Below are 57,671 nucleotides of genomic sequence, written 5' to 3' on the forward strand. Positions count from 1 at the left end.
CGTTGGTTGGACGGGGCACAAATTGGTAGTCCTCCCCAAACACCGCGTTAAGCCCGATCAATCCCCCAACATCCTGAGCATCGTCGGCATGGGAAATCTGCCCAGCTGCGTAGGAATTTGATACAGTTGAATCAAGCAAGATACCGACGAGTCCACCAATGGCAAGGTCAGCATCATCAGCATCAAAACCGACTTCTTCAGGAAGCACTATCCCCTCCCTGTCAGCCTCTACAATGGTTGCTTGAGCATAGGAGTTGTCAATGGTTGATTCCATTACCCCCCCCACCAAACCACCGACATAAAAGTTGCCTGCAACAGTACCTGGGCCATAGAAACTTTTCTCCACCGTTGAGAATGCAATTTCTCCAGCAAGACCGCCGACAGCAATGTTGCCAGTGACATTACCCGCAGCGTAGCTTTCATTGACAGTAGAATAAAGAAGCCCCCCCACCAGCCCACCTACGCCCAGAATACCGGTGACATCACCTGTGGCGTAGCTTTCGCTGATGGTGGAAGAATCAAGGAAGCCCACAAGCCCACCAACGCCCTCAGTGCCCATGACATCGCCCGTGGCATAGCTTCTCTGTATTGTTTTGNTTCCGGTTGCGTAGGAGTTTTCGATATGCACGTTGTCGTCGGCGAGTCCCACCAGGCCACCGAAATTTCTACTGTCGGCTTCTTCTCCAGCACCTGATGCCACATCGCCGGTGGCATGAGAGCCGATGATTTGAGCTCCACTTCGAGCTTCCCCGACAAGCCCACCGACTTCACGAGACAATCCATTGACCGAGCCACTTGCGGAACTATTGATGATGGAGGAGCCGTACAAGGAACCGACCAACCCACCGACAACAGCATTTCCTGAAACACTGACGTTGNCCGAGCCACTTGCGGAACTATTGATGATGGAGGAGCCGTACAAGGAACCGACCAACCCACCGACAACAGCATTTCCTGAAACACTGACGTTGGCATGACTATCGACAATCGTTCGCAGGCTCTCCGTCATCACACCGACGAGCCCTCCAACGTCGTAAGTACCTGCCACTGCGCCATCTGTTACGTTGATATTTTCCAGATGCGTATTATTGCCGGCGAGACCCACAACCGAACCTACTGAGTAGCCTCCAAGGATATCAACATCGGAAAGCGTCAGGTTGCTGATGGTGGTATCCACCACTGTGCCAAAAAGCCCTATGTCGTATTCACCTGGGCGGTCGATAATCAAACCGGAAATCTTTTTATCATTACCGTCAAAAGTTCCGGCATATGGTACTGAGTTTGACCAAGAGCCAATGGGTGCCCAACCCTTGCCGTCATTGGCCAATGCTTCGCCACCGTTGACCTGTAAATCATAGCCTGCCGTCGAGGCATTGAGAATGTTCAACAATTTAAAACTGAAGTCCTCACCAGCAACCGCATTGATATTCTGCAACTGATTCCAATCGGTAATGGTGTAGGGATTTTCGCCATTACCCCAACCACCGGCGAACAACGTGCTCATCATGCGATCTTCTTCACGGGTCACATTGGTCAAGTAGGGTAGTACCACCTCATAACCAGCCTCTGATTCACCACCGGCAGTCAATGTCCAAAGTGAATCATCTTCATTCCAATCGCTGAAGGTGGAGGGCATATGCATTTCCGTCGTAGTTTTCCCTGTTCCACCGGCGCTGGTATTTATGCCGCTTGTGTGCATATCCCAGAAACTGTAGAAAATACTGCCACCAGAGTTCTCACCGATCAGACCGCCAGTTGCCTCTTCACCCAACACCGCTCCATTGGCGAAATTATTAGCTACGGTGCCCTCGTTATAACCGATCAACCCACCAGTGGCGTAGCCGCCTTCCACCAGTCCAGTGGCATAGCTGTTGGTTATACTGCCTGGCTTGGCATAACCAACCAGCCCACCAGTGGCGTAGCTGCCCTGTACCACCGCTGTGGAATAGTTTGTATCAATGGTGCCCTCGTTATAACCGATCAGCCCGCCAACGAAGTTTTTGCCTTCCACCGATCCGGTAGCATAGCTGTTGGTAACGCTGCTGCCTGAGAACTGACCGATTAACCCGCCAACCTGGTTGCCGCCGCCCTTCACCGACCCGGTCACATAGCTGTTGGTGACGCTACCTTGCGTGGCATAACCGATCAGCCCTCCAACGTAGTGTCGACCTGATATAAACACATCAGTCAGACCGATATTTTTTACGGTACCACCAGAGTTGACCCAACCCAAAAGCCCAACATAATCGGTGCCAGGGCGATTGATGGTCAGGTCAGTGATTTCATGCCCCAGGCCGTCAAAGGTCCCGGTAAAGTGAGCAGCGAAAGTGCCGATCGGGGTAAAACCAAGATAGCTTTCACCATCTGGGTTCCAATTCGAGGTGGCTAATGCGTCAATATCAGCGCCCAACTCATAGGTTCCATTGAGGGCGGTATTCATCCACTGCAACTGCTCAATATTGTGGATGACAACTTTGCCATTTTCATTAAATTGGACAGCCGTTCTGTTATTAACTGCATCGAAATACACTCCGCCACCCGTTGCATTGGTGTTCTCGATTGTGGCGTTGACGTTGATGTTGTTGTGAGCATCAAGTGTGAGTTGGGTATTCGTATCCCAAACGAGGTCGGCGCTGACGGTAATATTGCCGGGGTCATCGCCGGCAGCCGGTGTTTGCACGGTAATGTTGTTGTTAGTGAGATTGCTGACCAGAGTATCGGCACCGATAGAGGAACTGGTGCTGACGTTTTCAATAAAGCTCCCCCCGTCTCCTGCGACGATTTCAATATTCGTTGGATCAATCAGCCATTCGCCCGTTTTGCCCTCCGGTGCGTAGGTGGTTACCTGCAGATCAGGCTTGATATCGACCACCGCCGCGCTGGTCTCAACAAACCCGCCATCGCCGCCATGGGGGGCTGAGGCATCCAGGGTACCGGCAACCTCGATGCGGCCATGCTCCATATCCCCCATCAGGTAGATTTCACCGTTTTCCCCCGTCGCCAGTGACTGGGCTTCGGTGATGCCGGTGTGGTTGATGACCGTGCTGGTCAATTCACCCGCTGCTCTGGCGGTGAGGTACACCAGTCCGCCATCGGCCCTGATCGCTCCGCCCTGCTCAATGAGGGCGTCAATAGCGGCCTCTTCCACCTCGATCTTGACCGGACCACCCAGATCGAGCGTGACCTTGCTGCCGGCGCCCATCAACACGTTGCCGCCGTTGGCAGTGAGAGTGCCGCTGTTTTCAATCCGCGCGGCGATCAGAGCGATGGAGCCGCCATTGTGGGCCGTGATGTTGCCCTGATTGACGATGGCGTTGCTGCTGGTGCCTGCAAAGCGGTAGTTGCCCGCCATGAAGTCGTCATTGCTGATGTCGAGGGTCGATGCGACGAAGCCGCCGACATTGACCTGGGCGCCAGAGGAGAAGAGTACGCCGTTGGGGTTGACCAGAAAGACCTGACCGTTGGCGTTGAGCGCCCCCTGAATCACCGAGGCATCTGCGCCGGTCACGCGGTTGAGGGCCACGGCGCTGCTGGAAGGCTGGTTGAAATTGACGGTGTTGTTCTGTCCTATGGAGAAAGAAGTCCAATCCGCCGCCATGCGCTGGGTGTCTTGCGTGACGGTCAGGGTGTTGCCGCTGCTGTTAATGGCACCGGAACCGGCGACGATATTGCCGCCGGTAGGCAAGGTGCCGGCCGCCGCCGTACCAACACAGATCCACAAACTGAGCAGCAAGGCCATGGCCGGCAAACGCAACCGGCAGCGCTTGCCGGCTCCTCTGCCGCGACTTGAAACGATTTCAGCCACGGCGACCAAGGTTCCAAAAGTGTCGTTCCAGATCAGGCGAAAAATTTTATTCACAACATACCTCAGGCAGACAAAAGTGTTCCCATCGCGATTGGTTTCTATCTATCCAGAACTTCAGAACAGATTTTTTTAATGACATATTTTCCAACAAAAAAGCCATCCCCGAGAGCAGGGATGGCGTGAAAACTCGCATCCACCCTTGGCAACCCGGCCATCCCGAAGGATCCGTGGCTTTGCGTCCCTGNCAACAAAAAAGCCATCCCCGAGAGCAGGGATGGCGTGAAAACTCGCATCCACCCTTGGCAACCCGGCCATCCCGAAGGATCCGTGGCTTTGCGTCCCTGAATTGCTTCAGGTTTGCTCTTTACAAGGCGCTGAAATTGTTTTCTCCGGCTATTTTTCGCCGAAAACTTCAACTTTTGCGATTGTCTTGCCGTGCCGGAGCGTTAATCCGCCCCAGCGAATGAAATCAGCGAAAGTCAAATCTAAGGCAACTTTCATTGCATTTTGCAACGACTTTCGATAGGTTTAAAAAACTTAACATCTGGAAATTTCATTGCTGTTTCACGTAGTATTATTTTATTTTAATTTAAAAGTTCGGTCTTCATGTCTGAAGATCCTCGACTTCAACCTATTGACGCCCGCACCGGCAGGCTCTAACCGATCTTGTCGTGTTGGATGCAGAGGTTAACATGTCCGACACCCTGGCCCAATTGTCCCACCTGACGTTGCTGTATGCTGACGACGACACTGTGTTGATGGAGTCGATGGTGGAGATTTTTCGGGAGTACGTCTCCCATGTGATCACCGCGACCCATGGCGAAGCGGCCTGGTCCTTGTACCAGGAGCATCGTCCCGATCTGGTCATTCTCGATCTGGCCATGCCGGGATGTGACGGCCTGGAGGTCGCTCGCCGCATCTGCCGCGAAGATCCCGATCTCCCCATTGCCCTGATGACGGGTCACGACAGCCGCGAAAATATGCTTGCGGCATTCCCCCTGCGGTTGTTGAGTTTTATGGTCAAACCGGTGGATCTTGAAACCCTTGATCAGTTCTTCCGCCAGGGCGCCGACTTGTTGGCACGCCACGGCAGATACCGGATGATTTTTGAGAGCGGTGCCGTTTTTGATCCGATTCTGGGGGAGGTCCACGATCCTGCCGGCGCCCGACATATTCTATCGCGCAATGAAAAAAAATTTCTTGAGCTGATGCTTGCGCGGCGTGGGCAACTCATCGACAGTGACCGTATCTGCAACGAAATCTCCCGTGACAATCCGGACATCATGAGCTGCCAGGGGTTGCGCAACCTGATCCACAGGTTACGTCGCAAACTGGGCAAGGATGTCATTGTCAGCCAAAAAGACCTCGGCTACCTGATCCCCTGATTTTATGTTCTCATCCGCGGTTTCATTCCAGCGCCTTCGCATCCCTCTCATCGTCGCCCTGCTGCTGCATTGGCTGTCAGTGCCGACACTGCTGGATGCCGCCTCGCCGCCACTTTTCGAGCCTTCACCGTTGACCGCTCACCCCGAAACCACGTACTCGGCCACGAGTGTTTCCGTTTCGGCCGAACCGGATGGTTTTGGACTCTCGGAGCGGCCACAGATTCCCTCGACACCCCTGGCGGAGGAGCACAAGCCATTTGCCGATCCCCTTAGTCCTGCACAGGCAAAGGGGTCGACCGACAATTTCGGCAACCAGTTGCGTCAAGCTTTTTCCGAACAACTTTTTTGGGGAATGTACGGCGGAATGATTTTGGTTTTGTTGGTGTACATCCTGACCCTGGGAGTTCTGACACAGCGGAAAATCCTGTTCTGCTACGGTTTAAAGGCGACAACTCTGTTCGTACTAATGTTCATTCACTTCGGCTACGGCTCGCTTCTTCCTTTTCCACCTCAGTTCATGACGCAGGTGGTGCTGGTACTTTTGCCCTTCTGGATCTTCTCTTCCATTCTTTTTTCCCAATTGTTTCTGGACACCGGCAATACCATGCCGGGGGCTCACAAGTGGTTGTGGATTCCTTTTTTCTCGTCCGTTGGCCTGGTGCTTTCGGCTCAGTCAGGGTGGGATGGCTATCCACAGGGTCCGATCGCGGTCTGGTGGAATCTGACCCTGGTGTTGCACATCGGTCTGCTTGTCGGAGCCGGGACCCTGGCGCTACGGCGCGGCGTCACTGACGCCGGTTTTTATCTGGCGGGCCATGGGCTCACACTCTTTGTAGCCGGACTGCTTCTGTTCGCGGGCGCGGACTGGGCCGACAAAGTCACCTCGACAGGCATACTTTTGCCGCTTGCCGTATTGCTTGAGGTGATTCTTCTGGCGACGTCGTTTGCCAGGCGGCTGGCACGCACTCGCCGGGAACACCACGCGCGTGAAAACATGCTGCGGGATCAACGACGGTTTTCCGCATTTGGCAAAAACGTTAAAGCTTCCCAGGAACAATGGGACAGGCCCCTGATTCAGCTCAGAAAAATACTGGATGAGGCTGACGAAAGACTTTCCGGCTCATCACCGCCTAACCCTGGCAGCGATTTTGACTATCTGCGCCTCGCCCTGATACCACGACTGGAGAATAATCTGCGCGACATTCACCGGACCGTAAACGATGTCCGTGAATTGTTGGTTAATGCCTCCACCGAACAGCGTTCCGGCCATGATTAGGTTGCTGTTGATCTTGATGTTGCTGCCGGCAGCCTTGCCCTGTGCCATGGCGGCTCAGTCCGTCATCTTAAATCCGGCCCCGACAATCCTCGTCGCTGCTGATCTGCCCCAGGACTTGCATGGGCGGATGGACTATCTCCTCGATCCAGACGCGCGAATGACCCCGGAAGAAGCTCTTGAAAGTGCCGACTGGCAACCCCTGCAGCAGCTCAACTTCGGCTATCTCGGATATCCGGTCTGGACCCGCGTAACCCTGGCGGCAGAAGCGGAGCCGATGGACGTGCTGCTACAGCTCAAGCGCATGGCTCTGATCGATCTCTACCTGATCCATCCAGAGACGCAGGTCGTACATTATCAACTGGGGCACCGACAAGTCCTCGACCCCGCTGCAATCCGCTACCGCTTTCCGGTTCTCCCGCTTCACCTTGAATCCGGCCGGCCGGTCACCTTGCTGACTCGGATTTATTGCATTGGTCCGATTGAGGTCGGCTCACGCATCAGTAGTGCGGCGGACATCCTGCATCAGGATACTCGGGAACATCTGATCTGGGGCGCGATTTGCGGCATGATGATTGCCGTTGTGCTCAGCAGTCTGATTATCTGGCACGGTTTTCGTCAACGGCTGGTTCTTGCCTACGCCGCCATTGCCCTTACCTCCCTGTTGGCCATAGTGACGGTCAAAGGACTGATTCCCCTGACACCCTATCCGGCCTTAAACAGCCTAGGAGTTTACAGCAGCTGGGTTTTCAGTAACCTGATGCCGGTGACGATGATCGTTTTTGCCATGGTATTTTTTGCCACCAAGGAGACGCTGCCGCTGCTGCACCGGTGGCTGGCCTTGCTTCTGGGTGTGAATCTGGTATTGACGGCGGCGTGGCTGGCCGCGCCGTGGTATCCTCTACTTTATCGCTACACGGCTCTGTTGGGCGGGACAACCTTTCTGACGGGGATTGTATTGACGGGTGTCGGCCTAGTGGGTCTGCGGCGAGGGATAAGTGGCAGTGGTTACTACCTGCTGGGGCAGGGAAGTTTCTTCCTGAGCCTTCAGTTTCAGCTACTTGGTCAATTCGGCCTGCTGCAACGTCAGGAAATTCTTGATTTCGTCATTCCTGTCGGCGCCACGCTGGACATCGTTTTTCTGGCCCAGGCAATGAGCCTGAGGCTCAGCGCCATCAAAAAAGAAATTCACCAACGTCGACGAGAATTTGAACAACGTTCCCGCGAAAGCTCCTTCGGCAAAATGGTCGGGATGGTCATCCATCAATGGCGAGCACCTCTGGCTCGTCAGGCTGCTATGGTGATGGAAACAAAACTGCGCCTGACGCGAAACAGCCAAGCGCGACAGGATCTTGAACGCTTTACCGCGGTGCTGCTGCCCAGGATGCGCGACAATGTCGAGCAGATGGAAAAAACCCGCCAGGAGTTTGAAGCCCTGTTCAGCGAAAATGACAAATTGCTGCGTTTCAACCCGGACTGTTCTGTGGCTCAGGCCTTGTCGGTGGTATCGGGAACAGAGCTTCCGGCACCCTTGCGGACCCTCCGACACCGTCCCGAAGATCTTAAGCCGATCCTCAATTACCCTTTCGCACTGACCCAAGTGATCCTCACCCTCATCGAAAATGCCTGCGACATTATGCGAGAGCGAAGAATCAGCAACCCCGAAATCAATATTTCACTATCTCAGGCGGCAGACATGTCGGTGACCATTACCGTGTGTGACAACGGCGGCGGAATCACTCTCTCCCCTGCGTCACGGTTATTTGACCCGTTTGTCAGCGGCAAGCGGCAGCCCGGAACGGGGATGGGGCTTTATATTGCCAAATTGATCGTTGAATCACGCCTGCGCGGCACCATTACGGCAGCAGCCACCCGTGACGGCGCCCGCTTTACCCTTACCATTCCCGACCGAATGTCAGTAAGTATTTAAGTTCGCAGGGTCGGACCAAGCTAAGTAGCCGGAAATAAACGAAAAGGTTTTTGAAGTACCCCATAAAATCAGGCCATGGGCCGATTTTTGAGGGTAAAATCAGCGCGGGAGGCGAGGGGGTGGATGGCAAGGGCAGAGCTATGGAGTCAATTTCACCCTAAAAAATCGGCCCATGGCGGTAGAAAATGCCCATTTTTTATATTATTGTATATAGATATCAGTGAGTTGACTTGGTCCGACCCCGCGGGCCAAACTCTTATATTAATTTAGAGAAAAATAAAATCATGCCGAAAGAAAAAAATTCCACACCCGCCCGCGACATCGTGCTCGCTTCAACCAGCCCATATCGGCTGCAGTTGCTGCGGCAGCTTGGTTTTCCCTTTCAGGTGGCTGCACCGCAGGTGACTGAAAGCATCGATCAGCAGGTGGCGCCGGAACTTCAGGTCAAGTATCTTGCCTCGCAAAAAGCGTTGAGTTTGGGCGCGAAATATCCCGACGCGCTGATCATAGGTGCCGATCAGGTGTTCATGGATGCCCGCGGGCGCATTCTCGGTAAGCCGGGCAATTTCGAGCAGGCCGAAGAGCAGTTGCGGCAGATGGCCGGCAGGTCTCATGTCTTTTATACCGGGGTCTGTGTTTATGACAGTGCCGGTGGCCAATCCCTGACCGATTACACCACTTATCGCGTGACCCTGCGCAGTCTGACCCGCGACCAGATTCATCGCTATGTGCGACGCGAAAATCCTGTCGATTGCGCAGGATCATTCAAAATCGAGGGTTTGGGGATTGCATTAATGGAAAAAATGCAAGGCGATGATTTCACCTCTCTCATCGGCTTGCCGTTAATTCGTGTGACCGAAATGCTGGAACATTTCGGGGTCGAGATTCTCTGAGGATTCCTTTGATTCGTGCTGAAAGTTCGTTGACCCTCTGAAACCCCCTGTGCGATAATAATCCCTTGGATTTTTAGCGAAACTGTTGACGGTTTTTCAAAAGGCTAAAGCCTAGAACCCTTCGACCGATCCGTTTAAGTGTCTACAAAATAACCGTTTTTCGTTAAATCGAAAGCCTGTCTTCAGCGGATTCCACAATCATGAGCGACACCCCCTTCGTTCATTTGCATCTGCATTCCCAATACAGCTTGCTGGACGGCGCCATCAAAATCGGCGACCTCGTCAAGCGCGCTAAGGAACAGCGGATGCCGGCACTGGCCATTACCGACCATGGCAACATGTTCGGTGCCGTTGAATTTTATCTTGCGGCCAAGGCGGCCGACGTTAAACCGATTTTTGGTTGCGAAGTATATGTCGCCACCGCTTCACGCTTTGCCAAAAGCAATGCCCGCACCTCCTCCGACGCCTCGCACCATCTGGTGCTTCTGGCTGAAAATCTTGAAGGTTACCGCAATCTCTGTCGCCTGGTTTCAGCCGGGTATCGGGAAGGCTTTTATTACAAGCCGCGTGTCGACTGGACTCTGCTGCAGGAATGCAATCAGGGTCTGATTGCCCTCACCGCTTGTCTGGGCGGCGAAATCCCCACTCTGATCGAGCAGGGCAAGATGGACGACGCCCGCCGCCGCTGCGCCGAGATGTCTGAAATTTTTGACAACGAGCGGTTTTACCTGGAATTGCAGGAGAATCTCATCCCCGAACAGACGCGGGTCAATCGCGGCCTCAAGGAGATAGCGCGTGATCTCGGTCTGCCTCTGGTGGCCACCAACGATTGCCATTATCTCACGCGCGACCAGGCCCATGCCCACGAAGTTCTGCTATGCATCCAGACCGGCAAGACCATGGATGATCCCACGCGCATGCGTTTTCCCAACGACGAATTTTACGTCAAGACGCCTCAGGAGATGGCTGCGCTTTTTGAGGATGTGCCGGAAGCGATCAGCAACACCCTGCGTATTGCCGATCGCTGCGAGGTTGACCTCGACCTGAAGACCTATCATTTCCCCCAGTATGAAAAGCCCGCCGAAAAGTCCCTGGAGGATGTGCTGCGTGAAGATTCACGGCGCGGCCTGGATGAGCGGCTGGCCGAAATCCGCAAGGTCCGTCCGGTGAGCGCAGAAGATGAAAAAGTCTACCGTGAACGGCTTGAAACGGAACTCGACTGCATCAATTCCATGGGATTTCCCGGATATTTCCTGATCGTCGCCGATTTCATCAACTGGGCCAAGGATCAGAACATCCCCGTCGGACCTGGGCGCGGTTCGGCCGCAGGCTCCCTGGTGGCTTACGCGATTCGCATTACCGATATCGATCCCATCCCCTACAATCTGCTGTTTGAGCGCTTTCTCAATCCTGAGCGCGTGTCCATGCCCGATATCGACGTCGACTTCTGTATCAGGGGACGTGAAGACGTCATCGAGTATGTGCGACAGAAATACGGTGCGGCCAACGTGGCGCAGATCATCACCTTCGGTACCATGGCGGCTAAGGGTGTCATCCGCGACGTGGGGCGTGCCATGGGCCTGCCTTACGGTGAGGTGGACAAGATCGCCAAACTGGTTCCGGGAGTTCTCAACATTACCCTTGGAGAGGCCCTCAAGCAGGAGCCCAAGCTGCGCGACCTGGTCGATAAAGACGCCAAGGTCAAGCAGCTCTTCAACACTGCTCTGGCCTTGGAGGGTCTGACCCGCCACGCCTCGACCCATGCCGCGGGGGTGGTGGTGACGCCTAATGATCTCACCGAGTATCTGCCGCTTTACGTCGACCCCAAGGCGGGCGGCCAGGTGACGCAGTTTTCCATGAACTATGTGGAAAAAATCGGTCTGGTCAAGTTCGATTTTCTGGGACTTAAAACCCTCACCGTCATCGACAATGCCGTGCGTCTGATTCGCGCGGGGAAAAATCCCGACTTCGATCTGAATCTCATCGGTGACGATGATGCCAAGACTTACGAGCTGCTGTCCCGCGGGGAAACAACCGGAGTTTTTCAGTTGGAATCCTCGGGCATGAAGGAACTCTTGGTCAAACTCAAGCCCTCCTGCTTCGAGGACATCGTTGCGGTGTGCGCTCTTTATCGCCCCGGTCCGCTGGGATCAGGCATGGTCGATGACTTCATTCAGCGCAAACACGGCAAGAAGAAGATCACCTACGATTTTCCCCAGCTCGAGCCGATTCTCAAGGATACCTACGGCGTTATCGTGTACCAGGAGCAGGTCATGCTCATCGCCCAGGTGCTGGCCAACTACAGCCTGGGAGGCGCGGATCTTCTGCGGCGCGCCATGGGTAAGAAAAAGGTCGAGGAGATGGCCAAGGAACGCGAAAAGTTCCTTGCGGGCGCCCGTGACAACAACCTCGATGCAAAAAAAGCCGGGGCGGTTTTCGATCTCATGGAAATGTTCGCCGCATACGGTTTCAACAAATCGCACTCGGCGGCCTACGCGCTGGTGGCCTATCACACCGCCTATCTCAAGGCCCACTATCCCGTTGAATTTATGGCGGCCCTGCTCACCGAGGACATGGAAAATACGGATAAGGTGGTGAAAAATATCGCTGAGGTCCGTTCCATGGGCATCGAAGTTCTGCCTCCCGATATCAATGCCTCGGAGCGCAGTTTCACCGTGCATGACAACGCCATCCGTTTCGGCCTCGGCGCGGTTAAGGGGGTCGGGGGCGCGGCCCTGGAGGTGATAACCGAGGTCCGCCGCGAAACACCGTTCAGCTCACTGCACGATTTCTGCGAGCGGGTTACTTTGCAGAAGGTGAATAAAAAGGTTATCGAGGCGCTGATCAAGTGCGGCGCGTTTGACTCCCTGGGCGGGCGCCGCGCCCAGTTCATGGCGGCGCTGGAAGATGCCATGGAGGCCGGCCAGAGCTTGCAGCGCGAACGCGCTCTGGGGCAGGAATCCCTGTTTGGGATGGAAGAAATCGTCAGCGCCGGTGGCAATGGCCACGGCAAACTGCCTGATGTGGAGGAATGGCCGGAGAAGGTGCTGCTCAGTTTTGAGAAGGAGGCTCTGGGATTTTTCATCACCGGGCATCCTCTGGCGCGCTACCGCGACACCATCAAACGTTTTGCCACCTGTGACGCCGCCGCTTTAGGCGAGCGTTCCGACAAGGAAGAAGTCAAGGTGTGCGGTATTGTCTCGGCGGTGAAAGAACTGACCACCAAAAAAGGCGATCGCATGGCCTTTGCGACCCTCGAAGATCTCAGCGGGTTGGTCGAAATGGTACTCTTTCCCGAGGTTTACCAGGCCAGTTCCGATCTAATCAAGGGGGAAGAGCCGATTCTGGTCAGCGGATCCCTTGACGTCGGCGAAGAAACCTGCAAACTGATGGTCGCAGAGGTGATTTCTCTGCGCGACGTGCAAGAGCGGCAAACAAAAAATGTGCATTTCCGCCTGAGTTCGCCCGGGTTGGACGAAGAACACCTGCGTGGGCTGAAGAACATTCTGAAACAGTTTCCCGGCCGTTGCGGATCATTTATTCATGTTGTCGTTCCCAACGAGTGCGAGGCTGTGGTCGGACTGCCCGATATTCTCAATGTCGCAGCCAGCGATGAATTGATGGAGGCCACGGAAAAGCTTTTCGGCTACCAGGTTGTCACGTTTGAATGATGCCGGTTACTGAAAGCTTTTCTCTTTAATGGAGACAAATCTATGCAATTTTACCTCGATTTTGAAAAACCAATTGTTGAACTGGAGCGCAAGATCAAAGAATTGCGCGAATTTTCTACCGAAAATGTCGATTTTTCAAGCGACATCAAGAAGCTTGAAAAAAAAGCCGCCAAGCTGCGCGACGATATTTTTTCCAACCTCAATCGCTGGCAGCGCACCCAGCTTGCCCGGCATACCAACCGTCCCTACACCCTGGACTATGTGAACAATATTTTCACGGACTGGTTCGAGGTGCATGGTGATCGCAACTTTCGAGACGATCCGGCCCTGATCTGCGGTTTCGCCCGACTCGACGGTGAGCCCTGCGCCGTAATCGGCCACCAGAAGGGCCGCGATACCAAGGAAAAAGTCTATCGCAATTTCGGCATGCCTAATCCCGAAGGTTATCGCAAGGCCCTGCGGGTGATGAAGATGGCGGAGCAGTTCGGTCTGCCGATTTTCTGTTTTGTCGACACGCCAGGCGCTTTTCCCGGCATCGGCGCCGAAGAGCGTGGCCAGGCCGAGGCCATTGCCCGTAACCTGCGGGAGATGGCGGCGCTGAGCGTGCCGGTCATTGTAACCGTAACCGGTGAAGGGGGCTCTGGGGGGGCGTTGGCTGTTGCCGTGGGCAATCGGGTTTTAATGATGGAGTATTCGGTTTATGCCGTTATTTCCCCTGAAGGCTGTGCAGCCATTCTGTGGAACGACGGCACCAAGGGGCCCGTTGCCGCCGAGGCGCTCAAGCTGACGGCGAGCGATATCGCCTCGCTCGGGTGCGTCATCGATGAGGTGATTGCCGAGCCCGTCGGCGGGGCCCATACCGATCCCGTTGGTGCTGCGGTTCAGGTCAAGAAATCACTCAAAAAACATCTGGCCGAATTACGAGAGCTTTCCGGGGAAGAACTGGTAGAGCAGCGCTATCAGAAGTTTCGCGCCATGACCCTGGTGGCTGAGGGGTAATGATGGGCTCCGCATGGTATGCGTATTCGCGCCTGTTTCTTTGCGTGTTGTGTGTTGCGGTGGTGGCCGCCTGCGCGCCGCCGCGTTCACCGGCGCCGGCCGTCACTTCAGCCTCCCCCGAGGTTGCTTCGCCGCAGCGAGCGGGAGATGTCTCGCAGCCGCGTGAACTCAGGGGCTGGGAGCGGCCTTATGAGGTTTTTGGAGAGCGCTATCATCCTCTGCTCAGCCATGAGGGTTTTGTCGAGGAAGGTTTTGCCAGTTGGTACGGCCAGGATTTTCATGGCAAAAAGACCAGCAACGGAGAAATCTACGACATGTATGCCATGACGGCGGCGCACAAGACTCTGCCCCTGGGCATCCACGTCAAGGTAACCAACCTCGACAACGGCAGCGAAACCATTCTGCGGCTCAATGATCGCGGACCCTTTGTCAAGGGACGCATCATCGATCTGTCCTATACGGCAGCCAAGAAACTTGACGTGGTGAGGCCGGGTACGGCCCCTGTGCGGGTTGAAGCTTTGGGTTACCGCCAGGTCGACTCATCCGGGCAGGTCAGCTATGCACAGCCTCAGAATTGGGAGGTGGGCAGCTATTCCGTGCAACTCGGCGCCTTTACCATTCGGGAGAATGCCCAGCGCCTTGCCGATCAGATGCAACGCCAGGAGGGCCATTCGAGCATTCACCAGGGGTATGTGGGGGGACAGCTTTTTTACCGTGTGCGGGCCGGAAAATATCCAACCCTGGCATCGGCCGATGCGGCGAAGCTGCGGTTTGAGTCCCAGGGGTATTCCGGCAGCTTCGTTATTGCGGCCGAGTAAGGTTATTCGTAACTATTCAGCGGCAACGTCCGACAGTACCGCAGGGTGCGGCGGTTGAGTGCTGCGTCAAATGTTTGAGCCGCAGGTGAGTTTTTGCCGCACGTGATGCCGCCGTATCCTGCGGTGCATGCTGAACAGTTACGGTTGTTCATCCTTTCCCTGGCTCTGGTAGCGGCCCAGGAAATCCTGCTTGAACGCCTGGAATTCATCCTGCTCGATGGCCTTGCGGGCCTGGGTCGTGAGGTTCAGATAGAAGTGTACATTGTGTATGGCCGCCAGGGTTGCCGAGAGGATCTCGTTGGCGTTGTACAGGTGATGCAGGTAGGCGCGGGTGAAGTTGCGACAGCAGTAACACTCGCAGGCCGGATCAACGGGGAAGAAATCGCGCCGGTAGCGGCGATGGGTCAGGCGCAGCCGGCCGTGGCTGGTGAACAGGGTGGCACTACGGGCATAGCGGGTAGGTATGACACAGTCGAACATGTCCATGCCGCGTTCGATGCTTTCCAGAATGTCCTCGGGAAGTCCCACGCCCATGAGGTAACGCGGCTTGTTTTCCGGCAGATAGGGAGCCGTATCGTCCACCACCTTCTTCAGCAGTTCCAGTCCCTCGCCGACACTGACTCCGCCTACCGCATAGCCCGGAAAATCAAGATCCACCAAGGCCTGGGCGCAGTCGCGTCGCAGATCCGCATAGACGCTGCCCTGCACAATGGCGAACAGTGCCTGGTCGGAACGGCTGTGCGACTTCAGGCACAGTTCGGCCCAGCGCAGGGTTTTCTTGATGGACTGAGCCGCGTAGGCATGGGTTGAAGGGTAGGGAATGCACTCGTCGAAAGCCATGATGATATCGGCTCCCAGAGCATTCTGAATGCGCGTTGCCTCCTGAGGGCCGAGGAAAATTTCATTGCCGCTGACCTCATGGCGAAAGAAAACACCGTCGTCAGTGATTTTTTTCTTCGGCAATGAAAAGACCTGAAAGCCGCCGCTGTCCGTGAGGATCGGTTTTGACCAATTCATGAAGCGATGCAGGCCGCCGGCTTTTTCCACAAGTCCCTCGCCGGGGCGCAAATGCAGATGATAGGTATTGCTGAGAATGATCTGGGCGCCGGTCTCTTCCACCTGCGCGGTGGTCATGGCCTTGAGGGCGCCATGGGTGCCGACGGGCATGAAAATCGGTGTTTCGATCACCCCGTGGGGAGTGCTCAGGCGTCCGCGACGGGCGCGACTGGTGCGGTCGGTATGCAGCAATTCAAATTGAAACATGGATGGAATTTATCTCCGGGGATGGCAATAACGGCCCCATGTCAGCGGTGATCGCGACACGGTCGCTGATGTTCCTTGTCGGCCCGGTACCATAACAGAAAGGCCTGTTAAAGGCAATTTGACTTGGCGATGCAGAATTCTGTTTCTGACATTTTTGACTCCCTTGATTTTGTCCGGGTCGTCTTCACCCTGGAGTTTCAGGAGCCTTTTGATTTGGATGAGGGCCGCATGCTGCGTTTGCGACGCGATTTGCGCGCGGCCGCGCTTCTCACCCTGGGGGACGAGGAGGCCTACCGCACCCTGTTTGATCCGCCCCTGACGCAGGATCCGGTTGCCCTTAAGCGTTTTCAGCGACCCGGACCGTCCTTCGTGGTGCGTCCGGACCCTGAAAGATGCGGATATTACGACAGCGGTGATTGCTTTGATATGGATGTACTTTTCTGGGGCCGCGGTATTCAGGGTTTGACCGAATTCGCCCATACCCTGCAATCGCTCGGCGCCAATGGTCTTAATCATGGTGAAGGGCGCTTTGATCTGCTGCAGGTGTCGGCCCGCAATCCCTCGGGGGCGCAGGTGCGCCTTTGGAGCGGGGGGCAATTGCCACAGCAACTTGCGCCACCCGTCGTTTCCGTGGCCTGGTGGCTCGACTCCCTGCCGCCTCTGGAGGATCGGGCGACCATGGATTTTGTGACGCCCGCCCGTCTGTTATCCCAGGGCCGCCCCCTGTTCAGACCCACCTTTGCGACTCTTTTTCCGTTCATTCTAAGACGCGTATCGTCCATGGTCCATGCGCACTGCGGGGGGATAGAACTCTTTGATGATCCAAAGCCTCTGCAACTTGCGGCACAAGGTGTCGAAACCCTTGTCAATGAGCTGTTTTGGAAAGACTGGCGAACCCTTGAAGGTGATGGCGGAGCACAGGATATCGGTGGCGTGAGTGGCAGGCTGATTCTTGCTGGTGAGGGATTGGCCGAAATCGGATGGCTGTTGCGGATCGGCTCTCTGTTGCAGTTGGGCAAGGGCGCGGCTTATGGGGCCGGCTGCTATCGGTTGGATTCTTGACAGCTTGCCTATTCAATAGAGCCCAGTATAATGATATAAAGATTAGTAAATTCAAGGGGGTGAATTCATGACCGATCTCTGGGAGGAAAGAAAAAAAGCTCTCGAAAACCAGTATTTTCGCAAGCTGGAAGAGGAGAAGGTTTCCGGTTTACGGGAAGCGTCGAAAGAGCGGTTGGTGCGCGAATGTTGCTATAATCGCTGTCCCAAATGCGGCGAAGCCTTGCAGAAGATGGTTTTCCGCGAGGTTCCTCTCGATAAATGTCCCGGCTGCGGGGGCGTATGGCTCGGACCCAAGGATTTGCAGATTCTCGCTGAAAAGGATCACCGAACCTGGTTTCAGCGCTGGTTCCAGGCCGAGGAAGACAGCAAAACCGGCTGAGGTTCTTCATCGATGTGAGCGTATCTTGCGCCCCTGCCGAGGTTTGCTAGGCCTCGGTGGGGGTTTGTCGTTTTAAAAAGAAGGTACCTGCTCAGCATGCACCGCAGGGTGCGGCGGCATCGCATACGGCAAAAACGCGCCTGCGGATCAAACATTTTTTGTTGTCCCCATAGGAATATGCAATGAATAAAGGCCTCTGGAAACAACTCCTCGTCCTTTTGCTTCTTCTGGTGGCGTTCAATATCTTTTACGTCGCGTCTGTTCCCCCACCCGTCGGGCCTCTCGAAATCAGTTACAGCCGCTTCAAGCAGGGATTGAAGGAGGGCAATGTCGTCGAGGTCACCGTGCAGGGCGACTCGGTGACGGGGCGCTTTCGTGATCCGGTTTCAGATCAGGATCTGCTCTCGGCTGAAGGTGAGCCGATATGGCATGAGGAGTTCCACACGACCCTGCCTCCTTTCCAGGATCCGCGCCTGATGGATGATCTCGAAGAGGCCGGGGTGCAGGTCCATGTCAAACCCGAAGAGGAACCTTCGCCGTGGGCGACGGCTTGGATTTATCTCTTGCCCTGGATCCTGATTTTGGGAGTCTGGTGGTTTGTTTTTCGCAGCATGCGCGGCAAGGGCGGGCCAAGCGGATTCATGAGCAATTTTTCCAAATCCGGCGCCAAGCTCTACACGCAAGAAACCTCTAAAATTAGTTTTGACGATGTCGCAGGTTTACTCGAAGCGAAGCAGGAACTCAGAGAAATTGTTGATTTTCTGCGCGAGCCTGGAAAGTTTAAGCGCATCGGCGGAAAAGTACCGCGTGGGGTTCTGTTGGTGGGTCCGCCGGGCACGGGAAAAACCCTGATGGCACGGGCCGTGGCGGGGGAGGCTGGAGTGCCGTTTTTCTCTATCTCGGCCTCTCAATTCATCGAAATGTTCGTCGGGGTCGGCGCCAGCCGTGTGCGCGATCTGTTCACCAATGCTAAGAAAAACGCACCAAGCATCATCTTTATCGACGAGCTCGACGCGGTGGGCCGCTCCCGCGGTACGGGCATGGGCGGCGGCAGCGACGAGCGCGAACAAACCCTTAATCAGTTGCTCTCTGAACTCGATGGTTTTGAGCCCCATTCCGAAGTGGTGGTCATGGCCGCCACCAACCGCCCCGATGTCATTGATTCAGCTCTGCTACGTCCCGGGCGCTTTGACCGCCAGGTGGTGGTGGATCGACCCGATTGGCGGGCGCGCGAAGAGATTCTCAAGGTTCATAGTCGCCATGTTCCCCTGGCCAAGGATGTGGATCTTCTGGTCATCGCTCGCGGTACCCCCGGTATGTGCGGTGCCGATCTGGAAAGCCTGATCAACGAGGCTGCACTCATCGCCGCCCGTGAAAACGCCACCGAAGTGGCCATGATCCACCTGGAACGGGCCAAGGACCGTATTCTCATGGGCGCCGAGCGCAAGCTCATCCTCACCGAAAGGGAAAAATGCATCACGGCCTATCATGAGGCGGGTCACGCTTTGGTGGCCAGGTTCACCCCTGGGGCCGATCCGTTGCACAAGGTTTCCATTATCCCGCGCGGACAGGCGCTGGGCGTGACTCAACAACTTCCCCAGGATGATCGCTATCATTATCCGCGTTCCTATCTCGATGCCCGTATCGCCGTCAGCCTGGGTGGGCGCGCGGCGGAAAGAGCCCAGTTCGGCGAGGTCTCAACCGGGGCCCAAAACGATCTCAAGCAGGCGACGGAGTTGGCCGAGAAGATGGTCTGCCAGTGGGGTATGAGCGAGCGCATCGGCCCCATGGTCTTCAGTCGCGGCGAGGAGCACCCCTTCCTCGGTCGAAAACTTGCCAGCGACAAGACCTTCAGCGAGCAGATGGCGTGGCTCATCGACCAGGAAATCGAAAATATACTTAAGGCCGGAGAAACTGCTGCCGACCGTATCGTCGAAGAGCGGAGGCCGTTATTGGATAAATTGGCGGAAACTTTGATGGAGGAAGAATCCCTTGATCGAAAGCGTGTCGATGAAATTCTCGGTCTCAGTGCGGGTGATGAGGGTGACATGGGTTGAGGTCGGCGCGACTCCGATGGGCGGGTAAAATGGAGAACAGTGTTTTTTTTATTTAAGAAATCGAAAATATATAGACGCAGGCCTTGACAGGAAAAGCTGATACAAGTATAACAACGTTATATACAAGGAGGTAGGGCTATGGAGAATCAAAAAAAGACGAGTTATTTCGCTGTACAGATTGTCTTGATCGCCGCAAGTTGTGCCGCCTTTGGTGCCGCAATCATTCACTTCATAGGGTGAATCCGCGGTTCCCGCAAACCAGAACAGCAATCTTTTCTCCCCTGGCGTTTGGCCTGCCTTTTGGCAGGCCTTTTTTTTGTGTCAGGGGTCGGATTTAGTTCTGCGTCTCGCGCAGAGAATAGTCTTGTAGAATGCCGTTTTGGTCAAAGAAGATCCGCAGAGTGGTGTGACGGTGAACGATGGGGCGTGGGTCGAGGGCCTTGGCATGAGCGATGCTGCGACCGCTGTACGTCCAGACTTCCGCGTCGGGAAACAAGGGGTGGCGCCCGGCGTCAGGCCTCAAAAAAGGGCGAGAACTGTCGCCGGGGTGGATGATCGACTGGGGTGGGCCGAGATGATTGTAAACGTCCTGGCGGCTGGTTTGACCATGCACCAGGCTGTTGCCGAGGTTTGCGGCGTTTAGCTGACGCGCGCCCGATTCGAGGGACGGACTGCAGGCCGGTAGCAGAGCGAGAAGCGCACAGAAGAACAACCAACGACGAAGAAACATTGAAAACTCCTGCAAGGGGGTGAATGCATTTCTGCTTATCGGTCATGACCCCTGAGGACTTTAGCCGGTTCAGAAACGTATCAGGCCTGCCGCCCAGGTAAAGCCGGCGCCGAAGGTCACGGCTGCCACCAGCTGGCCCGGTGCGATGCGCCCGTTGCGGCGCGCTTCGTCGATGGCGATGGGGATGGACGCCGCTGAGGTGTTACCGAAGCGATCCACATTGACATAAACTTTTTCTTCAGCGATTCCCACCTTTTTCCCCACTGCCTGGATGATGCGCAGATTGGCCTGGTGGGGGATGAGCAGATCGATATCCGCCAGTTGCATTGCGGATTTCTCAAGAACTTTCCCCAAACCCTCACTCATGGCGGCCACCGCATGGCGAAACACCTCGCGTCCTTCCATGCGGATACTGTGCAGGTGCAGATTGTCAGGGCGAGGCGGATTGGCGCTGCCGCAGCCGGGATTGATGAGCAGCGAGGAATGGCGCCCATCGCTGGCCAGATGCATGGCGAGAATGCCGCGCGCGTCCTGGCTCGGACCGATGACGGCGGCGCCCGCGCCGTCGCCGAACAGGGTACAGGTGTTGCGGTCACTCCAATCGACCATTGAAGTCAACACCTCGCCGCCGATGACCAAGGCATGACGAAAGTCTCCGGTGCGGATAAGGCTTTCGGCCAGCCGCAGGCTGTAAAGAAAGCCCGAGCAGGCGGCCGATACGTCAAAAGCCGCGGCGTTTTCGATACCGAGTTGCTCTTGCACCAGACAGGCGGTGGCGGGAAATTTGTAATCGCCGCTGACGGTGCCGACGATGATCAGGTCGATCCGGCCGGGCTCGAGACCGGCATCGGCAAGGGCGCGTCGCGCCGCCGCCGTGGCGAGTTGTGCGACGCCGCTGCCGGGTTCGGCGATGTGGCGGGTACGGATGCCGGTGCGTTCAACGATCCATTGGTCGGAGGTATCGACCATTTTTTCCAGGTCGGCATTGGTCAGGATTTTTTCGGGAACGGCATGACCGGTGCCGAGGATTCTTACATGGGGCGTGACTGGCATGGCTTGTTGACTCCCAAAACAAAGATTCGGACAAGTATCCTTGAAAAAATAGCACAGGGGTCAGGTATGGCCAAAAAGAAAATCAGGCCGCAGTGACCTCAGCGGTTGAGGCATGGCAGGACCGGCGGTGGTGAAAGGCACTCAGGCCGAAAGCCATGGCCAGCAGGTCGGCGACTCCCCCCATGGTCAGACGCAGACGCATGTAATCGCGGTTGGCGGCAAGAAGGAATGGCGCGGGATCGACTTTCTGGAGCAAAAAAACCTCGAGACGTGCGCCGTCGCTGCGCAGGCGCTCCAGACCGGACGGTCCGCAGCGGTGCAGAGCGGTCGTGTCCTCGACTTTCTGCATTAGCCGCGCCATGGCGGCCAGTCCCGCCTGGGAATGGTCCCAGCCGCCAGCGCGCGCGGCCGCGAGGGCCGGCAAGGCGTCCTCGAACAGGGCGGGCAGGCCGCGGCGGGCTTCACCGAGGATTCCCGTGGCGGCCTTTTGGTTGCGAAGCGCGGCACCATGAGTCGCGCCGGTGTGGTGTTGCGGCAGAATCTGAGCGGCCACAGCGCTGACAGCCTTTTGTAAATGGTGGCTCCGGCCGCCGTTGTGGGCCAGGGCACAGAGCAACAGCCCGCCGAGAAAAATAGCGCCTTTGTGGGTGTTGGTGCCAAAGGTGCTGAGTAAACGGTTTTCGAGCGCGCGTCCCACAGGTACCAGATCCGCGGCGCAACAACCCCTGACCAGTGCTGCGGCAAAGGTTCGGTAGCCTTGCGCAACGAACTCGATGGACTCCAGCATGAGGGAGAGAGACAGATCGGGGTGCGAGCCGGCATCGAGCAGATCCACCAGCCCTGGTTTGGGGGTGAGAAACAACTCCCGGCGCAGCCCTTCAGTCAGACAGTCGGCCAGGCGATGAATTTCGAAAGCAAGCGATGAGTGCATGGGCGGCACGAACGACCTCTTCAGGGTGATGGCGCTTAAGCCGGATGCAGTTGCGCGCTGCTCTTCGGCACAGCAGGCAGGGTCTTTCATCCATGCCCAGGGACGCGCGACTCAGAGGGCCGCTGCGGGGCAGATAAATGTCGAAATCAAATAACCGCGCGGCGGGATGGCGGTTTTCCAGGGCGATGCCAATGCGCTTGGCGCTCAAGGCATCGGTTTTTGCGCTGACCAACAGCCAGGAGCCGAGGGGATCGATCTGTTCTTGTAATGGCTCAAACCCGGGCATTGCCACCTCAAGCAGGTGTCTCCCCCAGGCGAACAGGTCGAGGGCACCCGGTGGAGTTTTTTCCTCACCGGGCAACGCCAGACACAAGCTTCCCACCCAGGGCCGTCCCACCGCGAGAGCCCCATCGATTTGCGTCTGGCGCAGGTCGCGCGCCGCCAGCAGATCAGTCTGAAACGCGTCGCACAACATCAATGATGCTTCCATCGCGGTATTCGATAAGGGCCACGACCTCATCAGAAAATTCCAGCGGCTTGGGTCGCCCGGTGATCTGGGTGATTTCTTCCTGGATCTGCCCGATGTCCTTGACCGGCAGGTTGCAACGCAGCAGTTCGCGCTTGAGGTCGGTGTGCCGTTCATTGACGGCGATGCCGCGCTCGGTGACGATTACGTCGACTGTTTCGCCCGGCGTGGTGATGGTTGTCAGTTCATCGCGGATGATGGGCAGCCGGCCGCGCATGGACGGCGCGACGATGATCGACAGTTTGGCGCCGGCGGCGGTGTCGCTGTGCCCGCCGGTGTTGTGCAGCAGGTAGCCGTTGGACTCGGTGTTGACGTTGAAGCGGGTATCGATTTCCGTGGCACCGAGGATCACCGCGTCGAGACGGTTGACGACGGCACCGGCGTTGAAAGGGTTGGCGTACATGTCGGCGCTGATTTCGACGTGATGCAGGTTGCGACCGATGGATTCAACAGCCTTTAGGTCAAAGCATTGCACGTCGAACAGGGTTTGGAACAGTCCCTCTTCGAGCATGTCGACGAAATAGCCGGTGATGCCGCCGCAGCCGAAGCTGCCCTTGATCTGGTTGTGGCGCATCAGGGTGCGCACATGATTGGCCACCGCCAGGGAAATGCCGCCCGAGCCGGTCTGAAAGGAGAAGCCGTCGCGAAGCAGTCCCGACACTTCGATGACGCGCGCCGCGTACTGGGCGATCTGCAAGCCGACGGGATCGGTGGTGATGCGGGTGGTGGTGGAGACGATTTTCTTTGGGTCGCCCAGGGTCGGTACGCACACCACATAATCCACCAAAGTTTGCGGGATGGACACCGGCGCCACGGGATAAGGCTGCAGGTTGTCGGTGACCGCCACCACGGTCCGCGCGTGCTCTGCATCCACCTGCGCATAACCGAGACTGCCGCAGGCCGCGGGGCCGCTGCTGCCGCTCAGGTTGCCGTACTCATCGCAGGCCGGAGCGGCGATAAAGGCCACATCAACCGAAACCTGACCTGCCACCAGGGCGCGGGCACGACCGCCGTGGGTGCGTACCACCACCGGGCATTTGAGCTGCCCGCGCGAGATCTGCTCGCCGATGGGACCGTTGACGCCGCACTCAAAGGCGACGATCACCCCTTTTTCAATGTAAGGGATGAGTTCGGCATGCACCGGGTGGATGGAGCTTGAGGCGATGGTGATGCCGCGGATGCCCAGGGCATCGATCTCGCGCACCAGTTGCCCAAGGAGCACATCGCCGTTGCGCAGGCTGTGATGGGTTGAGATGCACATGCCGTCGCGTAATCCAGAGGCTTCAATGGCCTCGCGCAGACTGCCGAGAACCTTGGAGTTGCCGGGATTAACCCGCGTCAGAGGGCGGCTGGCGCGCAGGCCCTGCGGTTGCAGGGCAAAAGGATCGCTGTAGGGAGTAAGTTTTTTACCGTTGAAGGTCTCCGGCAACCAGCGGCCGAGGCTATTCCTGACCATAAATCACCTCATCATCGATCTCCATATCGATCAGATTGTGGGCGCGGGCGGTTTTGAGCACCCGCAGGGCGCGCTTGACCACCGGCGCATCGACCATCTTGCCGCCCAGGGAAATAACCCCGGTGCCCATTTCGCGGGCCTTTTGAATGGCCTCAACCACCTGCAGGGCGTAGTCGATCTCCTCGCGCTTGGGCGCGAAAACCTCGTGCACCACCTCGATCTGGCGCGGATTGACCAGGGATTTTCCGGTAAAGCCGAGACGCTTGATCAACTCGGTCTCGCGGCGCAGGCCCTCCATGTCGCCGACATCGGCAAATATGCTGTCGATGGCCTGGATGCCGGCGGCGCGCGCCGCCCAGATGACGCGGGTGCGGGCGTGAAAGAGTTCCTCGCCGGTTTTGGTTCGCTCGATCTCCAGGCTCGCCGTGTAATCTTCGGCGCCAAAGGCCAGAGCGAAGACCCGTTGTGAACAGCGCGCAATTTTGATCGAATTGATGACCCCGGCCGCGCTTTCGATAGAAGGCAGAATCTTGAAGCGACCGATCTCGATGCCCAGCTCTTCCTCAAACTCGGTGAGCAGGGTATCCAGCCGTTCAACGATCTCCGGCGTGTCGGCCTTGGGCAGGCGGATGCCGTCGGGCAAGGCGGGCAAGACCGCGCGCAGATCCTCGATGCCCCATTTGCTGTCGAGAGGGTTGATGCGTATGAGGATTTCCTTGTTGCGCTGCGGGTAGGTATCGAGAAATCGCCGCACCAGAATGCGCGCCGCATCTTTTTCAGAGAGGGGCACGGCATCTTCCAGATCAATGATTACCCCGTCGCACTGAAAGATGGGAATATTCTGCAGCATGGACGGCATGTTGCCGGGCACGTAGAGCAGGGTGCGACGCAGTTGCAGATCGCTCATGGCTGACTCTCCTCATCCTGAATAAAGATTGTCGGCACTCCGCCGCTCTTCGAGGCTTGGCGCTCGATGCCGTCGACCAGCGCTTCGCTCAGCAGAATTTCGCAACTGGCGAAAACTTCAGCGTCGAAGAGGTGGCCGCCGAGGACTTCGCCCGAGGACTTGGCCACCAGAATGTGCAGATGGCAGTCGATGTGTCCGCTTTCGTCAGGCACCAGGTTGCCTTCGAGGCCGACGAGTTCCAGCGGCCCGTCGATCAGGTGCTGGTTCATGCGCGCTTCGGTGATGGGCAGGCGTGCGCCGGCCTTGATGCCGCGCAAATGAACCTGGGTGACCGATCCGACCGCCGAGGTGATGACCGCATACTTGATGCCGCGGTCCGCGACGAATTGCGAAAGACATTGCTTGAGGCGCTGCCCCGGCTTGATCTTGAGGATGAAGCGCCGCCCTTCCTGCCATTCTTTGTACCAGAAGCCTTTCATCTAGCCCTCCATGGCCGCCCGTCGCAGGGCCGCTTCCAGGCGTGCCTCGATGGCATAATCAAGGGCGCCGCGATCGCTCAAACGAATAAGGCCACGGCTCACCTGCAAACGCTCGAGAACCGCGTCGATGCGTGCCCGGATCAGATGTTCGAATTGTTTTTTTACCGTCGATTGGATCTCAATGCTCAGGGTGTCCGCCGGTTCCACGAACACCATCAGATCGCTTGACTGCAGGGTGCCGGCTTGAACTTTCTTGCGTATCTCCATCAGTGCCTCCTCTGATAGTTCTTGAGTTTGTCGCGCAGGAACTGAGCCTCGTCGGACATCAGGTATCTGAACGTCGTAGCGGGCACCATCTGGCGCACTGTTTCATAGGCCTCGTTGCGCAGCGCCTCGCGCACCCGGTAGGCACTGACCGCGTCCTCGGAGATCATAACCCGTTCGATCTCCACCACCGCGATGCCTTGCGTGGGCAGCAATCGTTTGAGACTCTCATTATAGCAGCGGGTTGTTCGACAATAGGGCTCACTGCCGACAAAACGCTTGCGGATATGAAAAAACGGAGCAAGACTCCGGGCAAATAGAAGTGCATCGACTTCCATCTGCACGTGACCGGCTTCCTCGGCATCCTTGAGAAAGTAGGCGGGAAAAGTCAGGCTGCTCACCGCATAGCACGAACTGTCGAGCACCCGCACGTTGCGCAGATGCGCCGTCCCTTCTTCGACCAAACGTTTGCGAACCGCAAAGGGAAACGCCGAGCGATCCTCTCGCACCACAAAAATATACAGGGTATCGACCTGTCGCGCCGCATGCTCGATGACATAACGATGCCCGCGGGTGAAGGGATTGCAGTTCATGACCAGGGCGCCATTCTCACCCGGGGCGACCAGGGCGGCGTGCCCGTTCAGGTAGTGGCGCAGGCCGTCGCCGAATTCAAGCAGGGTGGTTTGCGGGTGCTGCACCAACGGCGTGAAGTTAAGTGCTTGAAAGGAGGTGGCGTACTGCGGGCGAGTGAAAATAAAGAAGGCGTCGTGACCGGCATGGCCGGCGGCGCGCATGAGTTCGGTGATCAGTGCGCCCAGGGTCGGGCCATCCTGAAAATCCGGAGCCACAACCAGCATCTTGAACACATTGCCGCAACGGGCGCCGACCCCGGCCAGTTCGCGCCCCTCGAACACCCCCATGAGGTTGTCGAAGTCGTCCTCGAAGCGCAGCCCTGCGGCTTCGATGAGTTGCCGCGCCCGCTGCCGGTCTGATGCACTGAGCAGTTCTGTGACCATGGGGAAAACCATAGCATGGACAAAATGTATACCCTAGGGGATTTATGAGGCGCGTGAAACTCCGGGATTTGGCAAGAGCATAAAGACCAAGGCCCGGGGAATCTTGGGATTCCAGCCGGGCCTTGGCATGTTCAGATGGGATTTGAGAAGAATTATTTGCGCAGGTTGTAAAACACGTCCATGCCGCGGAACACGGCGACGCTTTCCAGTTCATCCTCGATGCGCAACAGCTGATTGTATTTGGCCACGCGATCGGTGCGGCACAGGGAACCGGTCTTGATCTGACCGGCATTGGTGGCGACCGCCAGATCGGCGATAGTGGTATCTTCGGTTTCGCCGCTGCGGTGCGAGATGACGGCGGTGTAGCCGGCGCGTTTGGCCATTTCGATGGCGTCGAGGGTTTCGGTCAGGGTGCCGATCTGGTTGACCTTGATGAGAATCGAGTTGGCGATTCCCTTGTCAATGCCTTCTTTAAGAATAGTGGTGTTGGTAACGAACAGATCGTCGCCCACCAGTTGGATGCGGTGGCCGAGGCGCTCGGTGATCAGCTTCCAGCCGTCCCAGTCATTTTCGGCCATTCCGTCTTCAATGGAAATGATGGGATAGCGGTTGACCAGGTCTTCGTAGAAATCGATGAGCTCGGCCGCGCTTTTGACCGGCTGTTTCTCGTTTTCAAGGCGGTATTTGCCATCTTTGAACAGTTCGGACGCCGCCACGTCGAGAGCCAACACCACATCTTCGCCAGGTTGGAAGCCGGCGGCCTTGATCGCTTCCATAATCACTTCAAGGGCTTCCTCGTTGCTCTTGAGGTCGGGGGCGAAGCCGCCCTCGTCGCCCACGGAGGTATTGTAGCCGCGGCCCTTGAGGACTTTTTTCAGGGCATGGAAAATCTCGGCACCCATGCGCAAGGCCTCTTTAAAAGAGTCGGCGCCGACCGGCATGATCATGAATTCCTGAATGTCGACATTGTTGTCGGCGTGTTCGCCGCCATTGATGATGTTCATCATGGGCAGGGGCAGTTCCTTGGCGTTGGCCCCGCCGAGGTACTGGTAAAGGGGCAAACCGGATTCTTCGGCGGCCGCCTTGGCGCAGGCGAGCGAGACGCCGAGCAGAGCGTTGGCGCCGAGATTGCTCTTGAAATCAGTGCCGTCGAGTTCCAGCAGTTTGCGGTCGATGCCGACCTGGTCGGAACCTTCCCACCCGATAAGCGCCTCGGCGATGACTTCATTGACGTTTTCTACTGCCTTGAGTACACCTTTGCCGAGATAGCGGGTTTTATCACCGTCGCGCAGCTCAAGGGCTTCGCGCTCGCCGGTTGAGGCGCCACTGGGCACATCGGCGCGACCCATGGCCCCGCTTTCGAGATAGACTTCGACTTCTACCGTGGGGTTGCCGCGCGAATCGAGAATTTCACGGGCGTAGATGTCCTTGATCTCACTCATGCTCTCTTTCTCCCTTTTCAGATAAATTCAGCGTTGCTCCATCGTGGAGCGCATCGGGTGGCTGAAGGTGTGTGGCCAGTGTATTTAAGTTTGTCTTTTACGGGCGCTTGGCCATTTATAGCATTATCCCCCGGCATTGCAAGACCTACTTTGCTGCGCCGTCGGCCATGGCGGAAAGGCATTGGGCATTGATTTTTTTGCTTGGCCGGTGTTAGTGTCCGAATTTGGACTTAAAAAATATTGACGAGGGATGTTCTTGGAAGAAAGCGATACACGCGGTCGGTTCCGGATTGACGACCAGGGCCTGGCTGCTTTGCTGTTCGGTCAGCAAAACAGAAACCTCAAGCAGCTTGAGAGGGTTTTGAGGGTCCGCGTCGGCTCTCGCGGAAGCGATCTTTACATCGAAGGCGACCCTCTGCGGGTGGATCTTGCGCGGCGGCTTCTGCAGCAGTTGCTTGAGCTTTTGCAGGAAGGCTATCCGCTGTATCCTGCCGACATCGACTATGCCGTGCGCATTCTCAGCGCGGATTCGCGGGCACGACTCAAGGATGTTTTTCTCGACACCATCTTTGTCTCCTTCCGCAAAAAAATCATTTCGCCTAAAAGCTTGTCGCAGAAAGCCTACATCGATGCCATTCGTGGCAACGACGTGGTGTTCGGCATAGGTCCGGCCGGGACCGGGAAAACCTACCTGGCCATGGCCATGGCGGTGTCCTTTCTGATGCAAAAGGAGGTCAGTCGTATCGTGCTGGTCCGCCCGGCCGTTGAGGCAGGGGAAAAACTCGGATTCTTGCCTGGTGATCTGGTTGAGAAGGTCAACCCTTATTTGCGCCCCCTGTATGATGCGCTCTACGATATGCTGGGGTTCGAGAAAGGCCAGGGACTTATCGAGAAGGGCGTGGTGGAAGTCGCCCCCCTGGCTTTCATGCGCGGACGCACTCTCAACGATGCCTTTGTGATTCTTGATGAAGCCCAGAATACCACTCCGGAGCAGATGAAAATGTTTTTGACGCGTCTCGGTTTCGGCAGTCGGGCCGTGGTGACCGGAGACGTCACCCAGACCGACCTGCCGGTGGGCAAGGTTTCCGGTCTGATTGAAGCGGTGCGGGTACTCAAGGGAGTCGAGCGGATTACTTTTAACTATTTCACCGATGCCGATGTGGTGCGTCATCCCATCGTGCAGGCGATCGTTCAGGCCTATGAGCGTGCGAGCCTGAATTCAAAGGAGAATTGAGCGCCCTGTTCACCCGGGTGCTCCGGCTATGACCAGAAACGGACGCAAACAGGATTCAAGCCGTTCGGGCAAGGGTTTTTGGGGCCGATTACGCCCGCCGACAGTGTTGAACGAGGTTCAGCAGAACTGCATTCTACTGCTTTTTCTGTGTTTGGCTCTGACGGTGGTCATCGTTCCCAAGGGTGGCATTGTCGCTGATGTTTTCAGCCCCGGCGATATTGCCACGCGCGACATCAAAGCGCCGCGCGACATGCTGGTCGAAGATCGCGCCCTGACGGAAAAACGCCGCGCGGAAGCTGAAGAGGCCGCGCGCCCCGTTTTCGATTTTGACGCGCGCGTGGGTCTGGAAATCGGCGGCCATTTCGCGAAAGGATTGAGGATTCTTGCGCCCTTGGGAGGGGAAGAGGAGAACCTTGATCCGGCGGTGAAAAAGTCCGTTGAGCAGGCCTTCGATATCAGCTTAAGCGACGAGCAGTTTGCTGCTTTGACGCAGGTTGAGCTGGACGAACCCCTGGTGGACGCTCTGCGCGCCATGCTGGTGGGTACCCTTGAGCGCATGGTGGTTGCCAATCTCAGGCTCTTCGAGACCGAGGCGGACAGGGGCGTTGTCATTCGCGACCTCGCGAAACAGCAGGAGACGGCCGTTCCCAAAATTGAGAATGTTCTCGGCATGGGCGAGGCGCAAGAACTCCTGCGCGCCAGGCTGAAGAATATCCCAGAACTGAACGCGGCTCAGCAGAACCTGCTGTTTGATGTCGCCCAGCGCATGTTGCGGCCCAGTCTCACCTTCAATAAAAGTGAAACCGAGGCGCGCCGTAAAGATGCCGCCGAAGCGGTGAAGCCGGTCTTTTTCCAGATCAAGAAGGGAGAAATGATCGTCCGCGAAGGCGAACGGATTTCCGAGGAGCAGATCAAGAAATTGCGGGCTCTGCGCGACCTGGGCGGTGATTTCAACCTGCTGGGCATGGCGGCTGGGTTGTTCATGTTCTGTGTTCTGCTGGTTTTTACCGGCCATCGTTTCGCGTTGCGCAACATTCGCAAGTATCGACCCGATGTCCGCGACCTTTTGTTCATGGCTCTGGTTTTCATCGGACTGTTCGTGCTGATGAAACTGGGGATCTTCGTTTCGACGGCCCTGGAAAGCGCTTTTCCCTACATCGGATCGACCAGTTATTATTACGCCTTTCCCTTTGCGGTCGGGGCGATGTTGATTCGCCTGGTTCTCAATTCGGAGGTGGCGCTGGTTTTTGCGGCGATCAGCGCGATTTTGATCGGGGTTCTGTTCGGCAACAGTCTTGCCATTGCCGCCTTTGCCTTCGTCAGCAGTGTCGCCGGCGCTCATTGGGTGCGTCAATGTAAAACCCGCGCAACTCTCTATCGGGCCGGCCTGTGGGTTTCACTCGCCAATGTGGGCCTGGTGTTCGCTCTGCATTTTCTCGCCGGTCGCGCCTTTGAATTGCAATTGCTGCACAAACTCGCCTTTGCTTTTGCTGGAGGAATTCTCTGCGCGGTCATCGTCACGGGAACCATTCCCCTCGTCGAGTCTCTGTTCAAATACACAACCGACATCAAGCTTCTGGAACTGGCCAACATGAATGCGCCGGTATTGCGCGAGTTGATGGTGCAGGCGCCGGGAACCTATCATCATTCCATCATCGTCGGCAATCTGGTCGAAGCCGCCGCCGAGGAAATTAACGCCAACCCGCTGCTGGCGCGGGTGGCTGCCTATTACCACGATATCGGTAAAATCAAAAAGCCGCTCTATTTCATCGAAAATACCGGCAACGCCGCCAACCGCCACGATAAGCTCGCACCCTCCATGAGCGCGCTGATTCTCATGGCGCACGTCAAGGATGGCGTGGAGGTGGCGCGTGAAAGCAAGCTCGGCCAACCGCTGGTCGATATCATCCGGCAACATCACGGCACCGCCCTTATTAAATTTTTCTACGACAAGGCCAAAAGCAAGGAAGATCCAGGCGTACAACAGGTCGACGAGCGCGATTACCGCTATCCCGGCCCGCGTCCTCAGACCCGCGAAGCCGCGCTTATCATGCTCGCCGATGCCGTCGAGGCCGCCAGCCGCACCCTCACCGAGCCGACTCCGGCGCGCATCCAGGGGATGGTGCAGAAAATCATCAACAACATTTTCATCGACGGACAACTTGACGAATGCGAGTTGACGTTGAAAGACATGCACAATATTGCCAAGAGTTTCAATCGCATTCTGGCCGGCATTTTTCATCACCGGGTCGATTATCCGGAGCCGGCATACAAAGAACGTGACCGCGATGGAGGAAAGAAAAAAAGCAGTGAGGATTCAAATCGAGAACCGACAAAAGAAGCAAAAGATCGCGAAGCGTCCCCTGCGAAAGGTAGCACAGAGGATCTTAAACGCCTTGGAATGTCCTGACGGCGAATTGTCGGTGCTCATCGTCGACGATGAGCAGATCCGCGAATTCAATCGGGACTACCTCGGTAAGGATCGCCCCACCAACGTCATTTCTTTCGCCATGCAGGAAGGCGAGGGCGCCGGAGTTGCGCCGCAGTTGTTGGGCGATGTCTTGATTTCGGCTGAAACGGCGGCACGCGATGCCGCTGAGGCGGATCAACCTTTTGAGAGCGAACTTTATTTTCTTCTGCTTCACGGCATGCTGCACCTGCGTGGCTATGACCATGAGCGCGGCACGGCTGACCAGGCGCGTGAGATGGAATGCCGCGAACAGGAGATCTTTTCCGTGGTGCGCCGTGAATTCCTCACCTGAACAACCCAAGCAGCTCAAGCCCGGCAACTGGTATCAGAGTGTCAATTGCGCCATTGAGGGCATCATCTGGGCTGCGCGTACCCAACGGCACATGCGTATCCATCTCATGGCGGCGGTGGGGGTGCTGCTGGCGGCGGTGATCCTGCGTGTCAGCGCCCTGGAGTTCATCCTCTTGACCCTGGCAGTGATTCTGGTGCTGTTCGCCGAGTTGTTCAACACCGCCATAGAGGTGGTCGTCGACCTGGTCTCACCCGAATACCATCCCCTTGCAAAGATTATCAAGGATCTGGCGGCCGGTGCCGTACTCATGGCGTGTATCGGCGCGGTGGTTCTCGGCTATCTGGCCTTGTCCAGCCATTTTTTCGGCACCCTCGGTCGCGGATTGGGATTGCTGGAGCCTCCCAAGGGAGAGGTGGCGGTGGTGTCGATTCTGATTGTCGTAATTCTGGTTGTGCTGTTCAAGGCTCTAAGCGGGCGCGGGCGTCCGCTGTACGGCGGCATGCCCAGTGGGCACAGTGCCGTGGCATTTTCCATCGCCACGGCCGTGGCGCTCAGTGGTGTCGCGCCGGCCGTCATATTGCTCACACTGATGCTGGCCGTCATGGTCAGCCACAGCCGCCTGCTGATGGAAATCCATTCATTGGTCGAGGTTCTGGCCGGTGCTTTGCTGGGAATCTCGGTGACCCTGAGTATCTATTTTTTGCTTTGAAAAATATCGGACATAAGGAGATTTTTGTTTTGGAAGACGATGGTTCTGGCGGACGGCCTAACGGCCGAGCGAATGTTAAAGATTCCTGGCGAGAAGCACTGCAGAAACTGTTTTTCGGCAAGCGCCGCGCTCTGACCGAGGAAGAGTTGCAGGAGATCATCGACGAATCGGAGGAAGAGGGGATCATCAATGAGGGAGAGGGCGAGATGCTCCACTCCATCTTCGAGTTCGGCGACACCATCGTGCGCGAGATCATGGTGCCCCGCACCGACATGATCTGTTGCTCGACAACCGCAAGTTTTCGCGAGGTGCTCGACGCGATCCTCTCCAGCGGTCATTCGCGCATTCCCATTTACGAAGGCTCTGCCGACCGCATCGTCGGTGTCGTCTATGCCAAGGATCTGCTGCGCTATTGGGGACGTCCGGAAAAGGACATCACCATCGCGCGGGTCATGCGCACGCCGTTTTTCGTACCCGAAACCAAAAACGTGCAGGAGCTGTTGCAGGACTTTCGTTCGCGGCGCGTGCATCTGGCGATCGCTGTCGACGAATACGGCGGTACCTCGGGGCTGATTACCATCGAAGATCTGATCGAGGAGATCGTCGGCGACATCCAGGACGAATATGATCTTGAAGAGGAATGGCTGCAGCCTCAGGAGGATGGGTCGGTGCTGGTGGATTGCCGCCTCAACATCGAGGATTTTGAAGAACATTTTTCTACCGTCGTCGAGCGGGAGAAGTTCGACACCGTGGCAGGGTACGTCTTCAACCTGCTTGGACGGGTGCCCAAGGAGGGTGAGGAAATTCGCGATCATGATCTGCTGCTGACTGTCACGGAATGCGACCATCAGAAAATTCGCCAGATCAAGGTGCGGCGTGCGCCCCTCGCCGGTGAGAGTTTCCTTTCTCCCGAGATTTCATGATCTCACTTCGCGTCGATAGAACCACTGCTTTCGCAGTGCTTTCAGGGCTTCTTCTGGCCCTGGCATTTCCGCGCCCCGACCTGGCCGAGTTGGCCTGGGTAGCCTTGGTGCCATTGCTGCTGGTCATGGAAAAGCGCCCTTTCCGCAGCGGCTTCACCGCCGGGGTGGCTTTTTTTGCCACCGTTCTTTACTGGCTCAATATTGTCATGACCACCTATGGCGGCTTGCATCCTGTGTTGTCGATGGTCGCCTACCTGCTGCTGGTGCTCTACCTGGCCCTGTTTTTCGGAGCCGCGACCTGGGCAGCCAGTCGTCTGCACGAAAAACTCGGTTATCCGCTGGTGCTGACTATGCCGGTGCTCTGGGTGGCTTTGGAATTTCTGCGCTCCTTTCTCTTTACCGGCTTTCCCTGGGCATCGCTGGGCTATGCCCTGCAAAGCCGCCTGGTACTCATCCAATCCGCTGATCTGTTCGGTGTCTATGGCCTGAGTTTTCTGCTGATTTTGAGCAATGTGGTGCTTGCCGAAGGAATACGCTGGTTGCGCCGTTCCCGAGGGGTTCCCGGTGTGGCGGCACTGGTTTTCGCGCTGCTCTTTGGCGGCAACATCGTCTATGGACTCTGGCGGCTTGACCCGGCCCAGGACGAGCGGGAGCGTCGGATGCAGGTGAGCTTGATCCAGGGCAATATCGATCAGGGGGTCAAGTGGGATCCCGCGTATCAGGAAGAAACGGTGCGAATTTACCGCGACCTTTCCCTGCATGCGCACCAGGGAGAAAATCCCGATCTTATCATCTGGCCCGAAGCAGCGACCCCTTTTTACTTTCAGGATCCCAACCCCCTGTCGCAGCAGGTCCGCCAGGTAGCGCAGGAAACAAACACCTATTTGTTGTTCGGCAGTCCGGCCTATGAAGTGGTCAACCGCCAATATCAGTACTTGAACAGCGCGTTTTTATTGTCGCCCGCCGGTGAAGTTCTCGGGCGCAGCGATAAGGTCCATCTGGTGCCGTTCGGCGAATACGTTCCCCTGAAAAGATTTCTGCCCTTTGTCGATAAGCTGGTGGTGGGAATCGGGGATTTTTCTCCGGGAACCGTCAGTCCACTTCCTCTGGATGGCGCCAATCTTGGCATCCTGGTTTGTTATGAGGCGATATTCCCAGGATTGGCACGCGATTTTGTGCGGCAGGGCAGCGACCTTCTGATCAATATTACCAACGATGCCTGGTTCGGCCGCTCTTCGGCCCCTTATCAGCATCTGGCCATGAGTCGGTTTCGCGCCGTGGAAAATCGTATCTGGTTGGCGCGCGCCGCCAATACCGGGATATCCGCCTATGTCACGCCCACCGGCCGTGTGCTCGAGGCCACACCCCTTTTTGAATCGGCCGCGGTAACCGCTCAGGTCGGCCTCGGTGCCGCAGAAAGCCTCTATCGTCGCATCGGTGATACGGTGCCGACGATTTTCCTTGGAATTTCAGTCTTCTGGCTGGCGCGAACAGGTCGGCGCATGGGGGCGGGTGAGGCTTGAGTGCGACACATGTATCGCCCCTGGATAGATTCTCTTTATGGCAGTGAGACTTCCAGGCGGCGCAGAGCCTTGCCTGAAGAATCAACGAACTCTATTGCCTGCAGGCGCTCCGGACGCTCGATGAGGGCAAGGACATAGGGTTGCGTCATGACCGTGAGTTGCAGGCTGCCGGCGGGAGGTTCGTCAACCTCGACAAAGGCCTGCAGTCTTGTGCCCCGGCGTTCGATCCGGTTGATATTCACCCGGTATCCGGCACTGGGCTTCCAACCCGAGGCGACCAATACGACCAGGTTTTTTTCCCAGTCGATCATCGGTGGCTGCGGCGCAGGCAGGCGATGCGCGTGAATCTGTGCGTAGAGTTGCTCCCATTTGCGTTGCTCCAGGGCGGCGGCAAAGGTGAAATCTTCGGTGGTCATGGCGGCGCTGCCCTGTTCGAGTACGCTGAAAGGTTGCGGACTCGCGGCGGCGCACCCGGAAATCAAAGTCATGGTGAGCACCAGTGTTGTGAGAGTTCGTACCAGGTTGAGGTTGGCCGGCATGGCGTTTTCCTTTAACAAAAGAGGTGTTTGGAACAACAGTACCACGAAAGGTGCGGCAGTAAAAAGGGTCTCTTGCAGGGCTGATCCGAAACAGATATAATCGGTCCTCTTTTGTTTGGTCTGGTTTGTCTTTTTCTGAATTCTTTATAAATTTCAGTCTGATAGATGGATTTTTCCGGGACTGTCCGGTTATTGAAAGGAATCCCCATGTTTCGAGAAGAACTAGACGCGTTGGTAGACCTCGAAGAAAAAGCCCGTGAACTTTGGAGGTATCTTTGACGTTGTAAGCAAAAAGGAGCGCATTGCCGAGTTGGAGGCTGAGATTGCCCGCCCCGATTTCTGGGATGAGGCCGAAAAAGCTCAGGATCGGTTGCGTGAACGTACAGGTTTACAGAAAACAGTTGATTCCCTCGAAGGCATCCTGCAGCGCATCGAAGATCTGAAGGTTCTGGTGGAACTCGGCGAAGAGTCTCAGGACGAAGACGCGCTGGAGGAGGTGCGTCAGGCATTGCCGACTCTGGAAGCAGACCTGCGTAAGATGGAGCTGGCCCGCATGCTGTCAGGGCCGCACGATGCCAATAACGCTATTTTCAGTATCAATGCCGGTGCAGGCGGTACCGAAGCCCAGGATTGGGCCGAGATGTTGCTGCGCATGTATTTGCGCTACTGTGAGCGCAGAGGCTGGCGTACCGAAATTACCGATTATCAACCGGGCGAGGAAGCCGGTATTAAGGGGGCCACCTTCACCGTGGAAGGTGAGTATGCCTACGGCTATCTACACGCCGAAATGGGTATCCATCGTCTGGTGCGTATATCCCCTTATGATTCGAGCGCCCGCCGCCACACGTCCTTCTCATCGATTTTCGTCTTTCCCGAGTTGGAAGACGACATTGAAATTGAAATCGACGAAAAAGATCTCAAGGTCGATACCTTTCGTTCCAGCGGCGCCGGCGGTCAGCATGTCAACAAGACCGACTCGGCAATCCGTATCACCCATATCCCTTCGGGTATTGTCGTCGCCTGTCAGAACGAGAGATCCCAACACAAAAACCGCGCCACTGCTCTCAAGCAGTTGAGAGCGCGACTCTACGAGCAGGAAGTGCGTAAGAAAGAAGAAGAGGCCGCGGCCATTTCCGGAGAGAAAAAGGAGATTGGGTGGGGCAGTCAGATCCGCTCTTATGTGCTGCATCCTTACCGCATGGTCAAGGACCATCGCACTGGATACGAAGTCGGCAATACCGACGCGGTGCTCGGGGGAGATATTGAAGCTTTTATCGAGGCGTTTCTGCTCGCCAGCAGCTAGTCTGCACAGGCTCTCCGGCCCCCTTTTCCCTTGACTTGAGAAGGGTCGGGGGGTAAGGTACCTGCCTTGGAAAATGGCTGAAAGGTGTTGGAATTAATGGAAGAACTTAACGACATTCTGTTGCAGCGCCGGGATAAGCTCAAAGCCTTGCAGGACGAGGGGGTCAACCCCTTTGCCAACGATTTTACCGTGCGTCACAGCACCGCCGATATCGTTGCCGCCCACGGCGAGCAGGATGCCGCAACCCTGGGCGAGAATCCAATTGAATACGCCATTGCCGGGCGCATCATGGCGCGCCGCGACTTCGGCAAGGCGGCATTTGTGCAGTTGCAGGACCGCGCCGGGCGCTTGCAGATTTACATTGCCCGCGACCAGGTGGGGGAAAAAGATTTTGAGATCTTCCGCAAGCTCGATCTCGGTGACCTGATCGGCATCACCGGCACGCCCTTTCGCACCAAGACCGATGAGCTGAGTCTGCGCGCTTCAGGTCTGCGCCTGCTCACCAAGTCCTTGCGTCCGCTGCCGGAGAAATGGCACGGCCTCACCGATGTGGAAACCCGCTATCGGCAGCGCTACCTTGATCTGATGGTCAATCCGCAAGTACGCGACGTTTTTCTGCAACGCAGCCGCATCATCAGTCTGATCCGCGAATTCATGCAGAAGCGCGACTTTCTTGAGGTGGAAACGCCGATGATGCAGCCCATCGCCGGCGGCGCGACGGCACGGCCCTTCAAGACCTACCACAACACCCTCAAGATGGACCTGTTTCTGCGCATTGCTCCCGAACTCTATCTCAAGCGCCTGGTGGTCGGGGGACTGGAGCGGGTCTTTGAAATCAACCGCAATTTCCGCAACGAGGGTATTTCCATCCAACATAATCCCGAGTTCACCATGATGGAATTCTATCAGGCTTACGCGACCTATGAAGACCTGATGGATTTCACCGAGGAACTCATCTGCCATGTGACCGACGAAGTTTGCGGCAGCCTTAAGATCAGCTACGGCGGACGCGAAGTCGATATGTCTCCGCCCTGGAAGCGGCTGAGCTTTAAAGAGGCCATTGTCCAGTACGGCAAGGTCGGCGTCGAGATTCTGGATGATCCGGCCAAAGCTTTTGATTATGCGCGCAGTCTGGGTCTTGATCTCGAGCGCGGTTTGCCCCTGGGTAAAATTCTCGCCGAGATTTTCGATGAGGTTGTTGAACCCCATCTGTGGGAACCGACTTTCATTACCCAATATCCGACCGATATCTCCCCGCTATCGCGCAGAAATGATCAACAGCCTGAGGTGGTCGATCGTTTTGAACTCTTCATTGTCGGACGCGAGTTGGCCAACGCATTTTCCGAGTTAAACGATCCGATTGACCAAAAGGAGCGTTTCCTTCAACAATTGGATGAAAAAGAAGCGGGTGATGAAGAAGCTCACGCCATGGACGAAGATTACATCCGCGCCCTTGAATACGGCCTGCCACCGACCGCGGGAGAAGGAATCGGCATAGATCGTCTGGTGATGCTGCTCACCGATTCTTCTTCAATCCGCGACGTGATTCTTTTCCCCCAACTAAGGCCTGAAAAGTAGCGTTCCGGTCGCCGGTACCGCTGCGATCTAATCTATGAATTATGAACTTTTCGTCAGCCTGCGCTACCTGCGGGCCAAGCGTAAGCAAACTTTTATTTCCGTTATTTCCTTCATCTCCATCGGTGGGGTGACGCTCGGCGTCGCCGCGCTCATCGTGGTGCTGGCGGTCATGACCGGATTTCACGACGGGGTGCGCCAACAGATCCTCGGCAATCTTCCCAATATTCTGATTCAGAAATACGGCGATTCCATTTCCGATTACGACGAGGTGGTCGCCAGGGCGCGCCAGGTGCCGCGTATCGGCGATGTCACTCCCTTTATTTCGCGAGAAGCCATGCTCTTGGCTCAAGGCAACGTAGCGGCCGTTCAGGTTCGCGGGGTGGAGCGCGGACACAAAGCTTTTGAGCAAGAAATGATCACCCTTGGCGGGGATGATCTTGAAGATCTTCTCTTTGACGGCCGCGGTCCGCGTCCCGGCATTCTGATCAGCATCGATTCGGCGACAACCCTGGGGGTGGCGGTGGGCGACACCATCAATGTCATACCGCCTATGTTTACCATCACCCCTTTCGGCATGATCCCAAAAATGAAACCGTTTCAGGTGGTGGGCATCATGCGCGAGAAGGGCAGCCTGCTCGACACCTATAATGCCTACATTCAGCTTCCCGTCGCGCAGAATTTTTTTGACCTTGAGGGGCAGGTGACCGGCATCGAAGTCGATGTGCTCAGTTTTGACGATACCTCCCGCGTGGTCTCTGATCTGCGGGACACGTTCGAATTCCCCTTTCTGGTGCGTTCCTGGGAGGACATGTTCGGCTCCTTCCTCTCCGCCCTGAAACTGGAAAAACTCGGCTTGTTCATCGTCTTGGGGATCATTGTACTGGTGGCGGCGTTCAATATCGCCACCACCCTGATCATGGTCGTTATGGAAAAGCATAAGGATATTGCAATTCTTCGCTCAATGGGCGCGACTTCGCGCAGCATTATGAAAATTTTCGTGTTCGAGGGAGCGATTATCGGCACTCTTGGAACCAGTCTCGGCACGGCTCTGGGCCTGCTCATCGCAAAAAATGCCGATCCTATCATCAAGTATTTTGAGAATCTTCTGCAGGTGCAGATTTTCGACCAGAGTGTCTACGGCATGGACCATTTTCCGTCCGTCGTCAACACGGGCGACGTGGTTGCCGTCGTGGTCGTAGCCATGAGCATTTCCTTGCTCGCAACCATCTATCCGGCCTGGCATGCCTCGCGCATGGATCCGGCCGAGGCTCTGCGTTATGAATAGGAAGGCGGGGCGGCAATGATCGAAGTGCAGGGGGTTAAAAAGCGTTTTTCCACTCCTCATGGCGTAGTGGAAGTGCTCCGGGGGATCGACTTGACGATAAAAACCGGGGAAAGGGTCGCCATTCTGGGCTCATCCGGTGCCGGAAAAACCACACTGATGCACATTCTGGGTGCCTTGGATCGCCCCAACGAAGGATCCGTCCAGTTTGAAGGCGAGGATATTTTTGCCCTGCGTGGTGGCGCCCTCGACGAATTTCGTAATCAACGGGTCGGCTTTGTCTTTCAGTTTCATCAATTGTTGCCCGAGTTCAACGCTCTGGAGAACGTCATGATGCCGGCTTTGGTAGCTCGGCGTAGCCGCAAGGAAGCCACGGATTGTGCCCAGGAACTGCTTGAGGAAGTTGGTTTGGGGCATCGTCTGTTGCATAAGCCGGGAGAGCTTTCCGGCGGTGAACAACAGCGGGTGGCCATTGCCCGAGCCCTGGTGCGGATGCCGCGATTGCTGCTCGCCGATGAGCCGACGGGCAACCTCGACAGCGGTACCACCGCAGAGATTTATCGCCTGCTTGAACGCCTGCATCAGGAACGGGGGCTGACCATGGTGGTCGTAACCCACAGCCTGCCCCTTGCCCAGCGTATGGATCGTATGATTCATATGGATGACGGGTTGCTGGTGCCGGTTTGAGTTTTTAACGGAAAACATTTTCGTCCAGGTGTCCCCTAAGGTTGTCCCAAAATTGAGTTTACTCCCCCAGGTGCTTTCCCTATAATGAAACGCTTTAGCGATAACCAGTTCGGCGAGTGGAGGCGTATGGTCAAGAAGGCCATATTTTTTCAGTTTATTCTGTTTTTCCTGTTGGCTTCCGGGGTCCTTGCTCAGCCCATGACTTTTCAGGAAGTCAGGATTCAGGGCAATGAGCGGGTCGAGCGCAGTGCCATCGAGGCCGTTATTCAGGTTCGCGCGGGACGCCCCGTAACCATCGAAGAAATCGACCAGGATATACGCAACATATATCAATTGGGCCGTTTTCAGGATGTGGTGGCACTTGAGGATGTGGTGGACGGCACCCGAACGCTCGTTTTTCAGGTCAGCGAGCGTCCTCTGCTGCGCGAGGTTCGTTTTGAAGGCCAGCGCAAGCTCAAGACGGATAAACTGAGCGAGCTGGTCGGTATTCGCGTCCCCGAGCTTTACGATCCGAAAAATGTGGAGAGGGCCATCACCGCTCTGCGCAGGGCTTATCGCGACGAAGGTTATCATGGCGCGCAGATTGAGCCGGACATCGAAATCAACCCGCACAATGAAGCGACCCTGACCTTCGTTATTGATGAAGGCAAGAAGGTTCGCGTCGATGAAATTCGTTTTTCCGGCAATTCCGCTCTTTCCGACAAGGAACTCAGGAAGGCCATTGAGACTCGCGAACGTTGGGTTTTTTCTTGGTTGACCGGGCGCGGGACGTTTAACGAAGACATGCTGCGCAATGATGTCGAGTTAATCGCCGATGAGTATTTCAATCGCGGCTATGTTCAGGTGCGGGTCAAGGATCCGGACATCGTTTTCAGTGACGATATGCGCACCCTGAACATCCTGTTTGAGATTGAAGAAGGTGAGCAGTACCGCATCGGTGATATCGATATCCAAGGGGACTTGCTCAAGGAAAAAGAGCAACTTCTGGAACTCGTCAAGCTCCAAACCGGTGACGTTTTCAGCCGCGCCCGTTTGCGCGAGGATGTTTTTCGCCTCAACGACCTCTACGCCGACAGCGGCTATGCTTATGTCAACGTTTCGCCGCTGACGCGCCTGGACAATCAGGAGCGCCTCGTCCACCTCATGTTCGATGTCGAGCAGGGCGTGCAGGTTTATATCGATCGGATTCATGTAACCGGCAACACCAAGACCCGTGACAAGGTCATCCGCCGGGAAATGCGGTTGACCGAAGGCGAACTCTACAGCGCCAGCCGGCTTAAGGAAAGTCGCCGCCGCATCAACAACCTCGGCTTTTTTGATGAAGTCAACGTGGCGACGGGGCGGGGCGACGAAGAGGAGCTGATGGTCGTCGAAGTCGACGTGGCTGAACGTCCCACCGGCCAGTTCAGCATCGGTGCGGGTTATTCTTCCGTCGACGGCGTTCTGGCCCAAGGGGCTCTGCAACAGGACAATTTTCTCGGCCGTGGTTTGCGGCTCGACCTTTCCGCTGCGTTGGGCGGAAAATCGACAACCTATCGCTTCGGTGTGACCGATCCATATTTCCTCGACAAGGATCTGACCCTGGGCTTTGATCTGTATCGTACGGACCGTGAATGGCCGAGTTTCAGCGAGAAACGCACGGGGGGTAATCTCAAGCTTGGAGTGCCCTTGAGTGATAACCTGCGCGCTTTTTTCCTGTATCGCTATGAAAATAAGGATATTTACGATATCGCGCCCACTGCCTCGCGTTTCGTACTTGAGCAGGCGGGGACTTCGACTCTTTCGTCAATAACGTCAATGCTGCGGCGTGACACCACGGACTATCGCCTGGATCCGACCCGCGGCTCCATGTCTGAGGCGTCGGTGGAGTTTGCCGGCATCGGAGGCGATCAACAATTTGTCAAATACATTGCTGACCACCGCCATTTCTTTCCGTTCAAATGGGACACCTATTTTTCCGTTCATGGCCAAATCGGCTTCGTTGAGGGCTGGGGTGGCAAGGACGTGCCCATCGAGGAACGCTTCTTTCTCGGTGGCATCAACAGCCTGCGCGGCTTCAAGTCGCGCCGCGTTGGTCCCCGCGACGGCGATGATTACATCGGGGGAGAAAAGTCGGCTTACACCAACCTGGAATATATCTTTCCGCTGATCAGGGACGTCGGCCTCAAGGGGGTCGTATTTTTCGACGCAGGCAACGTCTGGCACAGCAACGAAAACTATTTTTCCGATATTCGCTATAATACCGGTGCCGGTATTCGCTGGTTCAGCCCTCTGGGTCCGTTGCGCCTGGAATGGGGCTACAATCTCAACCCCCGCGGGGATGAAGAAAGAACGGAGTGGCAGTTTTCCATCGGCCGTTTCTTTTAACAACAAAATCTCTTTAGAGGAGTCCACACTATGAAGCGTATTACCTTACTGATGATGGCTTGCTTGCTCGCCCTGGCGACTCCCGCTCTGGCGCAGAATGTGAAAATCGGCTATGTCGATCTGCAGCGCGCGCTTAACCTCTCCTCCGCCGGCGTCGGTGCCAAGGAAGAGATTGCCAAAAAAGTCCGGGAGTATGAGGGACAGGTCAGTCAGCGCCAGGACGAACTGCGTAAGCTAAAGGAGGAACTTGAGCGCCAGGCGGTGCTGCTCTCCGAGGATGCACGTTCACGCAAAGAACGTGAGTATCAGCAAAAACTCAGGGACTTTCAGCGCTTCACCAAAGATATCCAAGATGAGCTGCAGCAAAAAGATGCCGAATTAACGCGGCGCATTCTTGAAGATATTTTTCAGGTCATCGGTGAATACGGCGCGCGGGAAGCTTATACGGTCATCCTTGAAAAAACCGAAAGCTCTCTGTTGTATGCCGCGGACCATATCGATCTGACCGATCGGATCATCGAGGCTTTTAACGCGCGGGCGCGCAAAAACTGATTCGAATTCAGGTGACATGGTGAAACTCAAGGAACTGGCGGAGTTGGTCGGTGCTCAACTCGTTGGAGATGAGACCCTGGAAATCTCGCGCGTTGCGCCTATTGAGCAAGCCGGACCCGGCGAGCTTTGCTTTCTTGCGAACCCCCGCTATGCAGCAAAGCTTGCCGATTGCCGGGCGTCTGCCGTGATTGTCGCGCCGGGGGTGGAAAGCCCCGGGCACAGCCTGCTGATCAGTGCCAATCCCTATCTGGCATTTGCCCGTATTCTTGCTCACCTGCAACCACCGCCGCAGGTTGAGCGCCGAGTGATGGAGGGTGCTTGGGTGGATCCCTCCGCACAGGTGGGTGGGGCGGTGTCGATCCATCCTGGTTGTTATGTCGGACGCAATGTCCGCATCGGCCGCGGCAGTGTTCTTTACCCCGGCGTGGTCCTCTATGAGGGCGTGCAGGTGGGGGAGGACTGTGTCCTTCATGCCAATGTGGTCGTTCGCGAAGAGTGCCGTATCGGTGACCGAGTCATTCTTCAGCCTGGGGCTGTCATTGGGTCGGATGGTTTCGGCTATGCTCCTGACGGGCGCCGCTATGTCAAGATTCCTCAGGTCGGCATCGTTGAGATCGAAGATGACGTGGAAATAGGTGCGGCAAGCTGCATCGACCGCGCAACTCTCTCGGTGACACGCATCGCTCGCGGCACCAAGATCGATAATCTGGTACAGATTGCTCATAACGTACGGGTCGGCGAAGATACCATCATCGTTTCGCAGGTCGGCGTGTCCGGCAGCACGCACATCGGTGATCATTGCACTTTCGGCGGGCAGGCAGGACTGGCCGGCCATATTCGTATCGGTGATGATGTGACCATCGCTGCTCGCGGCGGCGTGCATGGCGATATTCCGGCCGGGCAGGTGATGTCGGGAACGCCTGTCATGCAGCACCGGGACTGGCTCAAGGCATCCATGACTTTTCCCAAGCTCCCCGAAATACGTCGGGACGTCCAGAGCCTCAAGAAAAAACTTGCGGAACTTGAAAATCTCATCAAGGAGAAGTGATTGGTCATGGTTCTCGACATCAATGAAATCATGAAACTACTTCCCCACCGCTATCCCTTTCTTCTGGTGGATCGCATCGATCTTCTGGAGCCGGGTGTGCGAATTGTGGGCACCAAGAACGTCACGGTCAACGAGCCTTTCTTTCAGGGGCATTTTCCGGGGCATCCCATTATGCCGGGCGTCTTGATTATCGAGGCTATGGCACAAGTGGGGGGAGTTTTCGCTATTATCAGCGACAAAATCGGGCCGGACAAGGTGACCTATTTCGTCGGTATCGACAACGCTCGGTTCCGTAAACCCGTTCTGCCGGGTGACGTACTGCGTATGGAGTTGGAAATCATTAATTGCAGGCGCGGTTTGTATTGTTTCAAAGGCCGCGCCTTTGTCGGCGAAACCCTGGTCACCGAAGCCGATCTCAAGGCGACCTTCGCTGATCGCAATGACAGTTGATTCCATGATTCATGCAACAGCCATCATTCACCCGAAGGCGCGCATCGGCGATCAGGTCCGGATCGGCCCATTTGCGGTAATCGGCGAGCATGTGGTTATTGGTGACCGGACGATAGTCGGGCCTCATGCAGTGCTTGAGGGGCGAACCCAAATCGGCTGTGACAACCACATTTTTCAGTTCGCTTCCGTCGGCGCCATTCCGCAGGATTTGAAATATCGTGGTGAAGAGACTTCTCTGCAGATCGGCAATCGCAATATTATTCGCGAATTCGTGACGATCCACCTTGGTACCGATAGCGGCGGTGGAAAAACGCTGATCGGTGAGGGCAATCTATTTATGGCCTATTGCCATGTGGCGCATGACTGTCATGTCGGCAACGGAGTGATCATGGCAAATGGCTCGACGCTGGCGGGGCATGTCGAGGTGCAGGATCATGCGATTCTCGGCGGGCTGTCGGCAATTCATCAGTTCGCCCGGGTCGGCGCCCATGTTATGGTGAGTGGTGGCGCCATGGTCAATCAGGATATTCCGCCTTATACCATCGCGCAGGGTGATCGCGCGCGCACCGTCGGCCTGAACCTTGTGGGTCTCAAGCGTCGCGGTTTTGGATCCGAGACCATCTCCGCCATCAAGTTTGCTTATCGGCTGGTGTTCCGCTCCGGATTGCGCCTGGAAGATGCCCTGGCCCGGGTGGAGAAAGAGGTCGGTACGATACCTGAAGTCATTTCATTTGTTGAGTTTATTCGCAAGAGTCAGCGCGGCGTGGCCCGCTGAGGAAGAGAGGACCTAAGATGAGCAATCTGCGTGCTGCAGTGATTGGAGTCGGCTATCTCGGCAGGTTTCATGCGCAGAAATATGCCGCCCTTGAAGGGGTGGATCTGGTGGGTGTGGTGGATGTCGACCTTGCCCGAGCTCAGGAAGTGGCTCAGGAGGTTGGTTGTACGGCCTATACCGACTATCGTCCGCTTCTCGACAAGGTTGACCTGGTTTCCATCGTCGTGCCGACCCAATATCATTACCAAGTTGCGCGCGCCTGTTTGGAGGCTGATATCCATATCCTGCTGGAAAAGCCGGTGACCCAGACGGTGGCCGAGGCCGAGGATTTGATTCGTCTTGCGGCCGAGCGCAATCGCGTTTTTCAGGTCGGCCATCTGGAGCGCTTCAATCCAGCGGTCGTGGCTCTGGCCGGGGTGCTTAAAAATCCCATGTTCATTGAATCGCACCGCATGGCGCCCTATAAGCCGCGCGGTACCGACGTCAACGTTGTACTCGATTTGATGATCCACGATATCGACATTATACTGACACTGGCAAAGTCAGATCTCAAGCTGGTTAATTCTGTCGGAGTCCCGGTTATCTCCGATGAAGTGGACATCGCCAATGCCCGCCTGCAATTTGAGAGCGGCTGCGTGGCCAACGTCACTGCCAGCCGTGTGAGCGTCGATGCCATGCGCAAGGTTCGCATTTTTCAGCCGGATGCCTATATCACCATTGATTATCAGGCGCGCAAAATTGGTATATTCCGCAAGGGCGGCGAAGGCATGCCTTTGCCCATGATACCCAATGTCACCCTTGAGGAGCGGCGTTTTGAGCAAGGCGATTCGCTCATGGACGAGATCAAGTCTTTTGTTCGCTCCATCCGCGAGGGTCTGCCACCGGTGGTTTCAGGGGAAGACGGCAAGCGCGCATTGGCGGTCGCCCTTGAAATCAACGCCAAACTGGCACCCCAGGGACCGATGTAGCCGCCGGCTGAAATCGGCCCAAAAGGCGTGAAGGCGAGGGTCTGCAAAGACGGCCTCGCCTTTCTCGTTAAAACGCCAAGGAAATTGGTTTTTTTATCTCACCCACAAAGAGGATTTTTTTCTGCAATGAATATCCCCATGGTCGATCTCAAGCAACAGTATCTTGCTCTCAAGCAGGATATTGACGAAGCATTGCAAGGCGTTCTGGACTCAACTCATTTTATTCTCGGTCCCAACGTGCAGGCCTTTGAACAAGAGGCTGCCTCCTATCTGGGGGTCAAACATGCTGTCGGCTGCGCTTCGGGCACCGACGCCCTGCATCTGGCGCTGCGGGCGGCGGGTATCGGCGAAGGCGATGAGGTGATTACCCCGGCCTTCACCTTTATCGCCACGGCTGAAGCCATTTCCTATGTGGGGGCCAAGCCGGTGTTTGTTGACATCGATGCGCGCACCTTCAATCTTGATCCTGCCCGGGTCGAAGAGGCCATCACTCCGCAGACCCGTGCCATCCTGCCTGTGCATCTTTTTGGGCAGCCGGCTGATCTCGTCGCTTTGCGCGATCTCTGCAAGACGCATAAGCTGCTTCTGATCGAAGACTGCGCGCAGTCCTTTGGTGCCGGATATGCAGAACAGATGACCGGCAGTTTCGGTAACGCTGGCTGCTTCTCTTTCTTTCCGAGCAAAAATCTCGGCTGCTTCGGTGATGGCGGACTGATTACCACCAACGATGACGATCTGGCCCGTGAGCTGCTGGTGTTGCGCAACCACGGCAGCCGCCAGCGCTACCATCACTCCATCATCGGCTACAACAGCCGGCTGGATGAGATGCAGGCGGCCATTCTGCGGATCAAACTCAAGCACATCGATGAATACAATCGCCTGCGGCGGCGCAACGCGCATCTTTACAACGAAGCACTTAAGGGGCTTGGGCTCACGACGCCTCATGAAGACGGCAAGGGCGTGCATGTTTTCCATCAGTACACCCTGCTTCTCGACGGCCGTGACCGCGTGCAGAAGGCTCTGAGCGAAGCCGGCATCGCCTCGGCTGTTTACTATCCCATTCCCCTGCACCGCCAGGAAGTTTACCGTGACCTGATGACCGGCGTTTCCTTGCCGGTGACCGAAAAGGCCGCGGAGCAGGTTTTGTCGTTGCCCATGTACCCTGAGCTTACATCGGATCAGATCAGCAACATCTGCCAGGTGATTTCCGGAGCCCTCTGAGCGCATGTCCATCGCCCCAAATTCAGAAAAACGCCGTGCTCTGATCGTCACCGGCGAGGCCAGTGGCGACCTGCATGGTGCCAATCTCATTCGCGCGGCGCGTGATATCGATCCCGACCTCGAATTCTTCGGCATCGGCGGGCGGCGCATGGAAGCGCAGGGCTGTGAAATTCTTTTTCGTGGCGAAGAGTTGGCGGTTGTCGGTCTGGTCGAGGTGGCGGCGCATTTTCCCGCTATTTATCGCGCGTTCAAAAAGCTTGAGGTCATTCTCAACAGTGATCGGCGACCCGATGTGCTGATCCTCATCGACTTTCCCGAGTTCAACTTGCGTCTGGCCGCCAAGGCCAAGGCCGCAGGTGTGCCGGTGCTCTATTACGTCAGTCCGCAGGTTTGGGCCTGGCGGCGTGGGCGGGTGAAGAAAATAGCCCGGCGCGTTGATCGCTTGGCAGCAATTTTCCCTTTTGAACCCCAGTTGTACGAGGGCCTGGATATTGATGTGGAATACGTCGGCCATCCCCTGGTCGCCGATTTGAAGCTTACCGCCGAGCGCGACGCATACCTGGCTCGTCACGGTCTCGATCCGCAGCGGCCGGTAGTCGGTTTATTCCCCGGAAGTCGCCGCAGTGAACTTAAATACATTTTCGATACCATTGCTGATACTGCGCGAATGCTGCATCGCCAGCGCCCGCAACTTCAATTTTTGCTGCCCGTAGCACCGTCTCTCAAGCACAAAAGTTTTCATGAACGTCTCCTGGGCAGCGGGCTTGAGATCAAAATGGTGCAGGACAATATCTACGATACCGCGCGTGCCTGCGACGCCGCGATCAGCGTTTCCGGCACCGTGACCTTGCAGATCGCTCTCGTGGAAACACCCCTGGCGATTATCTACCAGATGAATTCCTTGACCTATGCCATCGGCAAACGGTTGGTCAAATTGCCGCATATCGGCTTGGTCAACATTGTGGCCGAAAAACCAGTGGTACGCGAGTTCATCCAAGATATGGCCACGGCGGAGAACATCGGTGCGGAAGTTTTACGGATGCTCGACGATCAAAATTACCGCGATCGAATCAAGGAGGACCTGCGGGAAGTGCGCCGTCTGTTGGGCGAGGGCGGCTGCTCGGAGAAGGTGGCACGCATGGCTTCGGAGATGAGCCGCGGCCAGGTGCGACGAGGCGAGGCGGCATGAAAAATCGCGGGACGGAAATTTATCGGCGTCTATTCACCTACGCTTTGCCTTATCGACGGCGCATTGCCTTGGCGATGGTTGCCTCGCTGGGCATCGCCGCATCCGATGCGCTTCTCGCCAAACAGGTGCAGCCATTCATGGACCGGGTCATTGTCGCCGGGGATTGGGACATGGCGCGGTTGGTGCCGCTGTTCATCATCGGCATCTTTACCTTTAAGGGTGCCTCGCGCTATATCCAGGAGTATTTCATCCAGACCTCAGGTCAGTTGGTCATGCAGGATCTGCGTAACGACCTGTACGGACATTCGGTCTCCTTGTCCATGGGTTATTTTTCGCGCACCCAAGCCGGCACCCTGATGTCAAGAGTACTCAATGACGTGGGGGTCATGCAGGGCGCGGTCGCCGATGTGCTGGTTATTATTTTACGGGAAAGCGTGACCCTGGTGGCCTTGACCGGCGTGGCGTTCTACATGGATTGGAAATTGGCGGCCCTGGCTTTTGTGGTGATTCCCACATCGATCCTGCCGGTGGTGCTTATCGGGCGCAAAATCAAGGCTTATTCGCGCCGCGGACAAGGGGCCATCGGCGCGGTGACCACCCGCCTCGAGCAGACCTTCTCGGGCATCAAGGTGATCAAGGGATTCGGCACCGAAGCGCGCGAAAAAGAGAAATTTCGTCAGGAAAATCTCAACTATTATCGTTTTATTCGCAAGATTTACAAATACGGCGCCAGCGCCTCGCCACTGTTGGAAATCATCACTGCCATCGGCCTGGCGGCTGTCTTGTGGTTTGGCTTGAGTCGCATCGAGGCCGGCACAATGACCCAGGGTGAACTCTTTGCCGTGATCGCCGCCATCATGCTTATGTACACGCCGGTCAAGCGTCTGACCCGTGTTCATCACCAGATGCAGCAAGCATTAGGTGCTGCCGAGCGGGTGTTTGAGGTACTGGAAACACCGCGTGACGTGCAGGATCAGCCTGGAGCTCGACACCTGGGACGAGTGCGCGGACAGGTGGTGTTTGACCATGTGCGCTTTGCCTACGAGGACATTCCGGTGGTGGATGATTTGAGCTTTGTCGCCGAACCGGGCGAGGTGGTGGCTCTGGTGGGTCCCAGCGGTGCGGGCAAATCGACGGCGGTGGGGTTGGTGGCGCGCTTTTATGATGTCACGGGAGGCGCGGTCAAAATTGATGGCCAGGATGTGCGTGAGGTGACCCTCGACAGTCTGCGCGCCAACCTGGCGCTGGTCGATCAGGAAACCTTTCTCTTTCACGAAACCATCGCCGATAACATTCGCTACGGACGCCCGCAGGCCTCGGATTCCGAAGTGGAAGATGCCGCACGCCAGGCCTTCGCCGATGAGTTCATCACCCAGATGCCCGACGGCTACCAGACTGTCATTGGTGATCGCGGCGTACGCTTGTCCGGTGGTCAGCGCCAACGTCTGTGTATCGCACGTGCCCTGTTGCGCAATGCGCCTATCCTGATCCTTGACGAAGCGACCAGCGCGCTGGATACGGAAAGTGAAGCCATGGTGCAAAAGGCCCTGACCAATCTGATGCAGGGTCGCACAACACTGGTGATCGCACACCGTCTCAGCACCATCATGCATGCCGACAAGATCGTCGTTCTGGAAGATGGTCGCATGGTGGCTATGGGTTCCCACAAGCAACTGCTTGAGCAGGACGGACTGTACCGGAAGCTTTACGACATGCAGTTTCAGGAGAAAGGATGAGCCAGAGGCGTTTTCAGCGGATTTCTGATCGTCTGCTCGTTGCGGTGGTGCCTTGGGTAGCCTCGCTTGTCATTCGGGTGCTGCACCGATCAATGTCCATTGAAATTCTTGGCGAGGAACGCGTTAAAGCGATCTGGCAAAAGGGCGAGCACTTCATCTTTCCTTTTTGGCACGAACAATTGCTGCTCATGATCAAGTGCTATCGCGGACCTGGGGCCAAGATCCTCATCAGCGCATCAAAAGATGGGGAGCTTATTGCCCGCACCATGGAGCTGTTTGGTCAGGGCACCGTGCGCGGATCTTCCAGCCGTGGTGGTGCGGCAGCCTTGCGTTCCTTGGTACAGGCCGGAAAGGAACCCTTCGACCTCGGTATTACGCCGGATGGGCCACGTGGGCCGCGTCGCCAAATTAAAGAAGGTGTCGTCCATCTCGCCCGCCTGACCGGGCGTGGTGTCGTACCGCTTGCTTTTGTCTGCAGTCGCGGTCATCGCTTTTCATCCTGGGATCGCTTTCTACTGCCTTATCCGTTTTCGCGTGGGGTTTATTCTTTTGGGGAGCCCATACAATACCAGCGCGGGGAAGATCCGGAAGATTTTCGCAAACGCCTGCAACAGGCCATGGACGATAATGAGCGCGAGGCGATAGCGCGTTTGGAGGAACACGGTGTTTCTGCTGTATGATTTGGTGCTGCTGGCCTCGTCGCTGGTGCTGATTCCCTGGTACCTGCTGCGCAAAGCCCGCTATGGCACGGCGCGACGCGGGCTGCGCGAACGCGTGGGCCTTTTTGCGCCCGGCAAGCTGGCTGCAACGCAAAAACGCCCCGTAATTTGGGTCCATGCCGTATCGGTTGGCGAGACCCGTGCCGCCATTCCCTTGCTCAAGGCGTTGCGCCAAGCATACCCTGATGCCTGTCTGCTGGTCAGCAACACCACGGAAACCGGCAATTCCGTAGCACGTTCCCTTGCTGAAGTGGATTTGTGCCTGTTCTTTCCTTTTGATCTGTCTATTGTGGTGCGTCGGGTTCTGAAACAGATTAACCCCTCCCTGGTGGTTTTCGTCGACACGGAACTCTGGCCGAATTTTGCGCGGCTTGCCGGACAACGCGGTATTCCTCTGGTGCTGGCCAATGGACGCATCTCCGATCGCTCTTTCCCACGCTATCGGGCCATTCGGCTCGTCTTGCGTCCGGTGCTGGCGAACTTCAGCGCGTTCTGTATGCAGAGCGAACAGGATGCCGAACGCATCAAGGTTATGGGCGCGCCTTCTGAACGTGTGCAGGTCGCCGGGAACCTCAAATTCGATTTGCAGGCGCACCTGCCCAATGCCGGCGAAGTGAAGTCACTTAAGGAGCGTTTTCACCTTTCCCCGGAGGCGCTGGTCTGGGTCGCCGGGAGTACCCACGCCGGCGAAGAAGAACAGGTGCTGGATGCTTACCAACGCCTGGTTGCGGAGGGACGCAACCTCTTGTTGCTTCTGGTGCCGCGTCATCCGGAACGTTGTCGTCAGGTCAGTGAGCTTCTGTCTCAGCGGAAACTTCCCTTTGCTCTGCGCAGCCATGTCGATGAGCGCCAGGCGCCTTTGCAAGCCGGTGAGGTTTTGCTGGTCGACAGCATCGGCGAAATGCTCAAATTCTACGCCATGGCCGATCTGGTATTCGTCGGCGGCAGCCTGGTGCCGGTGGGCGGCCACAATGTCCTTGAAGGGGTGCTGCTGAAAAAACCGGTTCTCTATGGTCCGCACATGCATAATTTTCGCGACATCGCCAAACTGCTGGGGAAAGCTGGAGCCGCTCTGGAAGTCGCTGACGGCAAGGCTCTTCAGCAGGCCATCGCGCAGTTGATCGACAACCCCGAGCAGCGCCATAGCCTGGGGAAAGCAGGCTACCAACTCATCGCCGGAAACGTAGGAGCGACCGCCAAGACCCTGAGTGTCATCGAATCTTTGCTGGCAGAGAGAGTCGCTAAGGGGTGAACTCTCCGGCTGCATTTCACCGTCGTCTGTGTCTGGAAGGGCCACGTAATGTCCCCGAGCGACTGTTGCTGGCCCTGTTGTGGCCGGCGGGTTGGCTCTATGGCATGATTGGGCTGATTCGTGCTAGGCTGTACGCTAAGGGGCTTCTGGCTACCTATCGCGCGCCTGTTCCCGTGATCGCCGTCGGCAATCTTGCCGCCGGGGGGACGGGCAAAACACCCGTGGTTGACTATCTTGTGAGGCGCCTGCTCGGACAGGGTCTGCGCGTAGCCGTCATCAGTCGCGGATATGGGGGGCGCGGCATCAAGGATGCGGTGGTGGTCAGTCGCGGATCCGGGCCACTGGTTGATCCCGCTCTTTGCGGGGATGAGCCTTTTCTGCTGGCGCGGCGCAACCCGGAAGCGTTGGTGGTGGTCGCACCGAAACGCAGCCTGGGGGCGCGGCTTGCCGTTGAAAAACTCGGCGCTCAGATTTTGGTGCTCGATGATGCTTTCCAGCATCTGGCGATAGCGCGCGACCTCAACATTGTGCTGCTCGATGCCGCCAAGCCGCTCGGCAATGGCCTGCCTCTCCCGGCGGGTTTGCTGCGTGAATTTCCCTCGGCTTTGAGTCGTGGGGATCTGTTTATCCTGACCCGCTGGCAGGATGGCTGTCCACCGCCTCCGCGCCTGCCGGGAGCCGTATTGCGCAGTCGCCATGTCCTCGGCAGCGAGGCGCTTGATCTTGACGGCAACCGGGAGCCTTTGGAGAATCTGCACGGGAAAAAAGTGGTGGCTTTTGCCGGGATCGCCCATCCCGAAGGTTTTTTCGGGGATTTGCGACGCCGCGGTCTCGATCTGATTCAGACTCTGCCTCTGGCCGATCATGCCGTTTATGATGACATTGCCTTGCAGCGATTGCGCGAGGTTGCCGGCAACGCTGATGTTTTCGTAACCACCGAGAAGGATGCCGTCAAGCTCAAAGCCGCGCAACTTGTGCTGCCCTGCAGGCAGGTTCCCCTGACCTTGGAAGTTTTCGAGACTGCGGCCTTAGACGAATCGCTGGCGCAATTGACGGCACGTATTCACTAATCAGCTCTACTCTGCGTCCAACGAGGAGGCTTCTATGCCCATCCGTCCCGAACTGCTCGAAATCCTTGCCTGCCCTCAATGCAAAGGGCCCGTTCACCCCGTCGAGGAAGACGAAACCCTGCGTTGCGAGGCCTGTCGCCTGGCCTATCCTGTCCGCGACGATATCCCTGTGATGCTCATCGACGAGGCTCAATCCTTTTAAGGGGACGCCGGTGGCGGTGAGAAAAGAAGGCGCAGCGACCGAGAAGGTCCTGATTCTCAGCGACGGCAAACCTGGGCATGTCAACCAGTCCTTGGCCTATGCACGGCTGCTCGGAAAACCCTATGAGGTTCGGCGCGTTTCCTTTCGCGGACGTTGGGGCAAAGCCCTGTCCTATCCCTTGGACCGATTGGGTTTTCTGACGGACAAACTGTTTTTTGTCGAAGACGAGCTTCCATTCTGCTCACAGGTGGTGTCTGCCGGATCAAGTACCTATTACGCGAATCGTGTCATTGGTACAAAACTGGGAATCCCCTCGGTTGCCATCATGTTGCCGCGAAGCTACAGGCGGAATTTCGCTCTGATTATCGCCCAGGAGCATGATCGGCCGCCAGCTGCGGCAAATATCCTGTCTCTGCCGGTGAACCTCTCCTGTCCGCAGCCGCAGGGACTAGTGCAGCGAACCGGCAGGAACCCCTGTGTCGCTCTTGTAATAGGTGGTCCCAGCCGACATTTCCGCATGAATGAAGAGCGCCTCAAGGTGCAGATAGAGCAGGTGTTTCGCCTGTTTCCCGAGGGCGACTTCCTGGTAACGACCTCGCCGCGCACCCCTCCTGAGATCGACAAACTGATCGAAACTCTGGCGTTTCGCTATCGCGTCATTTATTCGCGAGAGCCGGTCAATCCCATTGCCGATTTTCTCGCCATCGGCGATTACGTTTTCGTGACCCAAGACTCCACTTCCATGATCAGCGAAGCCGTGACTTTCGGTCGCGCCTGCGTGGAGGTGCTTCCCTTGGAAAGCACGGGGGAAAAGAACAAAGTCGGGCGCATGCTCAGCCCTTTGGCCGATCAGGGCTGTCTCCACGTGTTCGATGGAACTTTGGGTGGAAAAAATCACAAAATCGCGCTAAAAGGTGTTCTTGAGCAGGCGTTGCGCAGGTTAGGGTATTGATTGGTGCCTGCTTTTTTCCTTGTGACCCTATAAAGGTTTGTCCATGTCCGCAAACAAAGAAACGTCACCATCGTCCGAGCCGAAAAATTTTGCTCTCATCGGTGCCGCAGGATACATCGCGCCGCGTCACATGCGGGCCATCGTCGATACCGGCAATCGCTTGGTTGCTGCGCTCGACAAAAATGATTCTGTCGGCATTCTCGACAGTTATTCCTACGACATTTCCTTTTTTACCGAGTTCGAACGCTTTGACCGACACGCGGAAAAACTGCGGCGCCAGGGTGACGACAAGCGCTTTCATTATGTCAGTATCTGCTCACCCAATTATCTGCATGATGCGCACATCCGTTTTGCCCTGCGCATCGGCGCCGATGCCATTTGTGAAAAACCATTAGTGCTCAACCCCTGGAATCTTGAGGCTCTGGCCGAGCTGGAAGCCGAAAGCGGACGGCGCATTTACAACATTCTGCAGTTGCGCGTGCATCCGGCACTGCTGCAACTCAAAAAAGCAACCGAGGAAGACGGCAGCGGCAAAAGACATCAGGTCGATCTGAGCTACATCACTTCGCGTGGCAACTGGTATTTTCATTCCTGGAAGGGCGACGCGCACAAATCCGGCGGCGTGGTCACAAATATCGGCATTCACTTTTTCGACATGCTCATGTGGATATTCGGCGGTGTGGAATCCTGTCAGGTTCATTTGAGCGACGAGCGCCGCATGGCCGGTTTTCTCGCCCTGAAAAACGCCGATGTGCGCTGGTTTCTCTCCGTCGACCACGAGGACCTTCCGGTGGCTGCCAGAACCTCGAACAAGACCACTTTTCGCTCGGTGCGGGTCGATGATCAGGAAATTGAATTCTCTGCGGGGTTTGTCGACCTGCATACGGTGGTCTATCAGGAAATTCTTGCCGGTCGCGGGTTCGGCATCGAAGACGCTCGACCCTCCATCGATCTGGTGCATAGTTTGCGAAATGCCGAAGTCCTCGGCGTGCATGCCGACACCGTGCATCCCCTGGCATTGGCCGTGGCTGAAAAACGCTGAATTGCGGAGGCTTTAATGGATTACTTTGTACACCCATCCTCCTTTGTCGATGAAGGGGCCGAGATCGGCGCCGGCACCAAAATCTGGCACTTCAGCCATGTCCTCTCTGGGGCCAGGATCGGCAACCGGTGCAGTTTTGGTCAGAACTGCTGTGTGTCCGGGGGAACGGTCATCGGCAACAACGTCAAGGTGCAGAACAACGTCTCCATCTATGAGGGAACCATCATCGAGGACGATGTCTTTCTCGGCCCCTCCTGCGTGCTGACCAACGTGACCAATCCGCGCTCCCAGGTGGTGCGTCGGGAGTTGTATGAAAAGACTCTTTTGCGGCGTGGTTGTTCCATCGGCGCCAACGCCACCATCGTTTGCGGCATAACTATTGGGCGCTATGCCTTTATCGGTGCGGGTGCGGTGGTGGCGAAGAATGTGCCCGATTACGCCCTTATGGTCGGCGTGCCCGCCAAGCAGGTAGGTTGGATGAGTCGCCACGGCCATGTCCTCAAGGATCCCGATACTCAGGGGATTCTGGTCTGCCCGGAAAGCCGTCTGCGCTATCAGCTCAACAACGAGGGGGCCTTGCGTTGTCTGGATCTGGATGAGGATGCACCGCTGCCGCCTGAGTTGGCCGTGGGCAAAACCTTTTATGACGAACTGAAGAAATAAATATTCGAAAATACATTGGGAGCATTCATGCAATTCATCGACCTTAAGACCCAGCAGACTCCAATACGCGAAGACATTGAGCAACGCATCAAGGCGGTTCTCGATCACGGGCAATACATTATGGGGCCGGAGGTGACGGAACTGGAGCAGCGCCTTGCGCAGTATGTAGGCGCTCGCCATTGCCTCGGCGTTTCAAGTGGCACCGATGCCCTGCTCATCGCCATGATGGCGCTGGGAATCGGCCCGGGAGATGAGGTGGTGACCTCGCCCTTTACCTTCATCTCGACGGTCGAAACCATCGCTTTGCTCGGCGCCCGGCCGGTGTTCGTCGACATTGAACCACGCACTTATAATCTTGATCCAACGCTGCTGGAGGCGGCGCTCACCGACAAAACCAGGGCGATTATGCCGGTGAGCCTCTATGGTCAGTGCGCCGATTTCCTAGCCATCAACGCCATCGCCGCGCAGCGCGGCATCCCGGTTATCGAAGACGGGGCGCAAAGTTTCGGTGCCACCCAGCGGGGCGAGAGATCCTGTCATCTTTCCACCATCGGCTGCACCAGCTTCTTTCCCTCCAAGCCTTTAG

The 57,671-nt window shown here is 56.5% G+C and carries 50 protein-coding genes and 1 riboswitch (1 of these 51 running past the window's edge); of the genes, 37 read left to right on the forward strand and 13 right to left on the reverse strand.

Features of this window, described 5'->3' with window-relative positions:
- Window positions 1–3,859, reverse strand: a 3,859-nt coding sequence (locus GFER_RS14040) for a GLUG motif-containing protein (protein ID WP_152611428.1), incomplete at its 3' end; no start/stop codon positions are given.
- Between the two features lie 244 nt (window positions 3,860–4,103).
- Window positions 4,104–4,177, reverse strand: a riboswitch (cyclic di-GMP riboswitch).
- 320 nt (window positions 4,178–4,497) lie between these two features.
- Here GFER_RS14040 and GFER_RS14045 point away from each other — a divergent pair.
- From GFER_RS14045 to GFER_RS19545, 7 genes are all read left to right on the forward strand, one after another.
- On the forward strand, window positions 4,498–5,190 hold the full coding sequence (locus GFER_RS14045; protein ID WP_040100472.1) for a response regulator transcription factor: 693 nt from the start codon (window positions 4,498–4,500) through the stop codon (window positions 5,188–5,190).
- 4 nt (window positions 5,191–5,194) lie between these two features.
- Window positions 5,195–6,466 carry a 7TM-DISM domain-containing protein gene (locus GFER_RS14050; protein WP_040100474.1) on the forward strand — a complete coding sequence of 424 codons (1,272 nt, stop codon included), beginning with the start codon at window positions 5,195–5,197 and terminating at the stop codon, window positions 6,464–6,466.
- A complete protein-coding gene (locus tag GFER_RS14055) occupies window positions 6,459–8,393 on the forward strand; it encodes a sensor histidine kinase (protein ID WP_161807413.1) in 1,935 nt (644 codons plus the stop codon). Before GFER_RS14050 ends, GFER_RS14055 begins: the two co-directional genes overlap by 8 nt.
- 284 nt (window positions 8,394–8,677) lie before the next feature.
- Window positions 8,678–9,286 (forward strand): Maf family protein, encoded by a 609-nt coding sequence (locus GFER_RS14060; protein ID WP_052446438.1) that lies wholly within the window; start codon window positions 8,678–8,680, stop codon window positions 9,284–9,286.
- 200 nt (window positions 9,287–9,486) lie between these two features.
- A complete protein-coding gene (dnaE, locus tag GFER_RS14065) occupies window positions 9,487–12,957 on the forward strand; it encodes a DNA polymerase III subunit alpha (RefSeq protein ID WP_040100478.1) in 3,471 nt (1,156 codons plus the stop codon).
- 42 nt (window positions 12,958–12,999) lie between these two features.
- Window positions 13,000–13,956 (forward strand): acetyl-CoA carboxylase carboxyl transferase subunit alpha, encoded by a 957-nt coding sequence (gene accA, locus GFER_RS14070; protein ID WP_040100481.1) that lies wholly within the window; start codon window positions 13,000–13,002, stop codon window positions 13,954–13,956.
- Window positions 13,956–14,774 (forward strand): septal ring lytic transglycosylase RlpA family protein, encoded by an 819-nt coding sequence (locus GFER_RS19545; protein ID WP_040100483.1) that lies wholly within the window; start codon window positions 13,956–13,958, stop codon window positions 14,772–14,774. Before accA ends, GFER_RS19545 begins: the two co-directional genes overlap by 1 nt.
- Before the next feature lie 138 nt (window positions 14,775–14,912).
- Here GFER_RS19545 and tgt read toward each other — a convergent pair whose 3' ends face one another.
- The gene (gene tgt, locus GFER_RS14080) at window positions 14,913–16,037 is read right to left on the reverse strand and encodes a tRNA guanosine(34) transglycosylase Tgt (RefSeq protein WP_040100485.1); all 1,125 of its coding nucleotides are present in this window, start codon (window positions 16,035–16,037) and stop codon (window positions 14,913–14,915) included.
- A 129-nt stretch (window positions 16,038–16,166) separates the two neighbouring features.
- Between tgt and cas6 the strand changes: the two genes are divergently transcribed.
- The 3 genes from cas6 to ftsH all read left to right on the forward strand — a co-directional run bounded on the left by cas6 (window position 16,167) and on the right by ftsH (window position 19,535).
- On the forward strand, window positions 16,167–17,099 hold the full coding sequence (gene cas6 / locus GFER_RS14085) for a CRISPR system precrRNA processing endoribonuclease RAMP protein Cas6 (protein WP_040100487.1): 933 nt from the start codon (window positions 16,167–16,169) through the stop codon (window positions 17,097–17,099).
- Window positions 17,100–17,166: 67 nt separating this feature from the next.
- Window positions 17,167–17,478, forward strand: a complete 312-nt coding sequence (locus tag GFER_RS14090) for a TFIIB-type zinc ribbon-containing protein (protein WP_040100489.1) — start codon at window positions 17,167–17,169, stop codon at window positions 17,476–17,478.
- 182 nt (window positions 17,479–17,660) lie between these two features.
- A complete protein-coding gene (gene ftsH, locus GFER_RS14095) occupies window positions 17,661–19,535 on the forward strand; it encodes an ATP-dependent zinc metalloprotease FtsH (protein WP_040100490.1) in 1,875 nt (624 codons plus the stop codon).
- A gap of 334 nt (window positions 19,536–19,869) precedes the next feature.
- Here ftsH and GFER_RS14100 read toward each other — a convergent pair whose 3' ends face one another.
- The 10 genes from GFER_RS14100 to eno form a co-directional block, all read right to left on the reverse strand.
- Complete coding sequence (locus GFER_RS14100; protein WP_040100492.1) at window positions 19,870–20,265, reverse strand: hypothetical protein; 396 nt, start codon at window positions 20,263–20,265, stop codon at window positions 19,870–19,872.
- Window positions 20,266–20,334: 69 nt separating this feature from the next.
- The gene (locus GFER_RS14105) at window positions 20,335–21,318 is read right to left on the reverse strand and encodes a beta-ketoacyl-ACP synthase III (protein WP_040100493.1); all 984 of its coding nucleotides are present in this window, start codon (window positions 21,316–21,318) and stop codon (window positions 20,335–20,337) included.
- A gap of 82 nt (window positions 21,319–21,400) precedes the next feature.
- Window positions 21,401–22,249: a triphosphoribosyl-dephospho-CoA synthase gene (locus GFER_RS14110; protein ID WP_052446440.1), complete on the reverse strand. Its 849-nt coding sequence runs from the start codon at window positions 22,247–22,249 to the stop codon at window positions 21,401–21,403.
- Window positions 22,197–22,724, reverse strand: a complete 528-nt coding sequence (locus tag GFER_RS14115) for a citrate lyase holo-[acyl-carrier protein] synthase (RefSeq protein ID WP_052446441.1) — start codon at window positions 22,722–22,724, stop codon at window positions 22,197–22,199. Before GFER_RS14115 ends, GFER_RS14110 begins: the two co-directional genes overlap by 53 nt.
- Window positions 22,699–24,231, reverse strand: coding sequence for a citrate lyase subunit alpha (gene citF / locus GFER_RS14120; RefSeq protein WP_040100494.1), 1,533 nt, complete (start codon window positions 24,229–24,231; stop codon window positions 22,699–22,701). The genes GFER_RS14115 and citF overlap by 26 nt, the downstream gene beginning before the upstream one ends.
- On the reverse strand, window positions 24,218–25,138 hold the full coding sequence (locus GFER_RS14125) for an HpcH/HpaI aldolase/citrate lyase family protein (protein WP_040100496.1): 921 nt from the start codon (window positions 25,136–25,138) through the stop codon (window positions 24,218–24,220). The genes citF and GFER_RS14125 overlap by 14 nt, the downstream gene beginning before the upstream one ends.
- Window positions 25,135–25,617 (reverse strand): PPC domain-containing DNA-binding protein, encoded by a 483-nt coding sequence (locus tag GFER_RS14130; RefSeq protein WP_040100499.1) that lies wholly within the window; start codon window positions 25,615–25,617, stop codon window positions 25,135–25,137. Before GFER_RS14130 ends, GFER_RS14125 begins: the two co-directional genes overlap by 4 nt.
- The gene (gene citD / locus GFER_RS14135) at window positions 25,618–25,884 is read right to left on the reverse strand and encodes a citrate lyase acyl carrier protein (RefSeq protein ID WP_040100500.1); all 267 of its coding nucleotides are present in this window, start codon (window positions 25,882–25,884) and stop codon (window positions 25,618–25,620) included.
- Entirely contained in the window at window positions 25,884–26,897 is a 1,014-nt protein-coding gene (locus GFER_RS14140; protein ID WP_040100502.1) for a [citrate (pro-3S)-lyase] ligase, read from the reverse strand. The genes citD and GFER_RS14140 overlap by 1 nt, the downstream gene beginning before the upstream one ends.
- 152 nt (window positions 26,898–27,049) lie before the next feature.
- Window positions 27,050–28,339 carry a phosphopyruvate hydratase gene (gene eno, locus GFER_RS14145; RefSeq protein ID WP_040100503.1) on the reverse strand — a complete coding sequence of 430 codons (1,290 nt, stop codon included), beginning with the start codon at window positions 28,337–28,339 and terminating at the stop codon, window positions 27,050–27,052.
- A gap of 256 nt (window positions 28,340–28,595) precedes the next feature.
- Here eno and GFER_RS14150 point away from each other — a divergent pair, with 256 nt between their 5' ends.
- The 6 genes from GFER_RS14150 to lnt are packed head-to-tail and all read left to right on the forward strand — an operon-like array spanning window position 28,596 to window position 35,490.
- On the forward strand, window positions 28,596–29,573 hold the full coding sequence (locus GFER_RS14150) for a PhoH family protein (protein ID WP_235264100.1): 978 nt from the start codon (window positions 28,596–28,598) through the stop codon (window positions 29,571–29,573).
- Window positions 29,574–29,601: 28 nt separating this feature from the next.
- Window positions 29,602–31,983 carry an HD family phosphohydrolase gene (locus tag GFER_RS14155; protein ID WP_052446443.1) on the forward strand — a complete coding sequence of 794 codons (2,382 nt, stop codon included), beginning with the start codon at window positions 29,602–29,604 and terminating at the stop codon, window positions 31,981–31,983.
- Window positions 31,883–32,335, forward strand: a complete 453-nt coding sequence (gene ybeY / locus GFER_RS14160; protein ID WP_074669585.1) for an rRNA maturation RNase YbeY — start codon at window positions 31,883–31,885, stop codon at window positions 32,333–32,335. Before GFER_RS14155 ends, ybeY begins: the two co-directional genes overlap by 101 nt.
- On the forward strand, window positions 32,319–33,044 hold the full coding sequence (locus GFER_RS14165; protein WP_040100505.1) for a diacylglycerol kinase: 726 nt from the start codon (window positions 32,319–32,321) through the stop codon (window positions 33,042–33,044). Before ybeY ends, GFER_RS14165 begins: the two co-directional genes overlap by 17 nt.
- A 29-nt stretch (window positions 33,045–33,073) precedes the next feature.
- The gene (locus GFER_RS14170; RefSeq protein WP_040100506.1) at window positions 33,074–33,967 is read left to right on the forward strand and encodes a hemolysin family protein; all 894 of its coding nucleotides are present in this window, start codon (window positions 33,074–33,076) and stop codon (window positions 33,965–33,967) included.
- Window positions 33,964–35,490: an apolipoprotein N-acyltransferase gene (gene lnt, locus GFER_RS14175; protein ID WP_074669586.1), complete on the forward strand. Its 1,527-nt coding sequence runs from the start codon at window positions 33,964–33,966 to the stop codon at window positions 35,488–35,490. The genes GFER_RS14170 and lnt overlap by 4 nt, the downstream gene beginning before the upstream one ends.
- 35 nt (window positions 35,491–35,525) lie before the next feature.
- Here lnt and GFER_RS14180 read toward each other — a convergent pair whose 3' ends face one another.
- Complete coding sequence (locus GFER_RS14180; RefSeq protein WP_040100507.1) at window positions 35,526–36,029, reverse strand: protease complex subunit PrcB family protein; 504 nt, start codon at window positions 36,027–36,029, stop codon at window positions 35,526–35,528.
- Between the two features lie 207 nt (window positions 36,030–36,236).
- On the opposite strand from GFER_RS14180, the gene prfB reads away from it, so the two are divergent.
- The 21 genes from prfB to GFER_RS14280 all read left to right on the forward strand — a co-directional run.
- Window positions 36,237–37,332 (forward strand): peptide chain release factor 2 gene (gene prfB / locus GFER_RS14185; RefSeq protein WP_139172183.1). Its coding sequence is split into 2 segments (ribosomal slippage): window positions 36,237–36,305 and window positions 36,307–37,332, totalling 1,095 coding nucleotides; the frame shifts between segments, so codons are not numbered across the junction.
- A 96-nt stretch (window positions 37,333–37,428) separates the two neighbouring features.
- Complete coding sequence (lysS, locus tag GFER_RS14190; RefSeq protein ID WP_040100508.1) at window positions 37,429–38,910, forward strand: lysine--tRNA ligase; 1,482 nt, start codon at window positions 37,429–37,431, stop codon at window positions 38,908–38,910.
- Between the two features lie 34 nt (window positions 38,911–38,944).
- A complete protein-coding gene (locus GFER_RS14195; RefSeq protein ID WP_040100509.1) occupies window positions 38,945–40,195 on the forward strand; it encodes a lipoprotein-releasing ABC transporter permease subunit in 1,251 nt (416 codons plus the stop codon).
- Between the two features lie 15 nt (window positions 40,196–40,210).
- Window positions 40,211–40,879, forward strand: a complete 669-nt coding sequence (locus GFER_RS14200; RefSeq protein WP_040100510.1) for an ABC transporter ATP-binding protein — start codon at window positions 40,211–40,213, stop codon at window positions 40,877–40,879.
- Between the two features lie 84 nt (window positions 40,880–40,963).
- Window positions 40,964–43,246 carry an outer membrane protein assembly factor BamA gene (gene bamA / locus GFER_RS14205; protein WP_235264101.1) on the forward strand — a complete coding sequence of 761 codons (2,283 nt, stop codon included), beginning with the start codon at window positions 40,964–40,966 and terminating at the stop codon, window positions 43,244–43,246.
- Window positions 43,247–43,276: 30 nt separating this feature from the next.
- The gene (locus GFER_RS14210) at window positions 43,277–43,798 is read left to right on the forward strand and encodes an OmpH/Skp family outer membrane protein (protein WP_040100513.1); all 522 of its coding nucleotides are present in this window, start codon (window positions 43,277–43,279) and stop codon (window positions 43,796–43,798) included.
- Between the two features lie 16 nt (window positions 43,799–43,814).
- On the forward strand, window positions 43,815–44,846 hold the full coding sequence (lpxD, locus tag GFER_RS14215) for a UDP-3-O-(3-hydroxymyristoyl)glucosamine N-acyltransferase (RefSeq protein ID WP_040100514.1): 1,032 nt from the start codon (window positions 43,815–43,817) through the stop codon (window positions 44,844–44,846).
- Window positions 44,847–44,852: 6 nt separating this feature from the next.
- The gene (gene fabZ, locus GFER_RS14220; protein ID WP_040100704.1) at window positions 44,853–45,296 is read left to right on the forward strand and encodes a 3-hydroxyacyl-ACP dehydratase FabZ; all 444 of its coding nucleotides are present in this window, start codon (window positions 44,853–44,855) and stop codon (window positions 45,294–45,296) included.
- Window positions 45,297–45,300: 4 nt separating this feature from the next.
- Entirely contained in the window at window positions 45,301–46,071 is a 771-nt protein-coding gene (gene lpxA, locus GFER_RS14225) for an acyl-ACP--UDP-N-acetylglucosamine O-acyltransferase (protein ID WP_040100517.1), read from the forward strand.
- A 17-nt stretch (window positions 46,072–46,088) separates the two neighbouring features.
- A complete protein-coding gene (locus GFER_RS14230) occupies window positions 46,089–47,039 on the forward strand; it encodes a Gfo/Idh/MocA family protein (protein ID WP_040100518.1) in 951 nt (316 codons plus the stop codon).
- Window positions 47,040–47,165: 126 nt separating this feature from the next.
- On the forward strand, window positions 47,166–48,260 hold the full coding sequence (locus tag GFER_RS14235; protein WP_040100520.1) for a DegT/DnrJ/EryC1/StrS family aminotransferase: 1,095 nt from the start codon (window positions 47,166–47,168) through the stop codon (window positions 48,258–48,260).
- A 4-nt stretch (window positions 48,261–48,264) separates the two neighbouring features.
- A complete protein-coding gene (gene lpxB, locus GFER_RS14240) occupies window positions 48,265–49,449 on the forward strand; it encodes a lipid-A-disaccharide synthase (protein WP_040100522.1) in 1,185 nt (394 codons plus the stop codon).
- Window positions 49,446–51,185: a lipid A export permease/ATP-binding protein MsbA gene (gene msbA, locus GFER_RS14245; RefSeq protein ID WP_040100524.1), complete on the forward strand. Its 1,740-nt coding sequence runs from the start codon at window positions 49,446–49,448 to the stop codon at window positions 51,183–51,185. The genes lpxB and msbA overlap by 4 nt, the downstream gene beginning before the upstream one ends.
- Entirely contained in the window at window positions 51,182–51,865 is a 684-nt protein-coding gene (locus tag GFER_RS14250; protein ID WP_040100525.1) for a lysophospholipid acyltransferase family protein, read from the forward strand. The genes msbA and GFER_RS14250 overlap by 4 nt, the downstream gene beginning before the upstream one ends.
- Entirely contained in the window at window positions 51,849–53,156 is a 1,308-nt protein-coding gene (locus tag GFER_RS14255) for a 3-deoxy-D-manno-octulosonic acid transferase (protein ID WP_040100527.1), read from the forward strand. Before GFER_RS14250 ends, GFER_RS14255 begins: the two co-directional genes overlap by 17 nt.
- On the forward strand, window positions 53,153–54,226 hold the full coding sequence (lpxK, locus tag GFER_RS14260) for a tetraacyldisaccharide 4'-kinase (protein ID WP_139172184.1): 1,074 nt from the start codon (window positions 53,153–53,155) through the stop codon (window positions 54,224–54,226). The genes GFER_RS14255 and lpxK overlap by 4 nt, the downstream gene beginning before the upstream one ends.
- Window positions 54,227–54,260: 34 nt before the next feature.
- A complete protein-coding gene (locus GFER_RS18355; protein WP_074669587.1) occupies window positions 54,261–54,428 on the forward strand; it encodes a Trm112 family protein in 168 nt (55 codons plus the stop codon).
- 10 nt (window positions 54,429–54,438) lie between these two features.
- Window positions 54,439–55,380 carry an ELM1/GtrOC1 family putative glycosyltransferase gene (locus tag GFER_RS14265; protein ID WP_040100529.1) on the forward strand — a complete coding sequence of 314 codons (942 nt, stop codon included), beginning with the start codon at window positions 54,439–54,441 and terminating at the stop codon, window positions 55,378–55,380.
- A 43-nt stretch (window positions 55,381–55,423) separates the two neighbouring features.
- Window positions 55,424–56,422: a Gfo/Idh/MocA family protein gene (locus GFER_RS14270; RefSeq protein WP_052446445.1), complete on the forward strand. Its 999-nt coding sequence runs from the start codon at window positions 55,424–55,426 to the stop codon at window positions 56,420–56,422.
- A gap of 15 nt (window positions 56,423–56,437) precedes the next feature.
- On the forward strand, window positions 56,438–57,085 hold the full coding sequence (locus GFER_RS14275; RefSeq protein WP_040100530.1) for an acyltransferase: 648 nt from the start codon (window positions 56,438–56,440) through the stop codon (window positions 57,083–57,085).
- 27 nt (window positions 57,086–57,112) lie between these two features.
- Window positions 57,113–57,671: the 5' portion of a DegT/DnrJ/EryC1/StrS family aminotransferase gene (locus GFER_RS14280; RefSeq protein WP_040100532.1), read on the forward strand. The gene runs 536 nt beyond the window's last position; only the first 559 of its 1,095 coding nucleotides appear in the window; its start codon is at window positions 57,113–57,115; its stop codon lies off the right edge, out of view.

The sequence above is a fragment of the Geoalkalibacter ferrihydriticus DSM 17813 genome, assembly GCF_000820505.1.
GTDB lineage: Bacteria > Desulfobacterota > Desulfuromonadia > Desulfuromonadales > Geoalkalibacteraceae > Geoalkalibacter > Geoalkalibacter ferrihydriticus.

Bases quoted from the DNA above. Each gene is read 5' to 3' on its own strand.
- lpxA (WP_040100517.1), top strand. From the start codon at position 45,301: ATGATTCATGCAACAGCCATCATTCACCCGAAGGCGCGCATCGGCGAT.
- bamA (WP_235264101.1), top strand. From the start codon at position 40,964: ATGAAACGCTTTAGCGATAACCAGTTCGGCGAGTGGAGGCGTATGGTC.
- accA (WP_040100481.1), top strand. From the start codon at position 13,000: ATGCAATTTTACCTCGATTTTGAAAAACCAATTGTTGAACTGGAGCGC.
- dnaE (WP_040100478.1), top strand. From the start codon at position 9,487: ATGAGCGACACCCCCTTCGTTCATTTGCATCTGCATTCCCAATACAGC.
- cas6 (WP_040100487.1), top strand. From the start codon at position 16,167: ATGCAGAATTCTGTTTCTGACATTTTTGACTCCCTTGATTTTGTCCGG.
- GFER_RS14105 (WP_040100493.1), bottom strand. From the start codon at position 21,318: ATGCCAGTCACGCCCCATGTAAGAATCCTCGGCACCGGTCATGCCGTT.
- citF (WP_040100494.1), bottom strand. From the start codon at position 24,231: ATGGTCAGGAATAGCCTCGGCCGCTGGTTGCCGGAGACCTTCAACGGT.
- GFER_RS14140 (WP_040100502.1), bottom strand. From the start codon at position 26,897: ATGGTCACAGAACTGCTCAGTGCATCAGACCGGCAGCGGGCGCGGCAA.
- GFER_RS19545 (WP_040100483.1), top strand. From the start codon at position 13,956: ATGATGGGCTCCGCATGGTATGCGTATTCGCGCCTGTTTCTTTGCGTG.
- GFER_RS14115 (WP_052446441.1), bottom strand. From the start codon at position 22,724: ATGTTGTGCGACGCGTTTCAGACTGATCTGCTGGCGGCGCGCGACCTG.
- lnt (WP_074669586.1), top strand. From the start codon at position 33,964: ATGATCTCACTTCGCGTCGATAGAACCACTGCTTTCGCAGTGCTTTCA.
- GFER_RS14230 (WP_040100518.1), top strand. From the start codon at position 46,089: ATGAGCAATCTGCGTGCTGCAGTGATTGGAGTCGGCTATCTCGGCAGG.
- GFER_RS14125 (WP_040100496.1), bottom strand. From the start codon at position 25,138: ATGAGCGATCTGCAACTGCGTCGCACCCTGCTCTACGTGCCCGGCAAC.
- eno (WP_040100503.1), bottom strand. From the start codon at position 28,339: ATGAGTGAGATCAAGGACATCTACGCCCGTGAAATTCTCGATTCGCGC.
- GFER_RS14100 (WP_040100492.1), bottom strand. From the start codon at position 20,265: ATGTTTCTTCGTCGTTGGTTGTTCTTCTGTGCGCTTCTCGCTCTGCTA.
- GFER_RS14045 (WP_040100472.1), top strand. From the start codon at position 4,498: ATGTCCGACACCCTGGCCCAATTGTCCCACCTGACGTTGCTGTATGCT.
- ftsH (WP_040100490.1), top strand. From the start codon at position 17,661: ATGAATAAAGGCCTCTGGAAACAACTCCTCGTCCTTTTGCTTCTTCTG.
- GFER_RS14210 (WP_040100513.1), top strand. From the start codon at position 43,277: ATGAAGCGTATTACCTTACTGATGATGGCTTGCTTGCTCGCCCTGGCG.
- GFER_RS14110 (WP_052446440.1), bottom strand. From the start codon at position 22,249: ATGCACTCATCGCTTGCTTTCGAAATTCATCGCCTGGCCGACTGTCTG.
- GFER_RS14180 (WP_040100507.1), bottom strand. From the start codon at position 36,029: ATGCCGGCCAACCTCAACCTGGTACGAACTCTCACAACACTGGTGCTC.
- lysS (WP_040100508.1), top strand. From the start codon at position 37,429: ATGGAAGAACTTAACGACATTCTGTTGCAGCGCCGGGATAAGCTCAAA.
- GFER_RS14050 (WP_040100474.1), top strand. From the start codon at position 5,195: ATGTTCTCATCCGCGGTTTCATTCCAGCGCCTTCGCATCCCTCTCATC.
- fabZ (WP_040100704.1), top strand. From the start codon at position 44,853: ATGGTTCTCGACATCAATGAAATCATGAAACTACTTCCCCACCGCTAT.
- GFER_RS14155 (WP_052446443.1), top strand. From the start codon at position 29,602: ATGACCAGAAACGGACGCAAACAGGATTCAAGCCGTTCGGGCAAGGGT.
- GFER_RS14060 (WP_052446438.1), top strand. From the start codon at position 8,678: ATGCCGAAAGAAAAAAATTCCACACCCGCCCGCGACATCGTGCTCGCT.
- GFER_RS14270 (WP_052446445.1), top strand. From the start codon at position 55,424: ATGTCCGCAAACAAAGAAACGTCACCATCGTCCGAGCCGAAAAATTTT.
- tgt (WP_040100485.1), bottom strand. From the start codon at position 16,037: ATGTTTCAATTTGAATTGCTGCATACCGACCGCACCAGTCGCGCCCGT.
- GFER_RS14055 (WP_161807413.1), top strand. From the start codon at position 6,459: ATGATTAGGTTGCTGTTGATCTTGATGTTGCTGCCGGCAGCCTTGCCC.
- citD (WP_040100500.1), bottom strand. From the start codon at position 25,884: ATGGAGATACGCAAGAAAGTTCAAGCCGGCACCCTGCAGTCAAGCGAT.
- lpxB (WP_040100522.1), top strand. From the start codon at position 48,265: ATGTCCATCGCCCCAAATTCAGAAAAACGCCGTGCTCTGATCGTCACC.
- lpxD (WP_040100514.1), top strand. From the start codon at position 43,815: ATGGTGAAACTCAAGGAACTGGCGGAGTTGGTCGGTGCTCAACTCGTT.
- GFER_RS14195 (WP_040100509.1), top strand. From the start codon at position 38,945: ATGAATTATGAACTTTTCGTCAGCCTGCGCTACCTGCGGGCCAAGCGT.
- GFER_RS14275 (WP_040100530.1), top strand. From the start codon at position 56,438: ATGGATTACTTTGTACACCCATCCTCCTTTGTCGATGAAGGGGCCGAG.
- GFER_RS14090 (WP_040100489.1), top strand. From the start codon at position 17,167: ATGACCGATCTCTGGGAGGAAAGAAAAAAAGCTCTCGAAAACCAGTAT.
- msbA (WP_040100524.1), top strand. From the start codon at position 49,446: ATGAAAAATCGCGGGACGGAAATTTATCGGCGTCTATTCACCTACGCT.
- GFER_RS14235 (WP_040100520.1), top strand. From the start codon at position 47,166: ATGAATATCCCCATGGTCGATCTCAAGCAACAGTATCTTGCTCTCAAG.
- GFER_RS14250 (WP_040100525.1), top strand. From the start codon at position 51,182: ATGAGCCAGAGGCGTTTTCAGCGGATTTCTGATCGTCTGCTCGTTGCG.
- GFER_RS14200 (WP_040100510.1), top strand. From the start codon at position 40,211: ATGATCGAAGTGCAGGGGGTTAAAAAGCGTTTTTCCACTCCTCATGGC.
- GFER_RS14130 (WP_040100499.1), bottom strand. From the start codon at position 25,617: ATGAAAGGCTTCTGGTACAAAGAATGGCAGGAAGGGCGGCGCTTCATC.
- GFER_RS18355 (WP_074669587.1), top strand. From the start codon at position 54,261: ATGCCCATCCGTCCCGAACTGCTCGAAATCCTTGCCTGCCCTCAATGC.